Annotated in this window: 46 protein-coding genes, 3 pseudogenes and 1 riboswitch (2 of these 50 only partly in view); of the genes and pseudogenes, 16 read left to right on the forward strand and 33 right to left on the reverse strand. The window is 39.6% G+C overall.

Features of this window, described 5'->3' with window-relative positions; genetic code table 11:
• A pseudogene (locus tag I593_RS20085) lies at positions 1–260 on the forward strand (integrase core domain-containing protein); its annotated part reaches 22 nt to the left of the window's first position; the annotation flags it as partial.
• An 86-nt stretch (positions 261–346) separates the two neighbouring features.
• On the opposite strand, the gene I593_RS10505 reads toward I593_RS20085, so the two are convergent.
• Entirely contained in the window at positions 347–1,591 is a 1,245-nt protein-coding gene (locus tag I593_RS10505) for a tyrosine-type recombinase/integrase (protein WP_016167553.1), read from the reverse strand.
• Between the two features lie 599 nt (positions 1,592–2,190).
• Between I593_RS10505 and I593_RS10510 the strand changes: the two genes are divergently transcribed.
• On the forward strand, positions 2,191–2,823 hold the full coding sequence (locus tag I593_RS10510) for a HEAT repeat domain-containing protein (protein WP_016167554.1): 633 nt from the start codon (positions 2,191–2,193) through the stop codon (positions 2,821–2,823).
• A 434-nt stretch (positions 2,824–3,257) separates the two neighbouring features.
• Here the strand turns inward: I593_RS10510 and I593_RS10515 are convergent, their stop codons facing one another.
• A complete protein-coding gene (locus tag I593_RS10515) occupies positions 3,258–5,771 on the reverse strand; it encodes a TonB-dependent siderophore receptor (protein WP_016167555.1) in 2,514 nt (837 codons plus the stop codon).
• Between the two features lie 312 nt (positions 5,772–6,083).
• Complete coding sequence (locus tag I593_RS10520; protein WP_016167556.1) at positions 6,084–6,374, reverse strand: hypothetical protein; 291 nt, start codon at positions 6,372–6,374, stop codon at positions 6,084–6,086.
• Between the two features lie 296 nt (positions 6,375–6,670).
• Here I593_RS10520 and I593_RS10525 point away from each other — a divergent pair, with 296 nt between their 5' ends.
• Positions 6,671–6,868 carry a hypothetical protein gene (locus I593_RS10525; RefSeq protein ID WP_016167557.1) on the forward strand — a complete coding sequence of 66 codons (198 nt, stop codon included), beginning with the start codon at positions 6,671–6,673 and terminating at the stop codon, positions 6,866–6,868.
• 99 nt (positions 6,869–6,967) lie between these two features.
• On the opposite strand, the gene I593_RS10530 is transcribed toward I593_RS10525, so the two are convergent.
• From I593_RS10530 to mqo, 3 genes are all read right to left on the reverse strand, one after another.
• Positions 6,968–7,453, reverse strand: a complete 486-nt coding sequence (locus tag I593_RS10530) for a hypothetical protein (protein WP_016167558.1) — start codon at positions 7,451–7,453, stop codon at positions 6,968–6,970.
• A 65-nt stretch (positions 7,454–7,518) separates the two neighbouring features.
• A complete protein-coding gene (locus I593_RS10535; protein WP_016167559.1) occupies positions 7,519–8,793 on the reverse strand; it encodes an MFS transporter in 1,275 nt (424 codons plus the stop codon).
• A gap of 72 nt (positions 8,794–8,865) precedes the next feature.
• Positions 8,866–10,500 carry a malate dehydrogenase (quinone) gene (gene mqo / locus I593_RS10540; protein ID WP_016167560.1) on the reverse strand — a complete coding sequence of 545 codons (1,635 nt, stop codon included), beginning with the start codon at positions 10,498–10,500 and terminating at the stop codon, positions 8,866–8,868.
• A 12-nt stretch (positions 10,501–10,512) separates the two neighbouring features.
• Here mqo and I593_RS10545 point away from each other — a divergent pair, with 12 nt between their 5' ends.
• A complete protein-coding gene (locus tag I593_RS10545; RefSeq protein WP_026440967.1) occupies positions 10,513–10,773 on the forward strand; it encodes a hypothetical protein in 261 nt (86 codons plus the stop codon).
• Between the two features lie 264 nt (positions 10,774–11,037).
• Here I593_RS10545 and betA read toward each other — a convergent pair whose 3' ends face one another.
• The 3 genes from betA to betI all read right to left on the reverse strand — a co-directional run bounded on the left by betA (position 11,038) and on the right by betI (position 14,916).
• Complete coding sequence (gene betA, locus I593_RS10550; RefSeq protein ID WP_016167561.1) at positions 11,038–12,711, reverse strand: choline dehydrogenase; 1,674 nt, start codon at positions 12,709–12,711, stop codon at positions 11,038–11,040.
• Positions 12,712–12,824: 113 nt separating this feature from the next.
• The gene (gene betB, locus I593_RS10555) at positions 12,825–14,297 is read right to left on the reverse strand and encodes a betaine-aldehyde dehydrogenase (protein ID WP_016167562.1); all 1,473 of its coding nucleotides are present in this window, start codon (positions 14,295–14,297) and stop codon (positions 12,825–12,827) included.
• Positions 14,290–14,916, reverse strand: a complete 627-nt coding sequence (gene betI / locus I593_RS10560) for a transcriptional regulator BetI (protein WP_016167563.1) — start codon at positions 14,914–14,916, stop codon at positions 14,290–14,292. Before betI ends, betB begins: the two co-directional genes overlap by 8 nt.
• A 537-nt stretch (positions 14,917–15,453) precedes the next feature.
• Between betI and I593_RS10565 the strand changes: the two genes are divergently transcribed.
• A complete protein-coding gene (locus I593_RS10565; protein WP_016167564.1) occupies positions 15,454–17,514 on the forward strand; it encodes a choline transporter in 2,061 nt (686 codons plus the stop codon).
• Between the two features lie 12 nt (positions 17,515–17,526).
• The gene (locus I593_RS10570) at positions 17,527–18,141 is read left to right on the forward strand and encodes a MarC family protein (RefSeq protein WP_016167565.1); all 615 of its coding nucleotides are present in this window, start codon (positions 17,527–17,529) and stop codon (positions 18,139–18,141) included.
• Between the two features lie 91 nt (positions 18,142–18,232).
• On the opposite strand, the gene I593_RS10575 is transcribed toward I593_RS10570, so the two are convergent.
• From I593_RS10575 to I593_RS20090, 18 genes and pseudogenes are all read right to left on the reverse strand, one after another.
• On the reverse strand, positions 18,233–19,054 hold the full coding sequence (locus tag I593_RS10575; RefSeq protein ID WP_016167566.1) for an SDR family NAD(P)-dependent oxidoreductase: 822 nt from the start codon (positions 19,052–19,054) through the stop codon (positions 18,233–18,235).
• Positions 19,055–19,507: 453 nt separating this feature from the next.
• Complete coding sequence (locus tag I593_RS10580; protein WP_016167567.1) at positions 19,508–21,142, reverse strand: long-chain fatty acid--CoA ligase; 1,635 nt, start codon at positions 21,140–21,142, stop codon at positions 19,508–19,510.
• Positions 21,143–21,459: 317 nt separating this feature from the next.
• Positions 21,460–23,466 carry an esterase/lipase family protein gene (locus I593_RS10585; RefSeq protein WP_016167568.1) on the reverse strand — a complete coding sequence of 669 codons (2,007 nt, stop codon included), beginning with the start codon at positions 23,464–23,466 and terminating at the stop codon, positions 21,460–21,462.
• A gap of 119 nt (positions 23,467–23,585) precedes the next feature.
• Positions 23,586–24,503, reverse strand: coding sequence for an ABUW_2363 family tetratricopeptide repeat lipoprotein (locus I593_RS10590; protein ID WP_016167569.1), 918 nt, complete (start codon positions 24,501–24,503; stop codon positions 23,586–23,588).
• A 117-nt stretch (positions 24,504–24,620) separates the two neighbouring features.
• Positions 24,621–25,430 (reverse strand): serine O-acetyltransferase, encoded by an 810-nt coding sequence (cysE, locus tag I593_RS10595; protein ID WP_016167570.1) that lies wholly within the window; start codon positions 25,428–25,430, stop codon positions 24,621–24,623.
• Positions 25,423–26,277 carry an RNA methyltransferase gene (locus I593_RS10600; protein ID WP_016167571.1) on the reverse strand — a complete coding sequence of 285 codons (855 nt, stop codon included), beginning with the start codon at positions 26,275–26,277 and terminating at the stop codon, positions 25,423–25,425. Before I593_RS10600 ends, cysE begins: the two co-directional genes overlap by 8 nt.
• A 41-nt stretch (positions 26,278–26,318) precedes the next feature.
• Positions 26,319–29,888, reverse strand: a complete 3,570-nt coding sequence (gene dnaE / locus I593_RS10605) for a DNA polymerase III subunit alpha (protein WP_016167572.1) — start codon at positions 29,886–29,888, stop codon at positions 26,319–26,321.
• 190 nt (positions 29,889–30,078) lie between these two features.
• Positions 30,079–30,726, reverse strand: a complete 648-nt coding sequence (locus I593_RS10610) for a hypothetical protein (protein WP_228130579.1) — start codon at positions 30,724–30,726, stop codon at positions 30,079–30,081.
• A 74-nt stretch (positions 30,727–30,800) separates the two neighbouring features.
• A complete protein-coding gene (locus I593_RS10615) occupies positions 30,801–31,496 on the reverse strand; it encodes a methionine ABC transporter permease (RefSeq protein ID WP_016167574.1) in 696 nt (231 codons plus the stop codon).
• Positions 31,493–32,518 carry a methionine ABC transporter ATP-binding protein gene (locus I593_RS10620; protein ID WP_016167575.1) on the reverse strand — a complete coding sequence of 342 codons (1,026 nt, stop codon included), beginning with the start codon at positions 32,516–32,518 and terminating at the stop codon, positions 31,493–31,495. The genes I593_RS10615 and I593_RS10620 overlap by 4 nt, the downstream gene beginning before the upstream one ends.
• A gap of 72 nt (positions 32,519–32,590) precedes the next feature.
• Complete coding sequence (locus tag I593_RS10625) at positions 32,591–33,466, reverse strand: MetQ/NlpA family ABC transporter substrate-binding protein (protein WP_016167576.1); 876 nt, start codon at positions 33,464–33,466, stop codon at positions 32,591–32,593.
• 886 nt (positions 33,467–34,352) lie between these two features.
• The gene (purD, locus tag I593_RS10630; protein WP_016167577.1) at positions 34,353–35,636 is read right to left on the reverse strand and encodes a phosphoribosylamine--glycine ligase; all 1,284 of its coding nucleotides are present in this window, start codon (positions 35,634–35,636) and stop codon (positions 34,353–34,355) included.
• A 127-nt stretch (positions 35,637–35,763) separates the two neighbouring features.
• Entirely contained in the window at positions 35,764–37,338 is a 1,575-nt protein-coding gene (gene purH / locus I593_RS10635) for a bifunctional phosphoribosylaminoimidazolecarboxamide formyltransferase/IMP cyclohydrolase (RefSeq protein WP_016167578.1), read from the reverse strand.
• A 93-nt stretch (positions 37,339–37,431) separates the two neighbouring features.
• Positions 37,432–37,701 (reverse strand): DNA-binding transcriptional regulator Fis, encoded by a 270-nt coding sequence (gene fis, locus I593_RS10640; RefSeq protein ID WP_001086304.1) that lies wholly within the window; start codon positions 37,699–37,701, stop codon positions 37,432–37,434.
• Between the two features lie 392 nt (positions 37,702–38,093).
• Positions 38,094–38,975, reverse strand: coding sequence for a DUF3426 domain-containing protein (locus I593_RS10645; RefSeq protein ID WP_016167579.1), 882 nt, complete (start codon positions 38,973–38,975; stop codon positions 38,094–38,096).
• Between the two features lie 18 nt (positions 38,976–38,993).
• Positions 38,994–39,896, reverse strand: a complete 903-nt coding sequence (prmA, locus tag I593_RS10650; protein ID WP_016167580.1) for a 50S ribosomal protein L11 methyltransferase — start codon at positions 39,894–39,896, stop codon at positions 38,994–38,996.
• A gap of 116 nt (positions 39,897–40,012) precedes the next feature.
• On the reverse strand, positions 40,013–40,912 hold the full coding sequence (locus I593_RS10655) for a bile acid:sodium symporter family protein (protein ID WP_016167581.1): 900 nt from the start codon (positions 40,910–40,912) through the stop codon (positions 40,013–40,015).
• A 224-nt stretch (positions 40,913–41,136) separates the two neighbouring features.
• Positions 41,137–41,274: pseudogene (locus tag I593_RS20090) on the reverse strand (IS982 family transposase); the annotation flags it as partial.
• A gap of 262 nt (positions 41,275–41,536) precedes the next feature.
• Here I593_RS20090 and I593_RS10660 point away from each other — a divergent pair.
• The 8 genes and pseudogenes from I593_RS10660 to I593_RS10690 form a co-directional block, all read left to right on the forward strand.
• A pseudogene (locus I593_RS10660) lies at positions 41,537–42,056 on the forward strand (IS5 family transposase); the annotation flags it as partial.
• A 52-nt stretch (positions 42,057–42,108) separates the two neighbouring features.
• Positions 42,109–43,173: a diguanylate cyclase gene (locus tag I593_RS10665; RefSeq protein WP_016167582.1), complete on the forward strand. Its 1,065-nt coding sequence runs from the start codon at positions 42,109–42,111 to the stop codon at positions 43,171–43,173.
• Positions 43,174–43,333: 160 nt separating this feature from the next.
• A riboswitch (guanidine-I (ykkC/yxkD leader) is annotated at positions 43,334–43,430 on the forward strand.
• 29 nt (positions 43,431–43,459) lie between these two features.
• A complete protein-coding gene (locus I593_RS10670; RefSeq protein WP_016167583.1) occupies positions 43,460–44,203 on the forward strand; it encodes an urea amidolyase associated protein UAAP1 in 744 nt (247 codons plus the stop codon).
• 18 nt (positions 44,204–44,221) lie between these two features.
• A complete protein-coding gene (locus I593_RS10675) occupies positions 44,222–44,872 on the forward strand; it encodes an urea amidolyase associated protein UAAP2 (protein ID WP_016167584.1) in 651 nt (216 codons plus the stop codon).
• Between the two features lie 5 nt (positions 44,873–44,877).
• The gene (gene uca / locus I593_RS10680) at positions 44,878–48,483 is read left to right on the forward strand and encodes an urea carboxylase (protein ID WP_016167585.1); all 3,606 of its coding nucleotides are present in this window, start codon (positions 44,878–44,880) and stop codon (positions 48,481–48,483) included.
• Positions 48,484–48,757: 274 nt separating this feature from the next.
• On the forward strand, positions 48,758–48,889 hold the full coding sequence (locus I593_RS21000; protein WP_016167586.1) for a hypothetical protein: 132 nt from the start codon (positions 48,758–48,760) through the stop codon (positions 48,887–48,889).
• Positions 48,890–48,892: 3 nt separating this feature from the next.
• On the forward strand, positions 48,893–49,330 hold the full coding sequence (locus I593_RS10685; protein WP_016167587.1) for a CopG family ribbon-helix-helix protein: 438 nt from the start codon (positions 48,893–48,895) through the stop codon (positions 49,328–49,330).
• Between the two features lie 18 nt (positions 49,331–49,348).
• On the forward strand, positions 49,349–50,371 hold the full coding sequence (locus I593_RS10690) for an ABC transporter substrate-binding protein (RefSeq protein ID WP_016167588.1): 1,023 nt from the start codon (positions 49,349–49,351) through the stop codon (positions 50,369–50,371).
• A gap of 90 nt (positions 50,372–50,461) precedes the next feature.
• On the opposite strand, the gene I593_RS10695 is transcribed toward I593_RS10690, so the two are convergent.
• The 5 genes from I593_RS10695 to I593_RS10715 all read right to left on the reverse strand — a co-directional run bounded on the left by I593_RS10695 (position 50,462) and on the right by I593_RS10715 (position 54,620).
• On the reverse strand, positions 50,462–50,791 hold the full coding sequence (locus I593_RS10695; RefSeq protein WP_026440964.1) for an SMR family transporter: 330 nt from the start codon (positions 50,789–50,791) through the stop codon (positions 50,462–50,464).
• 15 nt (positions 50,792–50,806) lie between these two features.
• The gene (locus I593_RS10700; protein WP_016167590.1) at positions 50,807–51,709 is read right to left on the reverse strand and encodes a hypothetical protein; all 903 of its coding nucleotides are present in this window, start codon (positions 51,707–51,709) and stop codon (positions 50,807–50,809) included.
• The gene (locus tag I593_RS10705; protein WP_026440963.1) at positions 51,706–52,710 is read right to left on the reverse strand and encodes an isopenicillin N synthase family dioxygenase; all 1,005 of its coding nucleotides are present in this window, start codon (positions 52,708–52,710) and stop codon (positions 51,706–51,708) included. Before I593_RS10705 ends, I593_RS10700 begins: the two co-directional genes overlap by 4 nt.
• An 81-nt stretch (positions 52,711–52,791) precedes the next feature.
• On the reverse strand, positions 52,792–53,676 hold the full coding sequence (locus I593_RS10710) for an ABC transporter ATP-binding protein (RefSeq protein WP_016167592.1): 885 nt from the start codon (positions 53,674–53,676) through the stop codon (positions 52,792–52,794).
• Entirely contained in the window at positions 53,676–54,620 is a 945-nt protein-coding gene (locus I593_RS10715; RefSeq protein ID WP_016167593.1) for an ABC transporter permease, read from the reverse strand. Before I593_RS10715 ends, I593_RS10710 begins: the two co-directional genes overlap by 1 nt.
• A 477-nt stretch (positions 54,621–55,097) precedes the next feature.
• Here I593_RS10715 and I593_RS10720 point away from each other — a divergent pair, with 477 nt between their 5' ends.
• Positions 55,098–55,976, forward strand: a complete 879-nt coding sequence (locus tag I593_RS10720) for a homocysteine S-methyltransferase family protein (RefSeq protein WP_016167594.1) — start codon at positions 55,098–55,100, stop codon at positions 55,974–55,976.
• Between the two features lie 9 nt (positions 55,977–55,985).
• Positions 55,986–57,308 carry a basic amino acid/polyamine antiporter gene (locus tag I593_RS10725; protein WP_016167595.1) on the forward strand — a complete coding sequence of 441 codons (1,323 nt, stop codon included), beginning with the start codon at positions 55,986–55,988 and terminating at the stop codon, positions 57,306–57,308.
• A 131-nt stretch (positions 57,309–57,439) separates the two neighbouring features.
• Here the strand turns inward: I593_RS10725 and pcaU are convergent, their stop codons facing one another.
• Positions 57,440–57,671, reverse strand: partial view of an IclR family transcriptional regulator PcaU gene (pcaU, locus tag I593_RS10730; RefSeq protein ID WP_016167596.1) — the final stretch only. 593 nt of this gene lie beyond the right edge of the window; 232 of the gene's 825 nt are visible here — the last part of the coding sequence; the start codon falls outside the window, past its right edge; it ends in the stop codon at positions 57,440–57,442.

Genomic DNA, 57,671 nt, shown 5'->3' on the forward strand with positions numbered 1-57,671 from the left:
AATCTGAGTTCTACGCTACTGTCGATATTAATTCTGAAGATATCCAAGACAAGCTAGCCGAATGGCAGCATTACTATAACTGGATGAGACCACATTCAGCTTTGAAAGGTAAAACACCGATGGAAAGGTACTTTGAATTATGTGAAGAAACCCCTTTCTCTGATGAGGTCCAGAAGCAATACAACCCATCAAATGAACGGATTCAACACTCCAATTACAAGATGGATTTAGAGATCGCTAAATTGAAACGATCTCTATGAATCACACACATAAATCAGCACGGATCAGATCTTCCTGTACTAGTAGAGAGCATCACGATCTGACCATTGATCTTATTTGTACGATTTTAATCGATACTATTAACACAACTCAGAATCCAATCCTCATATTCTTGTAGCGTTTCTCGTAGCATATCCATAGGTCGTACGATATAGTGTCTTTCAACTAATGCACTTGGTTTATGACCTGATATCTGGGCTAAAGATCCCTCATTGATTTTAGCCCATATAGCTAATGTTTTATATGACCTTCTCAATCCATGGGGTGTAAGTTCAATATTTAGTTTTTTACATATTTTCTCTAAACTATCGTAAGGATTGACAATATGACCACATTCAGCACCCTTACTGCTAAATATGAATTTAGAATCAGAATTTTTCCTTAGTTCTAAAAATAGGCTTTCAACATATGCCGTCAGAGGAATTAGGCGACCTTCATCTTCAATTTTATCTCTAACTTTTGCTGTTTTCCATCGAAAATCGACATCTGTCCATTTTAATGAAAGCAGCTCATTCTTTCTGCAACCAGTGATTAAACTACATATAAAAAAAATCGCAATTTTTCTACTAGTTAACTTATTTACCTCTTCAAACCATGGTTTTAGGTGTTGTTTCATCAAACAATCATTTTTGGCTTTGGAGGAAGGGACTTTATCTTTAACCTTCTTGGCGTTATATGATTTTGGAGGTATTAAGTTTTCATAGTCTTCATGTTCCTCGCACCAATTCAGAAAAGCGCGTGTGAGTCGATATGCTTTAGCTGATGTTGTAGGACGATAGTCATTTTGATCAAGCCAATCACAAAACACATCTGCAGTTAATTCAGAAAGCTTGTACTCAAACAGTTGATAAATGGGTTGATTAGTATAAATACTATTTTTTTCAGGATCGTAACCACCTCTAGATAATTCGATATGATCCTGATAGCTTCTTGGTCGCCAATTAGGTTGTCTTGCTTTTAAATATTCAAACCATACATCTTTAAATTTAATAGTTTTACGCTTTTCTTGTTTTAGCAGTTCTTTATTATCAGCTAAAGCTTTCTTACGCTCGATTAATGGGTCAATCCCTTTGTGGCACATAATCGCCAATTCTTGTGCATATTTACGAGCGTCATCTAATTTCCATACCTCAACGTCACCAATTTTGATACGACGGTTTTGAAGACCAATACGGCCTTGGAAGATGTAGCTTTTATTATTTTTAGGTGTAACTTTAACACCGAATCCTGGGGTTTTCTCATCCCAAAAAAAAGTTGGTTTATTTTTGTCTGAGCAATCAATTTTATCAATAGCAGGTTTTGTTAACTTCATTATAGTAAGCGTCTGGTAAGCAAGTAGTAAGCAAAATCAATATATATTAATCAACAAAAAGAGTGAATAATAAAATTTTAAAATTATATAAATATATGATAGTATTGATTTTATATCTGTGACTTGTTGATTTTTAATTACCATGTAAACGGACTCATAATCCGTTGGTCCCCAGTTCGAGTCTGGGTGGGCCCACCATATATATCAACCACTTAGGTCTACTAATCCTAGGTGGTTTTTTATTTTTAGAATTCGTGTAAGCACTTAAAATAATTCTCATAAATACAAAAATATTCATGAATAATCCACTTAAATAAAAAAACCTCCAAATGGAGGTTTTTTATTATTTGACTGATTTGTGCATTTTAAGTACCCATCAAATTACGTATATCAGTTAACGCAATTTAGCACCATTTACTGTTATTACAGGTTTTAAATGACCTTTTCCATGACTGGAACAAATTTAAAGAGTGTTTGATTTTAAGCTTGGAATAGCAGTATTAATAACATTTAAAAGGCTTGCACTTAAATTTAATTTATAATGACCTTGATCCCCTTACCTTACTTCTAAGGGTATTCTATTTAGAAATGTGAGTAGTATGAAAAATAACAGTAAGGTAATTTATTTATCCATTACAGCAGTAGTGATAGCGTTTATAGGTTTGTTTATTTATTCCAAGAAAAGCGATGATGTAAGACTGAATCAACGAGCACAACCCTACAAGAACAGTACGAATGCTTTTATGGCGAATAGTGGTGCTACTGGCAATGCACAAAATCTTCTTTATAAGGCTGCTCCAAAATGGGCGCAGAGTATGATGGATATAAATGATAACTCTGCATATTCACAGGAAGATAAAATTCAAAAATTAGTTGAGTTGTTGAAGCAAAATGAAACGAATCCAGAGGCTTTAAGTGCAATTCTGATTACTTTGACCGCATTAAATCCTATTGAGGCGGCAGATGAAATTATTCCTTATTTAAAAAATCCTAATCCTAAGGTTCAAAGTGCGGCATTAGCTGTTCTCAATAATGCATCATTGCTTACTAAGCAGGAACATGAGCTTAAGCATTCATTACCTCATAATGAAGCAGTACGTCGACGTATAGCAAATGCAGTCAATCAGCTTAAAGCAGACCCAAATACAACTAATGAAGTGAAGCAGGCTTTAATTTCAACATACACGGTGGCTAATCCATCATTAAAAGATATTCGGGTAACCAATCCATAAATTCCGAGCCAAGATGCGATAGCTACTAATAAATCTAGTTTTATCATCTCATCACTTTTTAATAGAAAATAGATTTCATAGATATATACGAGATATAAAGTTCATAACGAATATATAAAATAAAAACCTAAGTACAAAAAAACACCTATAAGGACGGTCATCGGGTTTATAGTCATCTTGGCTTGATGCTTCAAAGCAGTAGTAATTTTAATTCAAAGCAAAACTTAAAAACTTTTTCCTATAACAACTATATTAGTGTGGACGGATCAAATAGCAATCTCAAACAAACCTTAATAAACATTTTCTAGTACAAGGATCTTTCTGTTGCTGTGCAATAAATATAAAGAAAAGATAGCTTCTCGCTCTTTACAACCTATTCACTGTGGGAAAGTAAATAGGTTGTAAAAATACTATTGATATGTTAAAAATCTAATTTACCAGCTGTACCGAACACCCATATTGAAATTGGTTGGCGCACCATAGTAACTATTGGTAGTTGATAAATGATATTTTTCATTGAATAAATTATTCAAGTTAAAGTTGAGTAATAAATTTTCGCTAACTTTATATTTCGCCATAAGATCTACTAATGCATAGCTATCTTGTATAAATCGAGCACCATTAGGTCCCCCATCTTGATAAATTTCACTTTGCCAGCGTAGTCCACCGCCGACTGTTAAGGCTTCATCCAGATAAGGCAGGGTATAAGTGGTAAATAATTTAGCCGTATTGTTTGGGATGTTGGTATTTAAGTTTTTGCCATTCTTGTCTTGAGAGAGATTACGTGAAAAACTGGCAGAAACTTGCCACGTATCTGTTAATTTACCTGTCGTTTCTAACTCAAAACCTCGGCTTTTGGTTCCTGATTCTGTACGGTATGCTTGAGAGCCATTTGGTGCAGTTTTTCCTTCTATCGCAATGCTTTTATTGTCTTCTTGTGTTTGGTAGATGGCCGCACCGAAGTTTAGTTGGTTATCAAAAAATTCACCTTTAATCCCCAGTTCTGTACTATTTCCGACTAGTGGGTTTATATAGCTACCAGTGATGGTTTGCTTATCTTGTGGTAAGAAAATATTGGTATAGCTTGCATAACCCGTCCATTGCTCTGTTAAGTCATAAGTAATGCCAACATACGGAATGACTTTACCTTTCTCTTCACGTTTTGAAGTATCCAGAGTTTGATTTGAGGCCGTATATTCATTATCTATACGTTGCCAATTTTCAACCCGCGTCCCTAAAATCACCGCCAGTGGATCTGTGAGTTTCAAACGGACGGCACCAAATACAGATTGGCTTTTCTCATCATTGCTGTACCAGCCACCGATAGGCATTTCAGGGCGAGTAGGGGTATTGCCATCCCATTCAAAAATATTATCTAAAGTATTCACACTCCAACCTGAATAGGTTGGGCGTTTATTTTTACTTCTGGCATAGGTCGTACCTAAAACCACATCATGGCTCTGGTTAAGTAAGTCAAATGAACCATTTAAGGTTAGGTTAAATAAATCCTGAGTTGGTTCGTAGTCCCAATGAGATCCATAAAGTAACGTACCAGCTCCGGTTTCTTTATTGATTCCTGAGCGTGAGTAACCATAGCCTACAATTTCATCAGATGCTGTGATTGTTCGAGATATAACTCCTTTGAGTTTCCAACGTTCGTTCAATTGGTGCTCAATATCTGCAAAATATGCAGTTGTTGTTCTGTCAGATTCGCTCCAACTTGCAGCATTTGAATCTGAACGTAACCAATTGATCAGACTGCCATCGGTATAAAATGAAGGTAAACCACCACGGGCTATACCAGAAATATCCATTTGTTGATAACTGACCCCTAAACTGGCTTTGGTTTTGTCTGTGAGGTTAGCCTCAACAACACCATAGGCAATTTTTCGTTTTTCGCTATAGCGGTCAATATAAGATTTACCCGTTTGGTAGGCTAAAACGGTACGCCCACGAAGTGTACCCGATTGATTTAATGGAGCAGAAACATCTACATCGGTTCGATAGGTATCCCATGAGCCTGCACTTGCACTAACAGAAGCTTTGAAATCTTGGAGTGGTTTTTTTCGAACCATGTTAATACTGGCACTGGCAGAACCTGCACCTGTCATTAAACCATTGGCACCACGTACAACTTCAATGCGGTCAAGTAAAGCAGTGTCTTGACTTTGGAATATACTGGTGTATGAACTCATCAGCTTTACACCATCAAGTAAATAGTTGTCTACACTTTGACCACGTGCATAAATCGGTGAGTTATCACTGCCAACATTACCATTTTGACTCATAGTTAAACCTGCGGTCTGTGAAACGACATCGGTTAGTTGGGTTAGGTTTTGGTCTTCAATTTGTTGGCGAGTAATTACACTGATCAATTGTGGTGTTTCTTTAAGAGACAGAACCAAACCAGTTGAGGCAGTTGAAGCCTTTGCGGAATATGAGCCTGAACCTTCAGTCGTTAATGGTTTGTTTTGATCAGCTTGTAGTGAGATTGTGGCAAGTTGTGCAATATTGGTTGTCGATGAAATGTCCGAATGAGTTACTGGAGAATGGTCAGCTTGGCTTTGAATTGTTTGAAGTTGTACGATACGCGGCTCTGTCTGACTTTTTTGACTTCTCTGTATACTGTAGCCACCGTTGTTTACTTTCACAGCAACTAAAGCATGTGATTGTAATAATGCAGCCAAAGCTTGATCTACAGCATAATTACCTTTAAGGGTTTTACTTTGTAAACCTGAAAGGGTTTTTGAGTCATAGCTAATAGTTATTTCCGTTTGAATAGCAAGCTGTTTGAGTGCCTGCTCTAAAGGGAGTTGGGTAATGTTCACTGGATAGGTCGTGGCAGCATAAACAGCAGTCGTTGTAAGGCTACCCCCCATAAGCGGTATGCCTAATAAGACTGCACGTATAGCAATCGCCAAGGTATGTTTAACTTGATCATCCTTCATGTAATTTCTCATATGAGCATCTATTTCTTTTTAAGTCGTAGAGCATGAAAAAAAAGATCAGAATTTTTGAGTTTTTTACAATTCAGAATTTTAAGCTTTGGGTTCATCTATCTTTTATCAGAAGATAAAACTTTTAAAGTCTAGCAAATTAAAATTTATCGATTTTTAAGTTATTGTAATAAATAATATTTTTTATTCTTAAGTTATAAGGTTTGTTTTTTCTAAAATAGGATAGGGCGTAAAAAAGGAAACTCTATTGAAGAGTTTCCTTTTTATTTTCTTATTGTGGGGTTTAGTGCTGAAAATATTGCATCACAAAAGCCAACTCTCTTTAGGACCATTATCTATGTATTCCCAAAATTGATGCACTCCATTATCGTGAAATTTTAAGGTAAAAGGTTTATCAGTTATAAGTTCAGTTACACAATTTTGATATGAAACAACAACTTTCGCAAAAATTTCATGATCATTATTTTGATAAAAGTTTATTGTTGGGCTTTGGTTTTCTAGGAAATAACAATTCTCTGGCAAAAATACCATTTGCTTTGCTGTATCAATCGCTTCATGACGATCTTTGTCAGAAAAGAATACATCGAAATTCATGAGTTTTGAACCTCTTTTTCTTATCCCTTCCTTCATTGTAGAAGCAAATCTAAAAAATGCAAAATAAATCACATTAAATTAATATAACGATACATAAATCAATTTAACCTATTTATATGTAAAATTAATCACATTCATGAGGTGTGGTTTTGTAAAATTTTTAATCAATGAATTTCATCTATTTAATGAGTTTTTACTTATAAAACAGTGATGTATTTATCATAAAATTATCATATATTGATAAAAATCAACATATATGCTAAAATTTAGGCTAATTTAGGCAGTTCGAGGTTGTTATGATCTTTTTTGACGGAGAACAAGTTTTCCCTGATCGAGCAAATAACTTTAAAACTTTCTTAAAAAAATATCTTAGTGAACAAGATGGCGAATACTTATTAGAAGAAAAATCTTTTGTTTATGATGCTGAAAATGATGAATTTCTAGAATCAGAGATTCAGGCATTTTATTCACTCTGGTCTGCTATTTTAGACTAGTAAAAAACCGCCTTAAAGGCGGTTTTTTGTATGCAATAACACGATGAATCAGAAGTAGGATAGTAAAGTTTTAACATGGCGAGTTTTTTGTGCGAGTTGTTATAATGCGCCAAATTGCTGCCAAGTCTCCCCATTATGTAAAGAGTCATAATAATTTTGCAGTTCTACTAAATCATAATATTGACAATAAGCCACGAGCAATAAGCCGATGATCAGTCCGATTTTAAGACAAGTAAGTCTGTTTGGCTTTCTATATAAATTATCTAGTCCAAAGGCAGTTAAAATTAAAGCAGGAACCAATACAATTGCTTTTAAATGGTTTAGAAAGTCCAGCCCATGTGTATACAATAGCCCAATAATAAGCAGCACAACCCCTAAACTGGCGTAAATACGGCTGTCGAGAGAAGTGCGTAAAGCAAAAATACATTGAAGAGCTAAAATAAAACTGGCAAATAAATAAAAAGTAGTTCCACCAATAATGACCGTATAAATTGCATTGAGTACGCAATACGCCAATATAAGAAAGATGATTAAAAAGTACATGAGCGTATAAAGTCGATGGGTTAATTCGGTTGTTTTTGCCATAAAAATCAATCCTTATCCAAACTCATTACGCTTAAAATAAGCATAGGCATATTCTCTGTAAGCTTCTATTTTTCTGTTGTAAGTATTGTATATTTCTCATGATTTAATGATGTTTTTAGTAAATTTCGGGTAAGAAAGTAACTGATGAAACAGAGGCTTAAACAAAGACTCGCACCAATCAATACAGCAGGTGTAATGGATAAATATCGGGTTGTAATACTGCTTTGTAGCCCTCCTAGTTGATTTCCAGAAGTCACCAATATGCCATTCAGAGCTGCGACACGTCCCAAAAGTTGTTTCGGTGGAAGCTGTTGTAATAAGTGTTGACGTATAACCATACCAATACAGTCGAAAGCACCGATGAATATTAACAAGATGAACGAAAGCCAGAGTAATTTTGAGAGTGCAAACACCAGTGTCAAAGTTGCTATGCCTGTAGTGACGAGCAACATATTCCGTAAAGCATTTTGCGCAGGAGAAAAATGCAGCAGAATGAATATCATAATACAACTGCCTAGGGCAGGTGCCGCTCTTAATAAGCTTAAACTCTCAGCACCAAGCTGTAGGACGTCTTGAGTAATAATCGGCAGTAATATTACAACGCTGCAAAATAATGCCGCAATGAGGTCAAGTAATAGGCTCCAAAACAACACGCGTTGTTGCAGCATAAAGTACAACGCTTCTTTTAAACTACGATGAAGTTTGGTTTCTAATGTGGCTGGGAAAGTACGTTTTGAAAGGTGAAAAAGGCTTACACTTCCTAAACAGCAAAAGATGAATACCACCATCAGTGTGAACTTGAGTCCAAACTGACTCAGTAAAAGTCCCGCACATAGTGGTGCTGTGATTGCTCCGAACTGCCATATCCCGCTTGTCCAAGTAGTAGCATTTGCTTGTGCATGAGTAGGAATTAAAAAAGGGCGTAATGAATTGAATGTAGGGCTGTAAATTCCACGTATGACGCCTAAGCAAAAAATTAGAAAATAGATACCTATTAATAATAAATTCTGTGTAATTTGTTGTTCTTCATAGCTTTTAAAAAGAATAATAAAGAGTAATGGAATTGCACAACTGCAACAGAAACTGCATTGTAAAATTTTCTGACGATTATAGTGATCGGCCCAATGACCGCTCATAAAAGAAAAACCAATAAATGGAATTAATTCTACAGCAGCAATTAAACCTAAACTTAAAGGGTCTTGGGTAATCTGATAGAGTGCATAACTAATGGCAATTTCTTGCATAACAAGAGCAAGAACCAGACAGAGTTGATTGATACTAAGTAAGGAAAAATCGCGCAAACGAAATGCAGCAAATGCATCGGAGCGTAAAAGAAACATAATTAAAAGCAGTAACGACGGGAAAGGTCAAAAGGATGAACCGAAGTCCATCCTTTTGTATTTTAGAAAGGCTTATTGTGCTTTAGCTACAGCAGCGGTTTCATCATTCGCAGCTTTTGCCATAGGTGTGTATTTCAAACCTAGGGTCGTGCTAGTGTACTGGCGAACTTGGTCAAGCAATACAGGGTTTGTGCTTAACTCCTGTTGGTACGATTTTACAATTTCATGTAATTTCGGATTCCATTGGCCTTGTACTTGTTGCGGGAATGCTTTTTCAAGCAGGCTCAACATAATATAAGGTGAAGTTGAAGCACCAGGTGAAGCACCTAACAATGCGGTTACAGCACCATCTTTAGAGGCGAAAATTTCTGTACCAAACTGAAGTTGGGCTGGTTTGCCATCTTCTTTCTTAATGATTTGAACACGTTGACCACCTTGATTTAAATGCCAGTCTTCTGGTTTTGCATCAGGATAGTATTTTTTCAACTCATTAAAACGATCTTCATCAGACATCATGACTTGGCTCACTAAATATTTCACCAAATCAAGGTTTTCCATGCCTACAGCAGTCATTGGCAGCACATTGTTCTTTGTGGTTGATTTTAATAAATCTAGCTGAGAACCTTGCTTTAAGAATTTATTTGAATAGGTCGCAAATGGTCCGAAGAGCACATATTTTTTACCATCAATATAACGGGTATCAATATGTGGAACAGACATTGGCGGAGCACCTAATTCGGCACGACCATAGACTTTCGCGGTATGGCCAGCAGTAACTTTGGGATTGTCTGTCATTAAGAACACGCCACCTACAGGGAAGCCAGCGTATTGTTTTGCTTCAGGAAGACCTGTCATTTGTAAGAGTTTAACTGCTGCACCACCTGCACCAATAAACACAAAACGAGTTTTGACATGGTTGGTTGCGCCTGTTTTCAAATTTTTGAAAGATACAGTCCACGTTTTGTCATCATTTTGGCTAATGCCAGTTACTTCTGTAGAGGTTTGCAGTTGGAAGTTAGATTGCTTTTTAAGGTGATCGACCAATTGTGTGGTGATTGAACCATAGTTCACATCAGAACCCACATCCATACGTGTTGCAGCTACTTTTTGTGTTGCATCACGGCCATTCATCACCAAAGGTGCCCATTGTTTAATTTCGGCAGGATTTTCAGAGAACTTCATGCCGTAGAACATTGGGTTTTTAACCATAGCTGCATAACGTTTTTCTAGGAAATTCACGTTATCACCCCATACAAATGCAATATGAGGAACTGGGTTAATAAAGCTATTTGGTTTGCCTAAAACACCTTGTTTGACTTGGTATGACCAGAATTGTTTTGCAACTTCAAACTGTTCAGCAACTTTTACAGCTTTGGTAATGTCCATTTTGCCATCTTTTTCAGAGGTATAGTTCATTTCCATAAAGCCAGAGTGACCTGTGCCAGCATTATTAAAGCCATTTGAGCTTTCTTGGGCAACTTGATCCAGTCGTTCGTACATACGAATTTGCCAGTTTGGCTCAAGCTCAGTCAAATAAGTACCTAGGGTGGCGCTCATTATTCCGCCACCGACCAAGACTGCATCAACGACAGGTTCATTATTTGAGGTTTGAATTTTTTTAGACACAGTTGGTCGGAATAAAAAAATCAATACTGCAAGCAAAAGCAGTACGACAAATACCGCGAGGTATTTTAAAAAAGTTTTCATGCGATTTTGACCTTGGGAGCAGGTTTTTGCATCGCTTTAGAGCGAATAGAGGGTAATAGCAAAAATAAAAAAGAGGTTGACGGAAATGGTGGCAAACTAAAAGTTCAGAAGAGAGGGAGTGAAATACATGAATCCTTAAGACTAAGAAAAAATGTACCTTTTAGTTTAACCACACATTTCCAATCGGTTGCCATTTTAGACGAAATAAGTATTGACTCAGTAATTTTTATTATAAATGTAGATATAATATCTATAAATTTGAGTGATGGTTAATTTATTTTTTATGAATTTCAGTGATTTAGAGTTAATTTATTTCTTCTATAAATCAATGAACTAGAGTTTTTCTCTAATATAACCCTATTTTTTACTGTCATTACAGCATAATACTTCCGCAAAGATAATGCGGAAGTACTGAGCCATTAAAAGAATGAAAATATATTCAAAATATATCTAGTTATGATACCTAATAAATATAATCGGCTCATAAGACCACAAGAATGGCTCTTAATAAAGTGGTCTTACGATATATCCAATCAACTAGACTATGTTAGTTTCAAGCGCTTGATAATAGGGTGCAGTGGATCGTGCTAAAGGCTGCCGACCACGGATTTGATCTGCAATTTTTTCGGCCATCATAATGGTGGTTGCATTTAAGTTACCCGTGATAATCAGTGGCATAATCGATGCATCGACCACACGTAAACTTTGCATACCATGCACACGGCCTTGTCCATCGACTACAGCCATATCATCTTCACCCATTTTACAGCTACAAGAAGGATGGTATGCCGTTTCTGCATGATTACGCACAAACTCATCCAACTCAGCATCGGTTTGTACATCTTTGCCTGGGCTAATTTCTTCACCACGGTAAGGGTCTAATGCAGGCTGCTGCATGATGTGACGGGTAATTCGAATGGCATCCCGAAACTCTTGCCAGTCTTGTTCGGTCGACATGTAATTAAACAAGATACTTGGATGGTCGAAAGGATTCTTAGATGTTACTTGTACACGACCACGTGAAGGCGAACGCATTGAGCCTACATGCGCTTGGAAACCATGTTCTTTGACTGCATTGCTGCCATTATAGTTAATCGCCACAGGTAAGAAATGGTATTGAATATTCGGCCAAGCAAAGTCTTTGGATGATCGAATAAAGCCGCCAGCTTCAAACTGATTGCTTGCCCCGATTCCTGTCCCATTAAATAGCCACTCTGCGCCAATGGCAGGTTGGTTGTACCATTTTAAAGCGGGGTAGAGAGAAACAGGTTGCTTGCACTTGTATTGTAAATACATCTCTAAATGGTCTTGCAGGTTTTCACCCACGCCTGGTAAGTCATGTACGACTGGAATATCCAGTGATTGAAGCAAAGTGCTTGCACCGACTCCTGAACGTTGCAAAATCTGCGGTGATGCAATTGCTCCTGCACACAGGAGGACTTCTTTATTGGCATAGACTTGGTGCAGATTGTTTAAATTTGCCCCTTGAATATATTCAACACCAATCGCTTGCTTGCCATTAAATAAAATTCGATTGGTCATGGCATGAGTGATGATGCTTAGGTTTGCTCGATCTTTTGCCATGTCTAAATAGCCACGTGCGGTGCTTGAGCGACGACCTTTCGGGGTTACGGTTCGATCCATTGGGCCGAAACCTTCTTGTTGATAACCATTTAGGTCTTCCGTTCGTGGATATCCTGCTTGTACACCCGCTTCAATCATGGCTTGGAATAAAACATTGTTGTCTACTTTAGGGGTAGCAACAGAAACAGGCCCAGCATCACCATGATAGTCATTGCCACCGATGTCACGTGTTTCCGCTTTTTTGTAGTAAGGCAGACAGTCGGCGTAGCTCCAATTTTCAAGGCCTTTCAAGCTAGCCCATTGTTCTAAGTCCATGGCATTACCACGGATATAGCACATGCCATTAATTAGGGATGAACCACCTAAGCCTTTGCCACGACCACATTCCATGCGGCGGTTATTCATATTGCGTTCAGGATCGGTTAAATACGCCCAGTTATAACGACGCCCTTGTAAGGGATAGGCCAATGCAGCAGGCATCTGGGTGCGGAAGTCGAGGCGATAATCAGGGCCACCTGCTTCGAGTAAGAGCACAGAAACATCAGGGTCTTCGGTTAAACGAGCAGCCAGTACGTTACCCGCAGAACCTGCGCCAATAATAATATAATCGTAGTATTGAGAATGCATAATGATCCTTTTCTATGGCAGTACCACGTCCTAGCAGAACGTGGTCACCTGTTGAGTTGAGGATGAAATAAAGAGAGATTTGAGACGGCATTGAGTTGTTTAAAATTTAAGCATTAAAAAATACTTTGATAGTCACCCAGTTCAACTTGAACGGATTTGATACGGGTGTAGTGTTCAAGGGTGGTAATGCCATTTTCACGCCCAACACCTGACTGTTTATAACCCCCGACAGGCATTTCAGCAGGGGATTCACCCCAAGTATTGATCCAGCAAATACCAGCTTCAAGTTGATGAATGATGCGATGTGCTTGGGAAATATCTTGTGTAACCACACCCGCAGCTAAGCCAAAATTGGTGTTGTTGGCACGTTGAATCGCTTCCTCGATAGTGTCGTAGCTTAAAATACTCATGACAGGACCAAAGATTTCATCCTGTACAATTTGCATGTCGTCGTGACAGTCGGTGAAAACGGTCGGTAATACATATGCACCTTGTGCGAACGCTGTTTCGGTGGCACGTTGTCCACCAATCAATAAGGTTGCACCTTGTTGTTTACCCGACTCAATATAAGACAAGACTTTTTCCATATGCGGAAAGCTGACTAAAGGTCCAAAGTTGGTTTCAGCCTGCATAGGGTCACCTATACGGATACGTTTGACACGCTCAATCACAGCTTGTTCAAATGCAGATTTCAAATTTTCAGGGACAAAAACACGTGTCCCATTGGTACACACTTGGCCTGAACTAAAGAAGTTTGCCATCACTGCAATATCGGCTGCGCGGTCAAGGTTGGCATCGGCACAAATAATAAGAGGGGATTTACCGCCAAGTTCCATGGTGACTTCTTTGAGGCTAGAAGCAGCAGCACTCGCCATCACTTTTTTACCTGTCGCGACACCACCTGTGAATGAAATTTTTTGAATGTCGGGGTGTTCAGTCAACCATTGACCCACCTCAGCACCAAAACCTTGTACAACGTTGAAAACCCCAGCAGGTAAACCTGCTTCAGTATAAATCTCTGCTAGTTTTAAGGCTGTAAGGGGGGTGACTTCGCTGGGTTTAAAAATCATGGCATTTCCCGCAGCGAGGGCTGGAGCCGATTTCCACAGTGCAATTTGAATAGGATAATTCCAAGCGCCAATCCCAGCCACCACACCTAAAGGTTCACGACGTGTATAGAAAAAACTATTTTCGCGTAGAGGGACTTGTTCGCCTTGAATGGCGGTCGCCAATCCTGCGTAGTATTCTAAAACGTCTGCACCAGTGACAATGTCCACAGTAGAGGTTTCACTGAATGCTTTACCTGTATCGAGTGTTTCGAGACGCGCTAACTCATCATTACGTGCGCGTAAAATATCGACTGCTCGACGTAAAATACGGGCACGCTCGACTGCCGTCTTGGCAGCCCATTCACGTTGCCCTTGTACAGCACTGTGTACGGCTGCATCGACGTCGGCTTTAGAGGCTTGTTGAATGCTGGCAATGACCTGTCCTGTAGCAGGATTGATACTGTCAAAAGTTTGACCACTGGTGGCATTAAAATATTGTCCGTGAATATAAAGCTTATGAAGCTGTACATCATTCATTTTGTTGCTCCTGCCGTATCTGTTGAATTAAGCGAAGTTGCATATCCACATAGTCGTATGCAATAGAACGTGCCAAATCACGATCAAATGCTTGATGACCACTTAAACTTCCACGTAACCACAATCCATCAATCAGTGCTGCTAACCCTTTAGCGGCTTGGCTGGCCTGTGACTTTGGCATGAGTTGCAAAAAATGAAACTTCAAATTCGAATAAAGACGTTGGTCATTGATTCGTTGCAGACGACCTAAGTCGGGTAGGTGCATACTGGCAGACCAAAAATCCAACCAAACCCGCATGGCGGTGTTGTTGACCTGACTGATGTCAAAGTTGGCATCAATAATGGCTTTGAGCAAATATTCTGGACTCGGCTGTGCAACCTGTGCTTTATAACTCGCCGTGGTTTCAGCCAAAACTTTGAGCATTTGTCGCATACAGCTGTGAATGAGACCTTGTTTATCGCCAAAATAATGACTCACAATGCCCGTAGAAAGCTGTGCTTTTTTCGCAATTTGAGCAATAGTGGTGTTGGATAAGCCCACTTCATAAATGACTGCATAGGCAGCATTAATGATTTCTTCACGGCGCTCATGCTCAGGTTTTACTCTACGTTTATTCATGATAATCCAGAACAATTTGCCTTAAATTTAAAGGCGTTAGATTCAATAATTTACATGGAAATCATCATAGCATTTTTTTATGATACTTTTAATTGATTGAACGTTCAATCAATTAAAAGTACACTGTTGTTTAAATTCACAGCAAAAGTTGCTCATCTGACCGTTGTATATTTGGATAAATTTATATTTATCAGCTAGATATTTAACTTGAGTCACTTTGTTTTTGTTTTGTTTAAAATTTAAACGGATTACGGTTTTATACTTTTTTCGAGTTGAGAAAGCTCATATAGTCATGTTGAAGGGAGATCTACAAGATTCCAATCGGAATATCGATGAACAAGGGTGGGCTCACATTTTAAGCCTGTGTAGCCAATGCACCTCATAAATGATTTAGACCGTTATTCAGGTTTAAAGAAGATAGCGTTTTTATTGTTGATAAAAATACTGTCGTTTTCGTTAGTCGATTTTTAAGCTCTCGACTACGAGAAGTTTAAAAATTGGCTTTTGTCTTTTTTTATTTACTTTCTTGAGGATTGTATGGCAACAGATAATCCAAGAGCAGTTGATGATCAAACATTAGCGCCTAAAGACCGTTTAAATGGTGTGGTCTTTTATATTTCAGCTCTCATTATTTTAATTTTTTCTATTACCACCATTTTATTTAATGACTTTGCCAATCAAACCTTAAATATGGTTTTGGCGTGGGTGAGTTCAACCTTTAGCTGGTATTACTTACTCGCAGCGACCTTGTATATGGTGTTTGTGATTTTTATTGCCTGTTCACGTTATGGCGATATTAAACTCGGCCCCAAACATTCCAAGCCTGAATTTAGCCTTTTAAGTTGGTCTGCAATGCTGTTTTCAGCTGGCATCGGCATCGATTTGATGTTCTTCTCAGTGGCAGAACCTTTATCCCACTATATGCACCCACCTGTAGGTGAAGGGCAGACCTTTGAAGCGGCCCGTCAAGGTATGGTCTGGACTTTGTTTCATTACGGCTTAACTGGCTGGTGTATGTATGCCTTAATTGGCATGGCATTGGGCTATTTTAGTTATCGTTATAATTTACCCCTCACTATTCGTTCAGCACTCTATCCAATCTTTGGCAAAAAGATTCATGGCCCAATTGGTCACAGTGTCGATACCGCTGCGGTGATCGGGACGATTTTTGGTATTGCCACGACCTGTGGGATTGGGGTGGTACAGTTGAACTATGGTTTGCATGTGCTGTTCGATTTACCCGAAAACCTCTGGATGCAAGCTGCCTTAATTGGAGTTGCGGTTGTGATGACGATTATCTCTGTCACATCAGGGGTAAATAAAGGACTACGTGTTCTCTCCGAGATCAATATTTATGTTTCTGTCGGTTTGATGCTGTTTATTTTGTTTTTAGGTAATACTGAATTTCTACTGAATGCTTTTGTACAAAATATTGGGGACTATATTAATCGCTTTCCAAGCATGACCTTGGAAAGCTTTGCCTTTCAACAACCGAAAGAATGGATGAACAGTTGGACTTTGTTCTTTTGGGCATGGTGGGTGGCGTGGTCGCCCTTTGTAGGTTTGTTTTTAGCACGTATTTCGCGTGGACGAACCATTCGTGAGTTTGTCAGTGGAACCCTGATTATTCCTTTATTTTTCACCCTCACGTGGTTATCAATATTTGGAAATAGTGCGCTACATAGTGTGATTTTTGATGGCAATTTAGCCCTTGCCCAGAGTGTGATTGCCAACCCAGCACACGGTTTTTATGACTTGCTGGCACAGTATCCGTGGTTTCCCTTTATTGTAGGGGTAGCTACCATTACTGGCTTGCTGTTTTATGTGACCTCAGCGGACTCAGGTGCACTGGTATTGGGTAATTTCACCACTCAATTTACCAATGTCGATCATGATGCACCACGCTGGTTAAGCGTGTTTTGGGCAGTGGCGATTGGTTTATTGACCCTTGCCATGTTGATGACTAATGGGATTACTGCGCTGCAAAATGCCACCATTATTATGGGGTTACCGTTTAGTTTTGTCATGTTCTTGGTGATGGCGGGTTTATACAAATCGTTAAGACTTGAAGATTATCGACAAGCCAGTAGTAGCTTAAATGCAGCACCTGTGGTAGGAAATGTTGACATTCTCAACTGGAAAAAGCGTTTGTCTCGGGTTATGCATCACCCTGGAACAACCGATACTCGGCGTATGCTTGATGACATTTGTCGACCCGCGGTGATGGCGGTTGCAGAGGAAATGCAAAAACGGGGTATCAACATCAGTGTTCAAGAGAGTGCGTTAGAAGAAGATCCAAATCTGTATCATTTAGATTTGATGATTCATTTGGAAGAAGAACAAAACTTTGTCTATCAAATTTGGCCTGTACGTTATATCGCACCGACCTTTAGTGAACGCGGCAAACTGGGTAAACGGTTTTATTACCGTCTCGAAACCTATTTGTATGAAGGTTCTCAAGGCAACGACCTTGTTGGTTATACCAAAGAGCAAGTGATTAATGATGTGCTAGATCGTTATGAACGCCATATGACCTTCTTACATATCAATCGAATTAGTCCGGGGAATCGTCCCTTATTTCCAGACCCTCAAGGATAATTAGGAGGAGCCATGTTGACCTCATATTTACATGCTTTCGCTTTGTTTTTCTCATTGCTCAATCCGTTCCTGATGAGCATTTACATGATAGGCATGATTCGTAACTCCGAAGCTAAAGTGTTTAATAAAGCCTTGATTCAGGGGTGCCTCATTGCTTTTGTGGTATTTGTCCTGTTTGCATGGGGTGGAGAAACGATTTTCAGCAAATATTTGAATGTACGTTTTGAGGCATTTAAAATTTTTGGTGGACTGATTTTCTTGGTGATTGGCTATCGCTATGTGTTTCAGGGGGCAGATACTATTGGCGAAATGCGTGGTGCACCTGAACATCTAGCAGGAACGATTGCCATGCCTTTTATGATTGGACCGGGGACTATTAGTGCGGCGGTGGTGACCGGTATATCCCTACCAATTGGCGGTGCAGCCATGATTATTTTTTTGACTTTGGCGTTGACCTGCGTGTTGATGATTTTAATGAAATTTGCGCATGATCATTTGCGCTATAAGCACGCCAAATACATTGACCGTTATGTCGACATCGTTGGACGACTGTCTGCTTTATTGATTGGTACGATTGCGGTCGATATGATTATTAATGGTATTTTGGGTGTTATATCGGAAATGTAATAGGGTTCCAAATCAAAAACCGAATGTTAATCATTCGGTTTTTTATGCCAGAAAAATGATTGTAATTTAAAAATATAATTTGATTCTTGGATTAAGAAGCCAATCTTTCAATAATTTGATCGAGTTTTCTGTCAAGTTGCTTACGATAAACATTAGGCAACAAGGATGAAATTTTTGTTAGGATACGAGTCTGTACACTAGGAATAATCATAAATTTATTTGAAAGAATACCTTGATAAATTTCTTTACATGCAGTGTGAACAGACATACTTCCCCCTAATTGTTTTAATGCAGCTGTAATAGGTGAGCCGTTCTTGTGTTCTTCAGTCACAAGCGGCGTGTCTACTTCTGGTGGACAAACCACCGCTACATCAATTTTTTGGTTGCGTAATTCCATACGAAGGACTTCAGCTAAACCAACCACACCAAATTTAGATGCACAATAACCAGCATAGCCATAGCAACCAACCAAACCAGCAGCAGAGGCAATAAACACAATCTTCGGGCGTTTACCTTGCTGAACTTTTTGTTTTAAATGCGGTAAAGCAGCATGAGCGACATTACGACTGCCAACGAGGTTAATCTGAATTTGGCGTTCAAACTCTTGCGAAGTCATATCATCGAAACTCTTTGCAATGCTGATTCCTGCTGAGTTAATTAGAAGATCAGGTGTTCCAAATGTAGCACTTGCTTGCGCAAATTGTTCGTTCAAGCTGCTTTCATTCTGCACATCGACTTCAAATCCATTAACTGTTGATGAAATCTCGCTAAGTTCTTTAACTGCTTGCTGAATGCCTACATGCGCAAAAATACAGACTTGGTATTGGTCTTTGAGTAAACGTTTAGTGAGCTCCAAACCAATACCACTACTGCCACCAGTAACCCATGCTGTTTTAGATATCTTTTTTTTCATTACACTATCCTTAGAAATATTCTATTTAATGAGGAAACCTAACTTTTTCTTTATGTTTTATACGTAACTATAGGACTTTAATTGAAATCGAATTTTTAGTCATTGAAGAATAGATGAATGTGCAAAATTGACATTATTCAGTACATGGCGCTATGTAGAGATAACTCTTGGGTTATGAAATATATTTCTGTTTGAGATTTTGCCAATAAAATGGCTGTATGCATGTTGGGAAAATTGATGCTAGTTCTTTAATTTTCCAAGGCTAATTTAGTAAGAGACGAGTAGATGTTGGTTGAATGTATAGAATGGCTTCTAGCGTAATCCAATAGAAATTAGCTGTAAGATGTAGATTTTAAGCTTAAGAATTAAAAATGAAATTCCGTTTTATGATCTTCACTTAACCTGAAAGATCTGCTGGCTACCGATTTAGCAAAATAGCCAGCAGGTTTTGTATTATGCAAGTGCACTATTGAGTAGAACATCACTAAACTTTGCGCGTAGTTCTGCTTTTACGATTTTACCTGTACCATTTATCGGAAGTGCGTCAACAAAAATTACAGCATCAGGAATTTGCCAATGAGCAATCTTGTTTTCAAAATATGCACGTACATCGTCTTCGGTTAATGCTGAGTTTTCTTGTTTTACTGCAATTAGAACTGGACGTTCATCCCATTTTGGATGACGCGCAGCAATCGCGGCAGCCATCCGAATTTCTGGATGACCAACAGCAATATTTTCGATTTCTACAGAGGATATCCATTCACCACCAGATTTAATTAAATCTTTAGCACGGTCACAAATGGTCATGTAACCATCCGCATCAAGGGTTGCAATGTCACCTGTATCGAACCAACCATCGGAGGTGAGTACACTTTTTTCTTGATTAAAGTAATTTTCAACAATCCATGGACCTCGAATTTGTAAATTACCCTGAGTATGACCATCATTTGGCAATGCTGTTATGCTGTCGCCGTTCACAATACGTAACTCAACACCAAATGGTGGACGACCCTGAGTTAAACGTAGTTTTTCAAACTCGTCTTCATTTAAAGCTAAATGTTTTGCTTTGGGTTGATTCGCTGTACCTAAAGGACTCGTTTCTGACATTCCCCAAGCATGAATGGTGTCACAAGCATAGTTGTTTTTGAAATCACGGATAATTGAAGGAGGGCATGCCGCACCTCCGACAACGTTACGAGTCATACTTGCTAAGCTCGTTCCACGTTTTTTCGCAGCAGTGAGTAGACCTTGCCAAATTGTTGGAACGCCTAAAGCTACTGTAACGTTATATTCATCAATTAAGCTTACTAGGCTATCACCATCTAAATTCGGCCCAGGAAGCACAATGGTACAACCGACCATTGCAGCAGCATAAGGGATACCCCATGCATTGACATGGAACATTGGAACCACGGGCATTACAATATCCTTGGCCGATAAATTTAACGAATCTGGCAGGCTAATTGCCATGGTATGTAATAATGTAGAACGGTGACTATACAAAACACCTTTTGGGTTACCTGTTGTACCTGAGGTGTAGCACAAAGAACTTGGAGTTTCTTCGCTAAATTGTGGCCAGTTCCATTCAGTTGATTGGTTCTGAATGAGCTCATCATAAAAAATTACGTTTGGAAGAGCAGTTAAGACCTTTTCCTCACGAGAGCCGTAGCAAATAAAGTGTTCAACCGTTGGCACTTTATCTTGAATTGCTACAATTAAAGGTAAAAATGTCGAATCAAAGAAAATAGCTTTATCTTGTGCATCATTAATAATAAAGACCAATTGCTCAGGAAATAATCGAGGGTTAATGGTATGGCAAACATAACCACTCCCTGAAATAGCATACCAAGATTCTAAGTGACGGTGGTTGTTCCACGCGATTGTTGCAAGACGATCCCCCATTTTTAGATTAAAAGTTGTTAAAGCATTTGCTAATCTTTTTGCATTTTGTTGAACTTTTGACCAATTTGTTGTAGTGATTTGACCGTTCAATTCGCGGGAAATAATAGACGTATCTGCATGATATTTTGCAGCATGTTCAATCAGGTTACTAATCAATAAAGATTGATGCATCATTTTTCCAAACATTTTTTATTCATCCTTGTTCGCTATTTTAATTAATAATAAGAACCCTTAGCAGGCGCTAAAGATTCTTATGAACTTATTTTTGAATGAAGTCAACAGCGCAGCTTAGACCCATATAATCATGTGGCTTTTGAATTGCTTATAGGAAATGTTGTTCGTATTTAAATGATCCATATAAGCGAGTATCAGGTCACATTATTGGTGGGTGTAATAAAAAAATACATTGAAAACCATTTAAAAAAATGACTATGCATCCATTTTTAATTTGTATCTAGAACCCATGAGTGATGAAAAAAGCATGGATTCTATCTTGTATGTATTTAAGGTTTATACAGTCCAAGTTGGACGAGATGCAAACGAAGAATACGTCTTAACTCTAACACGGCCTCAGGTGTTTCTTGGATTGAATGACCACCTTGAATAATTTTTTCAGAGACAGCGCCTTCTAGGTGAGCACTTTTATAAGGTACGATGCCATCGGTAATGAGGTTTGGATCATCACTTTTGGTGTCATTTCCCATAATCGAATGAAATAACAATCCCTTACGCGGCGTAATATCCGATGTGATCGCCATAAACTTAGATTTATGACTTAAGTCACTTGGACCATTTTGAATGAGCCCTTGGTCAATTTGTTTGACTAAATCTGAGAAATCTAAATCTTGGCTTTGTAGCGTGTCACCCACCGCAGTTAAAAAAGCACCCGGAAGTTTAATAATTTTACGTGCAGCACGAGTAAACCAAAGGTCAGCATAAGCCGTACCATGGTGTGGAGCCGAAATAAAGATTGCACGGCTAAAATTAGGAATATCTTGTATTTGCATACGCTGTGCAACAATAGGGACATTTTTATATTTACTTAGTTGTCGGTTGCTCATCATCGACAGTGCTTTTTTAGTGACATCAGCTTCACTGACCAAGAGGCGGGAAATAATTCCGCCCATACTATGTCCAATCAGGACAGCATCATTTTTTGCCGAAGCACTTGCATTGACTTGTGCAAAACTTTGTTTAAGAAGTGCGTAAATTTGCAAGCGACTTTCTATAATCGGCATATTGGTCGAATAGAACACTTGCCACACTTGGTAATTTTCTCTTAAGACTTTATCACCCATAATGTCGTTGGTTAGACGAACCCAAGCTTCAGGACTACTGGCTAAACCATGAACCAAAACAATTACTTTTTTATTTGGATTGTAAGGTTCTAGCATATATAAATGGGGCATGGTTAAACGGTTATCGCGGTCAATCAGAGTGAGATAAGCAGCTTTACCCAAGTTATTTTGAGCTAACCATAAACCGTATGGCGTCGAGAAGTTAGCGGCTAAAGGGTATTTATGTCCTGCAAGCTGAATAGATTCATATTTATACGGATCGTAGGCCCGAATCACAAATTCAGGTTTGGTTAAAATATCATTGACTGAGGTAGCTGCTTTAGGTTCAGCGGTAAATGTTGCTGCCAAGTAGCGCGCTTTATGAATATTTGGATTAACTCCACTTTCATAAGAAAAATGCAAAGGATCAAGAATGTATTGATTAGACTCTTTTTGCTGAGCATTGGAATCTGGTAGGACCACCACAAATTCAGAGCCAAAACCATCACGACGGTTAATCGAACGTAAACCTGAGAAATTAAGATTATAACTCGACATGAGTTGTTCAATTTTCTGATCTTTCAATAAGGGATAATTACTGAAATCAATATGATAAACACTTTGACCAATTTTAATCTGACGTTGAACTTCTTTTTCAGGGTAACGAAGGCTATAAGCGTTAGAAAGTTTTGCAATGGCTAAGTTATAGAAATCACGTATTTGTACTTGTCGGTTATCAAAAATTCGATCTTCGGGGCCACGTTGGGTTTTGAACATGTAGGCATAGCTGTAGCGAATACTTTTATCCAGCATGTCTAATTCTTGTTCTAGACATTGATTATAAATTTCTTGCTGAATTTTTTGCTTTTCTTCAGATTTACGGCTGGTTAGTAATCCAATTTTACAGTCTGAAGAACCTTCTAATGCGAGCGCCCGTGCTAGGTATAGTTCACTGGCCGCAGAATATAATTGCTCGTCTTGAATTTGTGGAATTTGCTGTAATTCCTGAACGCATTGAGTGGGATTGGTTGTGCAAATTTTAGCTTCTCGCCCTGTCATGGATAAAACATTCAGGCTTGCTTCACTTAGCTTATCACGTGTCAGAATACTTTCACGTTCATTGGCAATGGTGACTTTGACAGCCTGATTTTTGACAGTAACAACTTGGCAACCCGAAAGTAGAGTAGTGCCTAGTATGGAGAGCAGGACAATATGGCTAAAGTTCTTTGGCATAGGCAGATCTTAAATTTCATTTTGTTTATTTTTTTTAATCATACGATAATTATTAGCTTTTTCAATGCACAGAAAAAAATAGACCGTACTGGACGGTCTATTTGATGCAGTGAATGAGGCTAAGATGCTTTAGGGGTAGTGTTTAATACTTGCCAAACATTCCAACGCCCTTGTGTTTCAATTTCGTTAATTAAGCGATCTGCAACAGCAGCTTCTTGCGGATATTTGAGTTTGTAGTTTTTCAGAATTTGAATAGCGCTTTTCTTTTGTTCCATGGCAATGTAGTTATTGGCAGCAGACAAATAAGCTTCCTGAACACCAGCTTTCATGGCTTTGTCTAAGTAAGGGATGGCTTCACGTTGACCACCACCTTCAGATAAACCAAAACCAAACCAGAAGTTTGCTTCTGGGTCATCTTGATTGATCTTCAAGATGCGCTGTGCATAAGTTAAAGATTTAGTTGTATACACAGAACCTAAATCAAGATTACGTGCCATCACGCTGGCTTTAAATGCACGCACTAAAATGTCAAAAGAGGCATCATCACGCGAAGCAAGCGTATCTAACTCTTGGGTCACTTGTTTTAATTTTGCTTCGAAGCCTTTACGTTCTTTGCGCTCAGAAAAACGTGGTGGGTAGTGACGTGCTTTGCCTTCAACTAACTGTAAAAAGTCATCAATATCTGTGATATCAATTTCGTTTTCACCTGCTAAAACGGCATATTTCATCGTACGTTGGTTGTTATTCACCGTAGGAATGATCAAGCGATTTGTTTCTAAGGTAATTTTTTCATTTGGTTTAGCTGAATTCGTCACTACCATTTTCGTTACTGGCTGAGCAGCGGCTTGCTTCAATGCCAATTCAAATGGAGGCGGTGCTGCATAGTCAAATGGATTTAGGGCGTAGAATGGGGGAGTGATATCTGGTTCCGTGAAAATAATCGGTTCTTTAGAGTTTTTATCTTTGCTTGGGGTTATGCTACACGCCGTCAGAAATGATGCAGCAACTAATGCGAGTGCCAGAGGCTTTAAGGTCATAGTATTCATCCATTCTTTCTTTTAAATGTAATAAAAAAATTGCATGTCCGTCAGTCTAAGAAAACTAAGGCGAACATGCAATATAGGGCGTGTTACAGTTGGTTCTTAATTATGTTGTTATGGCTTTGATTGGCTACTTTGTGCTTCACATTCACGACGTACATCTTCAATAATTTTTAACTCTTCTTCACTGTAGGGTTGTTCATTTAATTGCTGCTTTTTAAACGTTGGATCAAGCAGAGATAAACGTTGGCAAAGCGTGTTCATACGTTTTTCATTATTTTGAATACGATCTAATAAAATACGCATACCTTCAAGCATAGGGTCTGATTGGTCTTGTGTTGCAGCATAGGCTTGGAATCCAATACTTTCGGCATAATCACGGCGACGTGCTTCATCTTGATCTTTTGGAATGTCTTTACTGATGTAGCGTGCAGGGTTGCCTACCGCCGTCGTACCAGCAGGTACAGCTTTGGTGACCACCGCGTTTGACCCAACTTTTGCACCTTTGCCTACGGTAAATGGTCCTAAAATTTTTGCACCCGCGCCAATAATTACCCCATCTTCTAGGGTAGGATGGCGTTTGCCTTTATTCCAAGTAGTACCGCCTAGCGTCACCCCATGATAGAGGGTAACATCATCACCAATCTCGGCAGTTTCGCCAATAACTACACCCATGCCATGATCGATAAAAAAACGGCGGCCAATTTTTGCACCTGGGTGAATTTCAATACCTGTCGCAAAACGGCTAAATGAAGACAGAAGTCGAGCTGAGCCTTTACAGTCTTTTTTCCACAGTTCATGTGCCATACGGTGCATGATTAAGGCATGAATGCCTGGGTAAGTGGTTAAAACTTCTAAAGTGTTTCGTGCGGCTGGATCGCGCGCGAAGACAGCTTGTATATCCTCTTTGAGCTGTTTAAGCATCAGACGGATCCTCTTTGTCTTTGGTTTTTGGTATAGATGGTTTCCAAGTGCCTTTATTCAAGGCTTGTACACGGCTGAAAATGCCACGTAATAAATGGTATTCCATTTTATCTAATTGTATACGCCCAAATAAGCGACGCAAGCGTAAAGGGAGTAATCTTGGGTTGTTTGGATCTAAAAATTCAATATCTTCAAGCATTTTCTCTAAATGAGGGTAAAATTGTTGCATCTGATCATGCGTGACTAATGGCTCGTCCCAATGCATTTGAGCGGTATCGGTAACGGGCATAGTTGCTTCAAGATCTTCAGTTTTTTCTACATGAGCCAGTGCTGCTATACGCATTTCGTAACAAATGACTTGAATGGCTTGTGCAACATTCAACACACCATAATCCGTATTGACTGGAATCGTGACATGATAGTTGGCTAAAGCCAGTTCTTCATTGGTTAAGCCACGGTCTTCACGACCAAACACTACCGCAATATTTTGCTGTTGAGAGACTACAGCTTTGAGAGACATTTCTGCTGCAGGACGTGCATCAAGCAAAGGCCAAGGAATTGTTCGGCTACGTGCACTTGTACCAAATACAATATGACAGTCCTGAATAGCTTGTTCTAAAGTTTCTACAATTTTAATATGCGGAATAAGGTCTACAGCACCTGCTGCCAATGCTTCAATGTCTGGATGCGGATAGGTTTTTGGGGCAACCAAGACCAACTGGCTAAGTCCCATCGTTTTCATGGCCCGCAATGCACTTCCAATATTGGCAGGTAGAGTGGTATTCACCATGACAATACGGACATGGGAAAGATGTGCTGCAACCGCAGTATTGTCGAATTGATTCATTACATTTCCAATTTTGTTAAATCACTGAATGTGTTTAATCGTTATGAATATTGATTAACATCAGCTTGATATAAATCCATTGCCTCATCCATGCTTAAATCGGCAGGTGGAGGAGGGACTTGCGCAGGTCTGGCTTGTTCGTAATTGACGGCTTTGGCAGCTTTCGACTTGACCTGATATTCAATATAGATGGCTTCTTTACCAAAATAATCGCGCAATTTACTTAAAAGTTCATCTAATGGCGCAACTTTCCATTGCATACCAAAATGTAATTCCGCAGAGGCGTAAGCATAATCAAGTTGCAATAACACAGGAATATGATTGCACAGATCGACATTGCAATAAGGCAATAAGATTTTCTGTAAATCTTGGCTTAAGGTTTTGCTCAGATGATCTGCTTGTAACTTAATTTGAATACTATTGGCACGTTTTTGGCGAATTTCGTTCAGACTAAAGGCTTTGGTTAAGCGTCCCATTGGACGGTCAAAACCTTCGCGCTCATAAATTTCACCTTCAATGACCACCACGCGTTCATTGACAATAATGTCTTTAAAGCGCTGGAAGCGTTCATGATTGGCAGACACTTCAATTCGTGATGTACCATCATCAAGGGTAATCATGACACGGTTCGGGAAGTTGGCAACATCAACCACTAAACCTGCAAAAACGGTGGTTACACCACGACGTGTTGGTGTCAGTTCATTAATTTTGGCAGGAATGAAGGATTTTAACTCAGGACGATACACATCAATCGGGTGTCCTGTTAAATACAAGCCGAGCGTGTCTTTTTCACCTTTAAGGCGGACTTCATCTGACCAAGGCTTCACAGGTTTGGCAGGTTTACGTTGAACTTCTTCAACTTCACCAAATAAATCCATAATACCCGTTTCACGGTTGCTACGTGCTTGTTCTGCGGCTTGGACAGCCTCTGGCAACTGTGCCATTAAGCTTGAACGTTCTATGCCTAAGCAGTCTAAAGCACCTGCACGAATCAGCGCTTCAAGGGTACGCTTGTTAATTTTCTTTAAATCAATTCGATGGCAGAAATCAAACAGGTCTTTATACGGACCGTCATGCAAGCGAGAGTCAATGACAGACTGCATGGCTTGTTCACCAACACCCTTAATTGCGCCTAAGCCATATACAATGGTTGTCTCATTGGTCGCATGGAAATGGTACAGTGACATATTAACCGAAGGTGGTAAAACTTCTAAACCATTGGTACGGCAGTCATCAATCAGGAATACCACGTTATCGGTATTCTGCATTTCCGAAGAGAGTACCGCAGACAAGAACTCAGCAGGGTAATGTGCTTTTAACCAAGCGGTTTGATAGGCAACCAAAGCATAGGCAGCAGCATGGGATTTGTTAAACCCATAGCCTGCGAACTTTTCCATATAGTCGAAAATATGGTTGGCCGTGGCTTCATCAATATCTTTTTTTGCTGCACCCTCAATAAAGATCTGGCGCTGTTTCACCATTTCTTCGGGTTTCTTTTTACCCATGGCACGACGCAATAAGTCCGCACCACCAAGTGTATAGCCAGCACAATACTGTGCAGCCTGCATCACCTGTTCTTGATAGACCATAATCCCGTAAGTCGGTTCGAGTACGCCCTCAAGTAAAGGATGTAAGTATTCAAACTCTCCACCATGCATACGATGAATAAAATCTGGAATCAGATCCATTGGACCAGGACGATACAAAGATACGAAGGCAATAATTTCCTCAAATTTGCTCGGACGCGCTTCTTTGAGCATTTTTTTCATGCCGACGGATTCAAACTGGAATACCGCTGTCGTATTGGCATTGGCAAAGACCAAGTAGGCATCTTTGTCGTCTAAAGGAATATTGGCAATATCCAGTGGTATCTCAGCAGGATAGTGCTTGTTAATATTTTGCACTGCATCTTCGATAACGGTTAAGTTACGCAAACCCAAGAAGTCGAATTTAACCAGTCCTGCCGCTTCGACATCGTCTTTATCGTATTGTGCAACACGACCTGTACCATCCGCATCACAAAGTACCGCAGAGAAGTCGGTAATTTTAGTTGGTGCAATCACTACACCGCCCGCATGCTTACCTGTATTTCGGGTAATACCTTCTAATTTAAGTGCCATTTCCCAAATTTCTGCGGCATCGTCATTGTCTGGGTTGGATGGATTGGTGACAATATCTTTCAGTTGCGGTTCGGCTTCAATCGACTCCTCTAAAGACAAACCTAGAGGTTTGGTTGGAATCATTTTAGAAATACGATCCGCTAAACCATAAGATTTACCCAAGACACGTGCCACATCACGGATGGCACCTTTTGCCGCCATGGTTCCGAAAGTTGCAATCTGAGAAACTGCATCTCGCCCATAGTTACGTGCCACATAGTCAATCACTTTATCTCGACCTGCAATACAGAAGTCGACGTCAAAGTCGGGCATAGATACACGTTCTGGGTTCAAGAAACGTTCGAAAAGCAAATCGTAACGAAGTGGGTCTAGGTCGGTAATTTTTAAGCTATATGCAACCAATGAACCTGCACCAGAACCACGACCAGGACCAACAGGTACACCGTTATTTTTTGACCATTGAATGAAGTCCATGACAATCAGGAAGTAGCCAGGGAATCCCATTGAGTTAATGATATTAATTTCGTAATTAATACGCTCATCATAAGGTTTACGGATTTCAGCCCAATCATCGCCACGCTGTTCTACTGGGTATAAGTGATTGAGGCGCTCTTCTAGACCTTCTTTGGACAAATGTTCAAAGAAAGTGTCAATGGTGTGACCTTCAGGAATTGGGTAGTCAGGCAGGAAGTATTTGCCTAATTGTAGTGTGACATTACAACGTCGGGCGATATGGAAACTGTTTTCAATGGCGGTCGGCACATCTGAAAACTGTTCAGTCATTTCAGCCGCAGTTTTAAAATATTGCTCAGGGCTATAGGGTTTAGGACGACGGTCATCCCCTAGAACATAACCATCTGCAATACAGACGCGGGCTTCATGTGCCTCAAAGTCTTCACGCGTAATAAAGTGCACATCGTTGTGTGCTACTACACCAATGTTATATTTTTTTGCCAGTTTAACGGCTTCTACAATGTAATCTTCTTCAAAGGGGCGATCAGTTCGAGTAAGCGCCAAATAAACACGGTTGCCAAATTTCTCGATCCACTGTTCAAGGAGTGGTTCGGCTTTTTGCGGATTCGATGAACACAGCATTTTGCCAACATCACTGTGCATACCCAATAATGCAATAATATCTTGATGTTGTTCTAGAACCCAGTCTTTCTGTACGCAGGGGATGTCGAGTTGTTGACCTTCAATATAACCACGGGAAACAATTTCAGTGAGTCCTCGCCAACCTTGATTGGTCATGGCCAATAAGGTCACACGATGTTCAGCATCATTGAGTCGAATGACTGAACCTAAAATTGGCTTGATGCCTTTAGATAAGCAAGAGCCATAGAATTTGACTGCTGCATGCAAGTTCGACAAATCTGTTAATGCTAAAGCGGGCATTTCATCATTTACGGCAGCTTTAATTAGATCAGGTATCCGAACGATAGATTCAGTGATAGAAAATTCGGTATGAATACCAAGATGAACAAAGTGCATAAATGAGTTCCTGCAAAAACCACTCAATAGTTTAGCATGCTCTGTGCTTATTCTGAGTTTAATTGAAATGAATTGGTTAAGTTTTAATAGCCTAAAGCTCAGAATCAGCTTGTTTTATTTTGTCGTACCTGAATTGATAATTCATTTCTTTGCTTGCTTAAAGAAATGAGCTGAAATGATTTGATAGGCTTTAACATGCAAGCGCTTGCTGAATCGAGAATTGTGCAAGTTTTCCATTTTTAAAACTGAAATTGAGATAGGCCGTATAAGGTGGGCTAAAATCTTCAGGATGTTTCATGAATTCTTTGACTTGCTCGACTTCTAAAATCAGGACTTGAGCATCTCCTTTGGGGTTCATACTTTGTGCACTGTGTTTAAAATCTTGTTTAAATTGCTGCAATGTATACTGCGGTGTAATTTGAGTGTTGTTCACAACTATTTTATCATTCATGTCTTTGCTGTTGTTCCAAGTTAACCACACGCGACCTTTGGTTTGCCCCAATTGCTTGAAATTAGATTTATCCTGATAAAATTGTTCATTTTTGATTTGAGGATTATCTTCTGCAAAAATTTCAAAGGTTAGGGCTTGATTAGAAGATGGATTCAGGCTGTATTCATAATTTCCTGTGCATTCTGAATAAGTTCTATGAGTTTTAGTACTTTCTGTTTTAACCAATTTGTTGATTTGATCTGCCGATACGGGAGCATTCAGTTCAATCTGATTCACTTTGATACTGGTGACATAATTATAAGAAATCGCATTTGCATGGCTGATAGTCGAAAGTACACAGAGACTCATTAATATCGTGTTTATTTTCATGGTTAAGTTTGAATTCATTTTGTTGTTATGCTGATTATATAAATTTTAGACCTGAAAAAAGCTCCCATTTCGGGAGCTTTAAAAGATTGGTTTTATCTTAAACGAGACAGCCAATCACCTAAGCTTTGTACCAACTGAACTAAAATCAGCAATACAATGACAGTGAGAATCACCACACTGGTGTCAAAACGTTGGTAACCATAAGAAATAGCAAGGTCACCAATACCGCCAGCACCTACAGCACCTGCCATTGCAGTGGCACCAATCAGGCTAATGGTGGCCGTGGTTAAATTTAAAATAAGCGAACTGCGTGCTTCAGGCACAATAAACTTGAAAATAATTTGCCAAGGACTCGCACCCATTGCTTGAGCAGATTCAATAATCCCTTCATTCACCTCTAAAAGTGAGGTTTCAATCAGACGACCAATATAAGGTCCTACATAAATGGTGAGGGGAACAATTGCAGCCCATGTACCAATAGAAGTCCCTACAAGCACTTTTGTGAGTGGAATTACCGCAATGAGTAAGATAATAAATGGCAATGAACGTAGGGCATTCACAACTGGATTGAGTAAGTGATACACGACACGATTTGGCAAAATACCATCTGGACGTGTTACCAATAAGGTAATGGCTTGAATAAAGCCCCAAATTGAACCAAATAGCATTGCAAAAAACACCATGTGGAAAGTTTCCTGCATGGCAGTGACAAATTGGTCAATGCTGAGTGAACTATGCCAGAAAGGTGCTGTGAGGTCTGTCAGCCATTGTACGATTAAATCTCTCATTCGCAGACTCCAGATTGTTCAACTTTTACGCCGTGTTGTTCAAAGAAGGCAATGGTGTCTTGAATGATGTTTGGATCGCCCAATAACTGAACAAACATTTGCCCAATGACAGAACCGTTAATTTCGGTCATGTTGGCAAATAAAATATTCAAACTGATATCAAATTGTTTAATTGCAGCTTGAACTACAGTTTCTTGCGCTGAAGTCCCTAAGAACTGCAAGCTATAAATACTATGCTGATTTTGATTCTCTAAATTATTAAGGATATTAATCGGCAATTGTTGCTGTAAAACAGTTTGAATGAAATTTTTGGTCGTTGGATGTTGCGGCTGACTGAAAATATCAAGGGTAGGACCTGTTTCAATCACTTTGCCTTGTTCCATTACAGCAACATAATCACAAACTGATTCAATCACATCCATTTCATGGGTGACCATAACAATGGTAATACCTTGTTCCTGATTGATCTTTTTTAGCAAGGCCAAAACGGACTTTGTGGTTTGTGGGTCAAGTGCAGAAGTTGCTTCATCGCAAAGTAAGATTTTTGGATGATTTGCCAATGCACGCGCAATACCGACGCGTTGCTTTTGACCACCAGAAAGTTCATCTGGATAAGCATCTTTTTTATGCTTCAGATCGATAAATTCGAGTAGTTCATTCAGGCGTTTTTCTCTTTCTGCTTTGGAAAAGCCTAAAAGCTTCAGTGGCATTTCAATATTGGCTGCAACCGTTTTGGTTTGCAGTAAATTGAAGTGCTGAAAAATCATACCGATATTTGCACGTTCTTGACGTAATGAACGTGCATCCAGTGCTGTAAAGTCGGTGCCACGAATAATGACCTGACCCTGCGTAGGACGTTCAAGCAAATTAATCAGACGGATTAAGGTACTTTTACCTGCACCACTATAGCCAATAATGCCAAAAATACTGCCATCTGGAATAGTCAGATTAATGTTATCCAGAGCACGTATGGTTTGACCTTTGAGCTCGTAGTGTTTTGAAATGTCTTTAAATTCAATCATAGCGTCAAAAACTGTACAAAATGAAAAAACAGGCAAAGTCACTTTGCCTGTTTTGTTTGCAGCATTATATTACTATTTGCTTTCGGTAAGATAGCTAACAGGTTTGTTTACATCAATTTTAGTTCCACCAAAGTGTTCTTGAACATATTGTTCTACAGCTTTAGTGTGGTAAAGCTCACCTACTTTCTTCAATACAGGGTCATCTTTACGTGATTCTGCTACCGCTAAAACGTTAACATTCATTTTAGTAGTTTGGTCAACTGGCTCGTAGTAAATCGCATCTTTCAATACATTTAAACCACCTTCCATAGCCAAGGTGTTGCCCAATACAATTGCATCTACTTCGTCTTTAACACGAACAGCCGTAGCCATTTGAATTGGTTTAATCACGATATTTTTGCTGTTCTCGACAACATCAGCAGGTGTACCTTTCACATCATCAAAACCAGCTTTTAATTTTACTAAGCCAGCAGATTGAAGCAATAATAATGCACGTGATTCATTTGCACCATCATTTGGAATAGCAATTGTTGCACCAGTTTTGAATTCATCAAGCTTTTTCACTTTGCTTGAATAAATACCCATAGGCTCAAGGTAAGTCGTAGAAACTGGTGCAATTTTATCTTTATTGTTGGCATTGAAGGCAACAAGGTAAGCGTAAGATTGGAATGCGTTAATGTCGATTTCTTTATTGGCTACAGCAGTGTTCATTGCCACGTAGTCAGTAAAGTTTTTCACTTCAAGCTTAATGCCTGCTTGTTTTGTTTCAGGAAGGGTTGCAATGAAACGCCAGATATCAGCGTCAGAGCCAGTAGAAGCCATGACTACAGTTTGTTCTGTAGTTGTTGCCGCATCGGTTTTGGTTTCAGTAGCAGGAGCTTCCTGTTTGCTGCAGGCACTGAGTGTTAACACAGATGCACTCAATAAAACGCTAAATAGCTTTTTCATGAATATTTCCTAGTACAGACATCATTCCATCGTTTCACATTATAAAGACATGCTAAATAAATATCTGATGCTCACAATGAATGAAGTTGTCTGATAAAAATTCGGTACTTTGCGATTTCTAGCTATATACCAAGCTAAAAGTTCGCTTCATCCCAACAAGACCAAAATAATTTCGTATTAAGCAATTCAAAATTTACACGTTATGATATTGAAATCACATCGTATTACTGTGGAAACAGCTTTTGAAGTCTTAAAAAGTTACGCTATGATAACAATAAAACTATATTCAATATAGTGAATAAGAATGCAATGTTTATCTGTTTAGTCGCAAAAGAAAATGCAGGTTTTAAATAAAATAACAATAAAAACAATATATTGTTTTAAATTAATCTGTTGAATTTGTTAATTATGCTGAAATATTATGCTTTATAAGATTTTATCCAATAGACATACGAAAAATGAATAATTGATGAAAATTGAAAGTATTTAATTGTTTTAATACTTTGAAACTATTATATTTTTTATGTATTGGAATTAAAGGTTGGAATATTTATGATGAGTCCGCGGGATTAGTTTATTTTATATATCAGACTAAAGTTGGATTCGTGGTGTTCAATTAAAGCCATGAATTGTTTGATTTAAGAAATCTAAAGCGATATTTCAGTTACATTTGTAAAAATTGGTTTTGAATGTCACCACGGGAGCTTAAAATCAAAGTTTCAAGTTCGTTATCAATTCCATGATTCTCTGAGCTAGATGTTAAAAAAGAGCTGAACATACTGAATGAAGCATGAATTTTTTGTTTGACTTACAGCCTTTCTAAATAATGATAAAATTAAAAAAACCCGCCAAATTAGCGGGTTTTCTACTACCGTATGAATGCGAGTTAAGCATTTTCACGTGCAATCGCGCGATAACCAATATCTGTACGATATTGCATACCTGTAAATGTAACTTGACCGCAAACTTCTAAAGCATTGACTTGCGCTTCAAGTACGGTATCACCAAGTGCAGTTACACATAAAACACGACCACCCGCAGTCAAGATGTGACCGTCAGCGCTCATTGCTGTGCCTGCATGGAAGATTTTAGTGTTTTCTGGAGATTGGCCAAGACCAGAGATAACGTCACCTTTACGAACTGTTTCAGGATAACCTTCTGCTGCAAGTACAATACCAATCGATTTGCGTTCGTCCCATTCCGCTTCTGCTGGGAGATTGCCTGCAATACCAGCTTCAACCAAATCGACCAACGAAGATTTTAAGCGCATCATAATCGGTTGTGTTTCAGGGTCACCAAAACGACAGTTAAATTCGATTACACGAGGTGAACCTTGTTCATCAATCATAAGGCCTGCATATAAGAAGCCTGTGTAAACATGACCATCTTTTTTCATGCCTTCCACAGTTGGACGCATAATTTCAGCCATGACACGGTCAAATACTTCAGGAGTAACCACTGGGGCAGGAGAGTATGCACCCATACCACCTGTGTTTGGACCTTGATCGCCTTCAAAGATACGCTTGTGATCTTGTGAAGTTGCCATTGGTAGGATGTTGTCACCATCGATCATACAAATGAAAGATGCTTCTTCACCGGCAAGGAATTGTTCAATGACTACACGAGAACCTGCGTCACCAAATTTGTTTCCAGCCAACATGTCATCAATTGCTGCAAATGCTTCTTCGTTGGTCATTGCAACAATTACGCCTTTACCAGCAGCAAGACCGTCAGCTTTAATTACGATAGGAGCGCCATGTTCTGTCACGTAAGCTTTCGCTGCATCGACTTCAATGAACACATCGTAAAATGCAGTTGGAATATTGTGGCGCTTTAAGAAGTGCTTGGCGAAAGCTTTTGAGCCTTCTAACTGTGCAGCAAATTGAGTTGGCCCCCAAATTTTAAGACCCGCTTCACGGCATGCATCGACCACACCATTGACCAGCGGAGCTTCTGGACCAACTACAATTAAATCAACTGCATTATTTTGAGCAAATTCAATAATTGCAGGATTATTTTGAATATCTAATGCAACGTTTTCGCATTTATCTTCAGTTGCAGTTCCTGCATTACCAGGAGCAACAAATACCTTAGCTACTTTTTCATCTTGAGCGATTTTCCATGACAAAGCATGTTCACGACCGCCACTACCCAAAACTAAAATATTCATCGGTTCATACTCCATGAATCGAAAATGACATAAAGTCTTCCGCTGAAGCGCCGAAGACTTTATGCAAGATTTAGAAATCTGTTTTAATTAATACGAATGACAAAGTCATTACAGTCGAAATCCGAAATTAATGACGGAAATGACGCATACCTGTGAAGACCATTGCGATGCCCGCTTCATCAGCAGCAGCAATCGTTTCTTCATCACGCATAGAACCACCTGGTTGAATAATGCACTTAATGCCTGCTTTTGCTGCATTATCAATACCATCACGGAATGGGAAGAATGCATCAGAAGCCATTACAGCACCTTCAACCACTAAGCCTGCATGTTCAGCTTTAATGGCTGCAATACGTGCTGAGTTTACGCGGCTCATTTGGCCTGCACCTACACCAATTGTTTGGCGGTTTTTTGCATAAACAATTGCATTAGATTTCACATATTTCGCAACTTTCCACGCAAAAATTAGGTCATCAATTTCTTGTTCAGTTGGCGCACGTTTAGTTACGACTTTAAGATCATCTTTGGTGATCATACCTAAGTCTTGGTCTTGAACCAATAAACCACCATTCACACGTTTATAGTCTAACTGTGGAGCACGTTCATCAATTGCTGGTAATTCACCACAAACTAATACGCGAACATTTTTCTTTGCGCCAGTCACTTCCAGTACGCCTTCAGCAATACTTGGTGCAATGATGACTTCTACGAATTGACGGTCAACAATTGCTTGTGCAGTTGCTACATCAAGTTCACGGTTGAATGCAATAATGCCACCGAAAGCAGATTCAGGGTCAGTTGCATACGCAAGATCATAAGCTGCTTGAATGCCATCTAATGAAACTGCAACGCCACATGGGTTAGCATGTTTGACAATTACGCACGCTGGTTTAGCGAAAGATTTTACACATTCAAGTGCAGCATCTGTATCTGCGATGTTGTTATAAGAAAGCTCTTTACCTTGAAGTTGTTTTGCAGTTGAAACAGAAGCTTCAGTTGCAGCAGGGTCAACATAGAAAGCAGCAGATTGATGCGGGTTTTCACCGTAACGTAAATTTTGAGCTTTATTTAATTGCGTATTGAAAGTACGTGCAAACTTGTCTGCCTCACCTTCTGCTTTGCCCACACGAGCACCTAGGTAAGAAGCAATCATGCCGTCGTATTGAGCAGTGTGTTCGAAAGCTTTTACTGCTAAATCAAAACGAGTTTCATAAGACAGCGCACCATTTGCTTTAAGCTCAGCAATAACAGTGTCATAGTCAGATGCATTTACCACAATACCAACAGATGCATGGTTTTTCGCAGCGGCGCGAACCATTGTCGGGCCACCGATATCAATGTTTTCGATCGCATCAGCAAGTGAACAGTTTGGTTTAGCGACTGTTGCAGCAAATGGATAAAGGTTCACAATCACTAGGTCAATCGCATCGATGTTGTGTTCAGCCATTACCGCTTCGTCTAGGCCACGACGAGCTAAAATACCGCCATGAATTTTTGGGTGTAAAGTTTTTACACGCCCATCCATCATTTCTGGGAAACCAGTATGCTCTGAAACTTCAACTACAGCGATATTGTTGTCTTTAAGCAACTTATATGTACCACCAGTTGATAAAATTTCTACCCCTAGAGCAGAAAGGTTTTGAGCGAACTCAACAATGCCAGTTTTATCGGAAACAGAGATTAATGCGCGTTTAATGGTCATGATCTTCGTCACAGTTATCAAGGATTAAAACAAAAAAAAGCTAAAAATAGCAGGTAAAAAAAATGCCCGCGGAAGCCGCAAGCATTTTATCATTTATTCACTCATTAAACCGTGAGCTTTCAACTTTTTACGTAAAGTACCACGGTTCAGTCCTAGAATCTCGGCAGCGCGTGTTTGATTACCACGTGTATACTCAAGAACTACAGATAAAAGAGGTTTCTCCATTTCTGCTAGCACCATGTCATAGACCTGAGAAGGTTGCTCGCCTTGCAATTGAGCAAAGTAATGGCGAACTGCGCGATCTACGTGAATACGTAGAGCAACATCAGATTGTGCAGTAAAAATAGGAGATTTGCTATTCATGCGAATTAATCCGAAAAATCAGATACCGCTTGGGTAAAGCGATATATTAATGTTGTCTATAAAAAATAAATGAACTCCGTTTTAGATCCTAAAACGAGGAGTTCTAAAACTCGTACATTTAGCTTGCCACAAATCAGCTATATTGATCAAAAAACATACGTAACAATAATTTAATATTTGTTACTGATCAAAATCAAAACAAAAAATAGATACCCTACGCATTATCTGGAATAAAGCGCATTGGCAAAACTAGTAGTTGTTGTGAAAATTAGCGAGGAGTTTGCAGCACAAAGCTTTCGTGGCGCGTATGATACCATTGTCTTAGAAAAAGTGAGCAAGAAAAGTGCATTTTTTTTACTTTTTTTTTACTTTTTTTGTAGTTTTTTCATTTTTTAAGGTCCAATGATTTCTAAACTATAGTCATCAAAGCTTTTTCGATCGACTGGAAGCTCAAAATGGATTTTAAAAGGCCTTTTTTGAGGGATGCGTTCAATACCGACCAAGTTGTCTGCCAAATATTCTTTGGGTTGAAGTGTAAAGTTACCAGTTTCTGTTCCTTGTTCACGTAAAATAACCTTTAGGGTTGGTAAAGGAAGACTCTTATCGTGATAATTGATTAATTCACCTATAAATAGAGTTTTGTTTTTTTCAATACGCTTGGCTTTTATTTTAGTGACGCTAATAAGGGTATAGTTTTCTTGTTGTATTTCACATTTGAACAAAGCACAAACTTGATTAAAGCTCGCGGCTAATTTAGGGCTATTTCTTAAGTATTGAGGATTAAACCAAAAGAATTGGAATAACAATAATAGGATGAGAGCAATATTAATCATACCCCACATGACATAATACATAGGGCTACGAGGTTTGCTGTCGTGATCTTTTTCTGCAAGGTTAAGGGCAGGGAAGTTACCGATTGGATCGGTACTAAAATAATTGAGATTGTTCAAATATGTTTTTAGATCAATATTTGAGTGCTCAATTTTTCTATCAAAAATCTCAAGTAATTGCTGGCGATTCGACAAAGAATGCTCAAAAGCAATATTCGACATTTGCGGACGAAAATCATTGTCTTGGCTGGATGAATTAAATTGATCATCCGAAGCTGGATAATTTGAAAGTTGTCCGAACGACTGATTAATCAAATGTGTTAAAGCATTAAACGTGGTTGAACACTTTGGGCAACAAACCATGCCCTGAGCAACAGTCAGTTGAGCCACAGAGACTCGATAAATTGTTAGACACTCAGGACAGCTGGTTTGTTTTTCGCTCATAGTTTTTAAGTTAGATAGTTAGGCTTTGTGGCGTTTGCCTGAAATACGGCACCAGTTTTCTTCACGTTTTTCAACTTCTAATATATCAAAAAATTCTGAGTAAATACTAGAAACATCAGCAACTTGCTCTTCAATTACACCTGCAAGTGCGAACTCTGCCTCATATTTCGTTAAAGTTGCAAACTCTGGTGCAAGAGCCATTAGTGGACCTGCTAAAATATTTGCCACTAATACATCAGCTTTTTGGCTGCCAAACGTTTCATTAAACTCATCAGGTAATCCCACAAAAATTTTGTCGATTACACCATTTAACTCAGCATTTTGTTGAGTCGCCAATACCGCTTGTGGATCAATATCTGTGGCGTAGACTTTTTTAGCACCCAATAATAATGCTGCGACACCCAGAATACCTGAACCACATCCGTAATCGATTACGACTTTATCTTTGAGGTCGGTTTTGCCAAGCCATTGTAAACAAAGGAACGTGCTGGCATGGTTACCCGTACCAAAAGCTAGACCTGGATCAAGTTTAATGTTCACAGCATCTGCTTCAGGTGGCTCTAACCATTCAGGCACAATCCAGAATTTTTCACTAATTTGAATTGGTTCATAGTAATCCATCCAAGATCGTTCCCAAACTTGATCTTCTAAGAACTCGCTACGCAAAGGTGCATCAGGCATTTGTGTACGAATGAAGGTTTCTAATGCAGCGACCTCAATTTCTTCATTTTCTTCTTGTGCATAAATACCAGTCACAATCACTTTATTCCAAAGTGGTGTTTCACCCGGAAGTGGCTCAAGTAAGTCCTGATTTTCAGCATCGTCCAAAGTCACGCTCACTGCGCCCAAAGAACTTAATAATGTTTCTGTAAAATCGACTTGTGCTTGATCAACAGTAATATGAATTTGTAACCACTTCACGGAATAACCCAAACTTTGCTTTTATAAAGCGCATATTGTAACTGAGAGCAGCACTTACAGCTACACTTTCATATAACTGTAAAAATGATGCCGAGACATCCTGATTAAATTTATGATTAAGATTCGAGTTTGAGTGAATCACTTTCATTGATTGGTGTTGTAGCACGATCAAATTTATTTAATAACATGCCGAATCCTGCGGCGATGATATACATAAATATTGAATATACCGCTGCTGGTATAGATATGGTGGTATTTTCCAGAACTGTAAGGGCAATCGTCATGGCTAATGTACCGTTATGAATGCCAATTTCAAAAGCACAGGCACGTGCTTGCGTTGTATGTACACCCATAACACGAGGTACGAAATAACCAATAGACAAGCTGATGATACAGAAAACAATTGTTGCCGCACCAATTTGGGCAAAGTATTCCATGATGTGAGCGCGCTCTTTAATAAAGGCAGCAACAATAATCAGAATTAAGAATACAACTGCAAAGATGCGCACAGGTTTATTCATTTTGTGTGTGAAATTCGGTGCAAAATGACGAATAAGCATTCCGATGCATACAGGCACAATAATAATGCCAAATACTTGAATAATTTTACTAAACTGTAGGCTAACTTGCTGTCCGTCATTCATAAAATAATTGATCGAGAAATTTACAATTATGGGTAGCGTTACTGCTGCGAGCACGGAGTTAATTGCTGTTAGGGTAATATTTAAAGCCACATCACCTTTAAATAAATAGCTAAACAAATTGGCGGTACTTCCGCCAGGTGAAGCTGCTAGCAACATTAAACCTACGGCAAGCAGAGGTGGTAATGCAAAAAGCTTACAGAGCAGGAAAGCTATCCCTACAAGTAAGAAAAGTTGACTAAAAAGTGAAATGAGTACGGCTTTGGGTTGTTGTGTGACACGCGCAAAATCTTTTGGAGTGAGTTCAAGACCTAAACCCATCATGACAATTGCTAACGCCAGTGGTAAAACAACGGTAATTAATCCTGCATCCATTCTTTATTCCTATTATTAAATTGATTTATTTTTAAAAAAATCAGTAAAAACTCGATCCTGAGTTTTTACTTGAAATTATGGTTATTTTTGTGTGGAGCTTTTGCTTAAGCAATACACAATTAATTTGATCATAGTATATGCATAAACGTAGCAAATGACATTCATGCACAAAATTTGTTGGTTTAAGCAGGGTATATAGGCTTTATAACTAACCCGAATCCTATTTAAGCCAAGGATTCCATAATTTGAATTTTTGGCTTATTTCGTTGAGTTAATTGATATGCGCATAACGATGCATAAATCCCACTTAGAAATCTATGAACACTACGTGCTTTACTCGTCACTAAATTGTATTGACTTTTACATGATTTTTTTAAGATATTTATATTGTCGATAGTAAATTCAGTTTGCATCTAGATGTATAAAACAATCACATCTGATATATAAAGTAAATTGGCTTTTAATAAACCTAACATTTTGAGCTGACAAAAATTCACTATACTTGGTATCTGTATCATGAAAAAAATTACACGTTCAAGTAAAGACGAGGGCCTGTTGACATTTACTGTGCAAAAAATAGCGAGAAAGTAAAATTCAATTGCCAAACCAAATCGACTTCTCGCTATGCATCAACCAATGCTGACTGCTCAACACTGCTTAAAGCTGAAATCTATTGTCCATAATTTTGGTATTTATATCATGTCCTTGGAGGGATACACCTGAATCCTTTGGTAAATCCAATATGATCTTTAAACGGTTCACCCGATGGTCTAAAGATAATAAGGTATTAAAAATATTTAAGTTATTTTCAAAAGATGCTGATCTAGAATGGGTATTTCTTGATGCTAGCCGTATTCGAGCACATCAACATGTTACAGGACTCAAGGATCAAGCTATTTCAAGGAGCATCGGTGGAAACAGTACTAAAATCCATTTAGCTGTAGATTAAAATGGGAACCCAATTCAATTTCTTATTCATGATGGCACAACTCATGATGTGAAAGTTGCTCTTGCATTGGTTGATAAAATAGATTTAACAGATACCGATGTTCTTAGCGCTGATAAGGGATGTGACTCGAAAGCTTTGAGAGAGGAAATAGAAAGAACATCCACAACAGCGAAGATTCCAAAGAAATACAACACACGTATATTTATTTGGTTAACATTATGAAATGTCAACAGACTCAAGGTTAAATATGTCTTATATCGTTCCTGATGAAGAATTATTACAAACGCGAACGAAAAAATTCCTGAAAAGAATTTTCGTTATGCGACAGCTTGGAACGATTTTGTGTTTTTTTCCTATTTTTTCTGTATTACGGGATATGCATTATGAAAGTAGCTATTTCATTTTATTGACAGTAAATGCTTTTGTTTGGCCAAGTTTCGCCTATTTAATTAGTCAACGATCTGACGATCCTGTGAAAACTGAACAAACCAGCTTGATTGTAGATACCATGTTTGGTGGGGCTTGGATTGGTGTGATGGGTTTAAGCCCCATGCCATCTTTTATTATTTTGGCTGTATTTATTGCAGATCGTTATGCTGCGGGGGGATGGAAACTTTTAGCTCCTTCAATTTTAGGATTTACCGTCTCTTTGATTGGCGTTTGGTTGTTGGTTGGTATGCCTCTAACCTTCACTTTTAGTCCGCATACGGTATGGCTCACCATTCCATTGGCGACTTTGTACTTAATTGCCTTGAGTATTTTATCTCGGAAGCTTTCTACCAATCTGAGCCAAAAAAATCGGCAGTTTGAACGGATTGCCTTAATGGATCCGCGTTTGCATATTCCCAACCGCCGTTTGTTTGAACAGCGTTTAGCCAGCACTTTTGTACAGATACAACGTGGAAATAGTACGGCTCATTTAATGTTAATCGATGTAGATCATTTTAAGGACATTAATGATACCTATGGACATGAAATGGGAGATTATGTCCTGATTGAACTGTCGAATATTTTAAGAGAATCGATTCAAAGCAAAGATATACCTGCCAGATTTGGTGGTGATGAGTTAGCAGTGATTGTGATGGACAGCAGTTCACAGGAAATTATGCAATTGTCTCAAACCATTTTGGATAAAGTCCGACATTTTCGTTTACCGAGTAATTCGAACTTTCGCATGAGTATCAGTATTGGAATTTCCTCGGCAGCCGCAGCAGGTTCTACAACGGACTGGCTGAAGATGGCAGATCAGGCTTTATATGAAGTAAAACGCCAAGGACGTGATGGCGTGCAATATATTTGTGAAATGAGTTAATAGAAATCATTTTAATACAGCCTTTAGGGTGAATTGTTTTAATTCTGGTGCAAAAAAGCACCTTTTTTTATTTTTGCATCATCTTCGCTCAAAAATAGTATTATGAATGATAAAAAACGTAATACTAAGTTGGCACAGCCTTTGCTTAATCATGACTATGAAAAATGTGATCTAGGGTTCCGATACGCACGCGTATGTCTGAGACCGAGAGTTCACGGTTCGAAAGAACTACACGGAGGGATAAAAGCCCGGGAGGTCATGCGAATCCACCGAAGAGGTAACAGCAATGGGCTTACAGCAATATCACAATAACCAAACACTATGGACTGAGGTTTTGCCGGGCGGGCATCACTGGTCGGGACGTATTCAAAAAGGTGCAATTCTCCGTTTTAAAGCACTTTCTAAACATGCCAATGTTTCACTGTTCTGTGTTAATGCTGCCGATAAATTAGAGCGCTTTAATATGCCAGACAGTTTAAAGGGGCAACATACCGCGTATTTAAGCGCAGGACATGTGCTGTATTCAGACCTTGGACGTGTCATGGCTTCGATAGTTACAGATGAACATGGTTGGAATGATGTGCTATGTGGTGCAAGTCGTGCCGAGCAGATTGCAGCGCAATATGGTAAACAGAACTTTCAAGCTGCACGCAATGCCATGTATCAAAGTGGTGTAGATGGCTTATTGGTGGAAATGGCAAAATTTTCATTAGCACAGACTGATTTAAGTGCCACCCTGAATTTATTTTCCAAAGTTGCTCCGAATGATGCGGGCGAACTCTCTTATGTGACTGCTGACAATACTGATCAGGTGATTGAACTGCGCTTTGAAATGGATTGTTTGGTGTTCTTATCTGCTGCACCACATGCTTTAGACCAAAATCCTACTTATCAACCTGCGGACATTCAACTTTCTCTGTTTAAAGCCAATCCTTTAAATGAACATGATATCTGTCGTGATTCATGCGCCCAAAATCAGCGTGCATTTCAAAACAATGCACGTTATTTCGCATTATCTGATGCTTGCTAAGAACTCGGGAGAACAGTCATGACAGTATTACAAAACTTTGAAAAAACAGTGTTAAGTGAAGTGTGCCCTGTGGGTGAAGCATGGATGTGCGAAGTGAAAAAAGGACAGTACTTCCGCATTGTCGATTTAGAAGGCAATCAGGCGGTGGATACTTTGTTTATCAGTGCTGAAAACCCAGAAGAACGCTATAGCGCAACTGATACCTTGGCGATGAATCGTCAGATTTATTTAGAAAAAGGCACCACGTTATACAGTAACTTGGCGCGCCCGATGGCGATCATCCACGATGATAACTGTGGTCGGCATGACACACTCGGTGGTGCCTGTTCTTGTGAAAGCAACACAGTTCGTTATGCGCATGACACTTACCCGATGCATAGTTGCCGCAATAATTTTATGTATGCCTTAGCGAAACACCCTGTGGCGTTAAAGCATGGTTTAAATGTGCGTCATATTGGTCCGAACATTAATTTCTTTATGAATGTGCCCGTTACCCCTGAAGGACATTTGAAATTTGAGGATGGTATTTCCGCTGCAGGAAAATATGTGGAAATTCAAGCAGAGATGGATTTAATTGTGCTGATTTCAAATTGCCCACAGCTAAATAATCCGTGTAATGCCTATAACCCAACGCCTATCCAACTGATTGTGCGTGAAGCTGCGGAGTAAGCACCATGTTTAATAAAGTTTTGATTGCGAATCGTGGTGCGATTGCTTGCCGAGTGATTCGAACCCTCAAAAAATTAGGGATTCAATCGGTTGCTGTGTATTCAGAAGCCGACCGTGATTCTTTACATGTGACCATGGCGGATGAAGCGGTATGTATTGGTGCGGCACCTGCCAGTCAAAGTTATTTAAATATTGAAAAAATCCTGCAAGTTGCACAGCAAACAGGGGCGGAAGCGATTCACCCCGGCTATGGTTTTTTATCGGAAAATGCCGAGTTTTGTGACTTATGTGAAGCCGCAGGAATAGCCTTTATTGGTCCGACTTCTGCCCAAATGCGCAGTTTTGGTTTAAAGCATACTGCGCGTGAACTGGCGATTCAGAGTCAAGTGCCACTTTTGCCGGGGAGTGGCTTGTTGGCTGATGAAGCGGAAGCTTTGGCAGAAGCAGAAAAGATTGGTTATCCCGTGATGCTTAAAAGCACCGCAGGCGGTGGCGGGATTGGTATGCGGTTGGTTTGGAATGCCGAAGAGCTAAAAGACGCTTATCAAACAGTATCTTATTTGGCACAAGCTAACTTTAAAGATGCAGGCTTGTATCTAGAAAAATTTGTGCAAAATGCCCGTCATATTGAAGTGCAAATCTTTGGCGATGGCCAAGGTCAGGTCTTGGCATTGGGTGAGCGTGATTGTTCGGTGCAACGCCGTAACCAGAAGGTGATAGAGGAAACACCTGCACCGCATTTGTCGGATGAACAACGTGATTATCTGCAACAAGTCGCTATACAACTGATGCAATTGGTGCAATACCGTTCTGCGGGTACAGTTGAATTTGTGATGGATACCGATACCCAAGAGTTTTACTTTTTGGAAGTGAATACCCGTTTACAAGTGGAACATGGCGTGACTGAACAGGTTTATGCTGTGGACTTGGTGGAATGGATGGTGACTTTAGCCAGTGGTGATTGGGTTGCACCGACTTCGGCTTTAGACTCTAAAGGGCATTCTATTCAAGTGCGTTTATATGCCGAAGACCCGATCAAAAACTTTCAGCCGAGTGCAGGACTTTTAACTGAAGTTGAATTTGATCCACATTGTCGTGTTGAAACTTGGGTAGAAACAGGCTCGAATGTCTCTTCCTATTATGACCCGATGATTGCCAAAATTATTGTGACTGCTACAGATCGTGATGCTGCAATTCAAGCAATGAGTGCAGGACTGGCAAACACCCAAGTGGCAGGAATAGAAACCAACCTCGAATATTTGCAGAACATTGTGGCAGGAGAAGTGTTCCAAGCAGGCACACAAACCACGCGTTTTTTAAATAGCTTTACTTGGAAAACCCAAAAGATTGAAGTGTTACAGGCTGGTATTCAAACTTCGATTCAAGATGTTACAGGACGCTTGGGATATTGGGATGTGGGAGTCCCACCATCAGGGGCGATTGATCCATTTTCTTTGAATGTTGCCAATCAACTGTTGGGTAATGAGAAAAATACTGCGGGTTTGGAATGTACCCTGCAAGGTCCAAGTCTGAAATTCCATTGCGACAGTCAAATTGTGCTTACGGGCGGCGAGATGCTAAGCACATTAGATGGCGTGAGCATTCCAATGTGGCAAACCGTGAATGTGAAGAAAGGGCAAGTTCTGAAATGCGGCAAAATTAGCACGGGCTGCCGCAGTTATATTGGGGTCAAAGGCGGCTTTAAAGTCCCTGAATATTTAGGCTCGCAAGCCACATTTACCTTAGGGCAATTTGGTGGTCATGCAGGGCGTAACTTATTGGTCGGTGATATGTTGCCAATCACATCTTTTAGCGATCAGCCTTTACACGCTTTAAATCAGGAGCAAATTACAGCATTCAATTCGCATTGGGAAATTGCGGTGATGTATGGTCCGCACGGTGCGCCTGACTTTTTTACCAATCAGGATATTGAAACTTTCTTTGAACATGAGTTTGAAGTCCATTTTAACTCAAGTCGAACAGGCATTCGTCTGATTGGACCAAAACCTGAATGGGCACGGGAAGATGGTGGTGAGGCGGGCTTACACCCATCAAATATTCACGATAACGCCTATGCTATTGGTGCGATCGACTTTACGGGGGATATGCCGATTATCTTGGGTCCAGATGGTCCGAGTTTGGGCGGCTTTGTCTGTCCAGCGGTGGTGATTCATTCTGAATTGTGGAAATTGGGTCAACTGAAAGCCGGGGATAAAGTTAAATTTGTACCAGTCAGCTATCACCAAGCCAAGCAGCTCAATCAAAACTATCAAGCCATGCTGGATGCGGCATCTCCTGAAAGTATTCATTACGAGCAAGTCATTCAAGCAGAGGAAATTACTTTAAACCATGTAATTTTAGATACCTTTAAAGGCGATGGTACACGTCCAGATGTGGTCTATCGTCCTGCGGGGAACCATTACCTGCTGGTGGAATATGGTGAGCTGGTGCTGGATTTGAATCTGCGCTTCCGTATTCATGCCTTAATGCAATGGATGAAAGAGCAGAACATTAAGGGCATTATTGATTTAACTCCGGGTATTCGCTCATTACAAATCCATTATGATTGTTTGGTACTGGATCAAACCGATTTACTGCGTTTGCTGGAAGTGGCTGAAGAACAACTGCCCAATATAGCCGAAATGCAGGTGCCATCACGCACAGTGTATTTGCCTTTGGCATGGGAAGATTCACAAACCCAATTGGCAACCGAACGCTATAGCCAAATTGTGCGTGCCGATGCACCGTGGTGCCCAGATAATATCGAGTTTATTCGCCGTATTAATGGTTTGGACTCCAAACAGGCGGTAAAAGATGTGGTCTATAACGCCAGTTATTTGGTGATGGGACTGGGCGATGTCTATTTGGGTGCACCAGTGGCAACACCTTTAGACCCGCGGCAACGATTAGTGACCACCAAATATAACCCTGCACGAACTTGGACACCTGAAAATGCAGTTGGTATTGGTGGTGCCTATATGTGCGTGTACGGCATGGAAGGACCGGGCGGTTATCAATTTGTGGGACGTACCACGCAGATGTGGAGTCGCTACCGTAAAAATGCGAATTTTGAAGAGGGTAAGCCGTGGTTACTACGCTTCTTTGACCAGATTAAATTCTATGAAGTGTCTGAAGCTGAATTGATGCAGATGCGTGAAGATTTTAAAGCAGGACGTTTAAATCTACGCGTAGAAGAAGGTGTATTAAACCTGAAAGAATACAACCAATTCTTGCAGGATCATGCTGAAACTATCCAAGCATTTAAGCACACGCAACAAAGTAACTTTGAAGCCGAGCGCCGTCGCTGGCATGAAGCAGGTTTGGCAGAATATGTATCTGAAAGTTTAGATACGGTGGATGATGGTGAAACAGTTTTAATTCCTGATGGTGGCTGTGCAGTGGAGTCGCACATGCCCGGTTCGATTTGGAAAATTGAATGTCAGATGGGTGATGTGGTTGAAGAAGGGGCGACTTTGGCAGTAATTGAAGCCATGAAAATTGAGATTCCAATTTTGGCACCTGAACGAATGAAAGTCGAAGCCATTACCATTGAAAAAGGGCAAACCGTGAAAACAGGGCAAGTACTGTTTACATTGGCACCTGTGGCTTAGATCTTATCTCAAAATTATCAAATCTAAACAGCCAGTGCGTGATCGCGCTGGCTTTTGCATTTAAAGATTCAGCCGAATTTCTCTCATGATTTTTCCCTGAAAAACTGTTCTTTAATTTAAAGCTCCATAACAGCGCGATTTGATTTATTTTGCCCAAATTTCAAGCAATTTTTCTTGTTTTCGTTTCTATTTTGATGGAGTGGATTGGCACGCTTTCTGCATTTATTCGAGTAATACAAAATTCGAATTTGGTAATACCAAAGAGGAGCCACAGATGCAAAAGCCACAGAATAAAGATAAGTCGACATCACAGCTCTTTAAACAGTTTTTACTGGAGCTAATTAGCGTTCGCGCGGGTTTTTATGTCAAGCAAGACCCTCATCATCCTGAAACATTGCGGAAGTAAATTGTGGCTAAACCTAAACTTGCCCGAATCAGTGTCACTGTACCTGAGAGTACTTTAAGTGCACTGGATCAGAAAATTGTTGATCAATGCTATGAAAGCCGCTCGCAAGCCATTGTAGACATGATTCACAAGCACTTAATTGCAGAAGAAGAACGGCAAAATTCGGTCATGGTCGGCACATTGACCTTGCTGTATGACGCCAGTTCTATGTCATTGCGAGTTCAGTTAATGGATTTGCAACAACAATATTTAGAACAAGTCATTAGCTCGCTGCATATCCAACTGGATGAGCAAAAAATTATGGAAGTGATGCTGATGCAGGGCAAAAGCGCCGAATTAAAGTTAATGAGCCAGCAATTTATTGCCTTGAAAGGGGTCATTAACGGACACCTTGAACTGATGGATGCGGTGATGCCACCAATTCCACAAAATGTTGAATAATCTAAGGGGAACCTGAAAATGATGAAAAAAGCAGTGTTATCAATGTCAGTAGTTGCGGGTATTTTACTCTCAGGTTGTGACAATACCGCCAAAGTGCCTGAAGCAGAAAAAAAATCAGAGACTACGGCAACGAGTCAACCGATGACCATTGGTTATAGTGACTGGCCGGGTTTTGTGGCTTGGCAAGTTGCCATTGAAAAAGGCTGGTTAAAAGAAGCGGGCTTAAATGTCGAATTTAAATGGTTTGATTATTCAGCATCGCTTTCGGCATTTGCAGCGAACCAGTTAGATGCGGTTTTGGTGACCAATGGCGATAATTTGGTTACAGCATCGGGCGGAACCAAAGGCATCATGATTATGGCAACCGATTATTCTGCGGGGAATGACGTGATTATTGCCAAAGAGGGCATAAACAGCATTGCAGATTTAAAAGGGAAATCGATTGCGACTGAAAAAGGGCTAGTGGATCATCTATTATTATCAACTGCTTTGGATGATGCCAAAATTTCATTATCAGATGTAAAACTGGTCAATTCAATGACCAACGAATTGCCGCAAGTTTTTGCAAGTAATAGTGTAGATGCGATTGCAGTATGGCAACCTGTTGCCAATCAGGCATTAAAATCAGTTGCTGGGTCTAAAATTATTTATACCTCAAAAGATAAACCGGGTCTAATTTACGATACTTTAACCGTGAATATGAGCCATTTGGCCGCCAACAAAGAACAGTGGTCTAAATTAATTCAGGTTTGGGATAAAACCGTTAAATATATTAATGACCCTGCAACTCATGCAGATGCGGTCAAGATTATGTCGAACCGTGTTGGGGTGGATCCGCAGCAATATGAACAATTTATTGGTGGGACACATTTACTGGATTTAGCTGCAAACAAGAAGGTGTTTACCAAAGGTTCAGGCTTCGATTCCATTTATGGTTCGACGTATCATGTGAATAAATTTAATGTCAGTAATGGTATCTACAAAACTGAAATGGATGTCAATGGTTTAATTTATCCCGCATTGATTGAAGGGTTGAAATAAGTCATCTATACGAGTAAAAGCCCAGAAATGTTCTGGGCTTTTACATTTTGAGATACAGCATGGCGATGTTTCGGTCATGCAATTTTTACATTAAAGATGGGTGCTTTGTGAAAAGATATTAATCACTAAAATCCCAGAAATCATTAAAGCCAAACCAATCAGTGCAGGCACATCTAATTGCTGCTTAAAGCCAAACCATCCCACCAACGAAATTAAAATAATGCCCGCCCCCGACCAAATCGCATAGGCAATGCCCATAGGAATGGTTTTTAAGGTTAAAGACAAAAAATATAAGGCAATCGCATAGCCTACGACTGTAATTGAAGAAGGGATGAGAATACTAAAACCTTGGGATGCTTTTAATGCTGAAGTGGCAATCACTTCAGCAATAATCGCAATGCTTAAGTAAATGAATGCAATCAAGAAATCACCTGCTTAATAGGTCGCTTGAGCATGATGTAACAGATGCTCAGCTTCTTGTGTAAGCCAAGTGTGACTGGCTGCTGTAGTAGAGGTTTGCGTTTGGAATTGATAATGGGGTTGATAGATGTCGATCTTGAAATATAAGGCATAGGTTTTACCTTCAATTTCTTTGACTTGCTTAAGCTGATTTTCCCCAATATATTCGAAGCCTTCGAGTGAAAAGAGCTGCTGCAAGCGATGGTTTTGGGTGCTGAATTGTACACCTGAAGATAACGAACCTACGGAAACTTCCAATTGATTGATTTGCTCTAAATCAATACCTGCTTGATGTGCTTCAATCAAATTGCTGAAAGGTAGAATGGCTTGCTGATTTTGCGGAAGTCGAGACTGTGCATAAGCCACCAAGTCACCACAAATAATCAAGCCTGCATCCAGTTGAACTGAAGCATTCGATTTAAGATGAACAGCTTTTTCTAAACGTAAACCAAGGTATAAACCTTGATTGGCTTGTTGACGCCAATCCTCCACATAGGCATTGCTAGGAGAGAATTCCAAAATACAGTTGCCGATGCAATGTAAGGTTGCGGGTTCTGGCCATTGAATGTGATTTTGGTAATTGGAATTTGAATCGACTTGCCAAGATAAGACTTGTTGTTCTCTATCCCAGAGAGTTTGTCCAAGCCAGCCCTGACGTTGCAACACAGGCGTAAGCTCAATATCTTTCAGTCTTAAATCAATGGTAAAAGATTTGGATTGAAACCAATAGACGATGGTTTTTTCATCCGTTTGACCATTAAAAAAACTAATACTTTTGCGTCTAAACGCACCGAGCAATGCTAAAGGCAGCTCTACAGTGCTTATATCTGTCGGCAAAAGTTTAGCTGATAAATCTGCACATAAATTGATTAAATTCATAGCTTTTCCTTGTGTTCATTTAGACCAAAGGAATACAACGGACGGGCATTGTTCAGCACAATTTCGCCAGAAGCGACTTTTTCTTTTAAATAATGAAAGGTTTGCGCCGTTTGGTTAAACAGGTGTTCTCCGCCACTTAAAGGGGCATATTTGGGTTGATCTGTTTCAATCACAGGCTGAATCACATAGTCATAATCGCAAGAGAAAAACAGCGGGAACGAGTAGCGCTCTTGTTGAACTTTTTTGACGCGATGTTTGGTCGCCAAATAACGCCCATTGGACAGAATTTCCATCATGTCACCAATGTTCATGACCAGTGTGTTTTCGAGTAAGGGAATATCGATCCATTCCCCTTGTTTATTCAGAACTTGTAGACCGGGAGCTGTCGGAAGGAGTAAGGTAAAACATTCATAATCGGTATGTGCTCCCATACCTTCTTGGTCTTGTGCCTGCGGATTGAACGGATAGTGAATCAGTCGCAGTTGACTTGGTGCATGGGCAATATGCGCATCAAAATAGTTTTCCTTTAAGTCTAAGGCTAAGGCAAAACATTGGAACAATTGCTGACCAATATCTTTTAGATGTTGATAATACTGCGATACATGTAGTTTAAATTCTGCATTTTTAGGCCACTGGGTTGGTCCCACTAAAGGACGTCGTTGTTCTGTGCCCAAATAGTCATAATTCACATCATAAGACTCTTTAAGGTCATAGACATTTTTGACAAATTGTTCCTCTCCAATCGGAACATAGCCGCTATGATTTTCAGAAAAACCAATGTAGTGCTGCATTTTACTTTGCTGATCACGAGCAAAATATTGTGCGCTGATGCGACATAAATTTTCAAAAAGTTCGGGTTGGAATTGCTCGCCTTTTAAATATAAAAATCCGACCTCTTTACAGGCTTGATCGAGTGCCTGCGCAACAGATAAACGATCTTCCAAATGTGGGCTGTTGAGTTTTGAAATTTCTACCAGTGGTAACACATAATCCGATTGCATGATCATCACCAAAAGTTGGTCGTCCAACATATTGTTCAACACTTTGGGTCGTCCCAAAGGTTATGATTATTTATAAGCTTTTTATTTGTGTGTACTGACTTGAGTCATACGTGGAATTTTTGGCAGCTCCTCTAAAGCAGGATCTAGTTCTTCTTCTTGCGCATGAACCAAGGCATCGACATGTTCGCGTAAGCGTTTAAATTCGGGTGTAAGCATCAATTCCGCACTGCGTGGTCGTGGTAAATCCACCTCAATAATTTCTTTAATTTCGCCTGGATTGGCCTTCAGAGCCACAATTCGATCTGCCAGTAAAATGGCTTCATCCATGTCATGTGTGACAAAAATAATGGTGATGTCGATGTTCTGCCATAAATCCATGAGATGTTTTTGCATTTTCTGGCGTGTATGCGGATCGAGTGCCCCAAAAGGTTCATCCATCAGTAAAATTTTCGGTTGATTGACTAAGGCACGAGCAATCGCAACGCGTTGTTTCATGCCACCCGAAAGTTGATGCGGGTATTGGTTTTCATATTTTTCTAAGCCAATAATGTTGATCCATTCGCGGGCATGTGCTTCTGCGGAGGCATGGCTTGCACCTTTCATGAGCGGACCGAACATGACATTTTCTTTGACAGTTTTCCACGGAAATAGGGTGTAACCTTGAAACACCATGCCACGTTCTGGGCTAGGGCCTATAATTGGTTGACCATCGACCAGTAGTTCTCCACTGTGATACGGATCGAGTCCCGCGACGACACGGCTAAAAGTAGATTTGCCACAACCCGAGGGACCAATCACACAAATAAATTCACGCTTATGAATTTTTAAATCCAGTTGATTCAAGACAGTGCGTTGGGTCTTACCATGTTGAAACACTTGCGTGAGTTTTTTTGCTTCAAGAATTACAGGGCGTTGATAGATTTGTTCAAAATACTGTTTTGCACCATTATTTGTAGTTGTATTCATTATTTTGCTCCTGCTTTCCATGTGAACAGTCGTTCGCCTAATTTCATTAAAATGACATCACAGACCAGTCCAATGACCCCAATAATCAAAATAGCAGCATAGACATTGTCAAAGTTTTGATAGCGTGCTTGTTGGGTAATAAACCATGTGATGCCCGAGGTCGTACCAATCAATTCAGACACAATTAAATAGGTCCATGCCCAGCCCAATAGTACGCGTAAATCACGATAAATATCTGGCAGGGCAGCGGGAATCACCACATGAAACAGACTTTTCATTTTTTTGGTGCCAAGGGTATAACCTGCTTCTATTAGTCCGCGGTCGACCATCCGTGTGGTGTTGGCAATAATTAAAATTTGTTGAAACAGCGTTCCTATCACAATAATCGCGACTTTCGGTGCATCATTAATTCCTAAGATGGCAACTGCAAGTGCACCGAATGCTGGGGCAGGTAAATAACGGAAGAACTCAACAAAAGGTTCAGTCAGTTTTGAAATTTTGAGGGAGAAGCCACATAAAATCCCTAAGGGAATACCAATTAGGGAAGATAAGAAAAACGCGGTAAACACCAGTTTAATACTATGCCATAGGCTTTGATGAAACCATGGAGCATCGGGTTGTACAGGAGGTGTCGTAAATGCAGTAATCAGTGCAGTTGCAACTTCATCGGGGGCGGGTAAATAAATCGGGTTGACCAATTTGCCTTGAGGTGGCGCATCGCCGTGATTGACTGCATTTTGTGCTTCATTATAGAACAATGCTTTATCAATCCGACTGTCGACTTGCAAATAAGGCACGCTGCCAGAGTCGGTAATTTGGACTTGAGGATGCCAAATAAATGGCAGATAACTGACTGCACACCAAATCAAAATTGGAATGAGAAATGAGCAAAAGCCCAGAATCAGCTTATTTTTTTGGTTAAGTTCAGTTGCAACATATCCCATATCGCTAGTCCGCCTAGTATTACGAATTTTTAAAACCGTATTACTGATAAGCAAAATAAATGCCAATTAGAGATTAAGTGCAGGAGACATGATTCAATCAAAAAACAAGATAGCTCTGCGTTGAGCTGTATTTTCAGCATATTGAATCAATAAAATTTTTAATGGGATAGTGCGTTATCTATTTGTTGAATATGCTGATGACAATTTGTATAGGGTTAATCAAAGATCATACCTTATGCAGTCCTCTATTATTTGATATCCCTCTGGCTGAGAGAAGAGTGCGTAATAACGGAGCATATGGAAAAAACGCTTTTCCGAAATTCAACACTATTGTTCAAACTACGCTATATCAGCATGAGTTATTAGAAAAATGAATTTTCATTAGCTGAAATAAAGATATTGTTTGGAGGATTCAAGCATTAAATCTTTTAAGAGTTTCTCTATAATCAGCTTTTTTATTTAATATAACTTAACTTTATGAAAATCTTAGATGGCGGTTTTGGTCGTGAACTTGCGCGTAGAGGTGCACCTTTTAGACAACCTGAATGGTCTGCATTGGCTTTAACAGAAGCCCCAGACATTGTAAAACAAGTGCATTTAGATTTTATTGAAGCGGGTGCAGAAGTTATTACCACCAATAATTATGCAGTGGTTCCATTTCATATTGGCGAGCAGCGCTTTGAAAATGAAGTAACAAGTTTGGTGAATGTTGCTGTAACTCAGGCGAAAAAAGCAGTTGAAGAGAGTGGAAAAGACGTTCGCATTGCGGGTTGTTTGCCTCCGTTATTTGGTTCTTACCGTGCGGATTTATTTAAAGAAGCAGAAGCTAAAACCCTTGCAACACCAATTATTGAAACTTTGTCACCGCATGTCGATTTTTGGTTGGCAGAGACACAATCTTGCCTCAAAGAAGTCGAAACCGTACATGCATTATTACCTAAAGATGGGCGAGATTTTTGGGTGTCATTTACCTTACAAGATGAAATTCAGTTAGAACAACCCTTATTGCGTTCTGGGGAAAGCCTTGAACAAGTGGCTGAGTTGATACAACGTCTTGGTGCCAACGCAATATTGTTTAACTGCTGCCAACCAGAAGTGGTATTGCAAGCCATTATCCAAATTAAAAAATTACTACCAGAAACAGTACAAATTGGGGCTTATGCCAACGCATTTCCGCCACAGAAAAGTGAAGCAACCGCTAACGATGGTTTAGATGAAATCCGTGCCGATTTAAATCCTGAATTATATTTAAGCTTTGCACAGCAATGGCAAGCTGCGGGAGCAACTTTAATTGGGGGCTGTTGTGGTATTGGTCCCGAGCATATTGCAGAACTTTCTCAATTTTTTAAACAGTAAGATTTTCTTATGTCTACAGCTAAAATTGGCTTACTTTCCTTAACTGCCTTAGTGTTTAGTTCTATGGTGGGTTCAGGGGTATTTAGTTTGCCACAAAACATGGCTGCAGTCGCAAATGGCCAAGCCTTACTCATGGCTTGGCTTATAACAGGCGTAGGAATTCTGTTTCTTGCTTTTGCACTGCTTTTTTTAACACGGCAAAGACCTGACTTAGATGGTGGTATTTATAATTATGCTCGAGAAGGTTTTGGTGAATTAATTGGCTTTTGTTCTGCATGGGGCTATTGGCTTTGTACCACCATCGGCATTGTTGGATATGTGGTAATTGCCTTTTCTGGTGTGGGTTTATTTACTGATAGCCCAGAGCATGTGTATTTTGGTGAAGGCAATACCCTGTATGCATTGATTGGTTCATCTATCTTTGTCTGGATTGTACATTGGCTGGTCAGTCAGGGCATTAAAGAAGCAGCATTGGTGAATCTTATTGCGACGATTGCCAAGATTGTCCCTTTGGTTATTTTTATTGCCTGTAGTTTTATTGCGTTCAAACTGGATCTGTTCAAACTTAATTTGATTGATTTTACGTTGCAAGTGCCGGTTTGGGAGCAAGTCCGTAATCTAATGCTCATTACCTTATGGGTATTTACGGGTATTGAGGGGGCTGTAGTTTTATCGTCCCGCGCCAAGAATAGACAAGATATTGGCCGTGCAACTGTTTTGGGTGTGCTGCTGGCATTAAGTTTCTATGTCATGGTGACTGTACTGGCTTACGGTGTAACTGGGCGAGCTGAAATTGCCAATATGCATAACCCTTCTATGGCAACCATATTGGAGCAACTGATTGGGCTGCCTGGCACGATTATTATTACGCTAGGTTTGATTATTTCGGTTAGTTCTTCTTATTTGAGTTGGACTTTATTTGCAACGGAAATTCCATTTTTAGCTGCAAAAAATAAAGCTTTTCCTTCTATATTTTTAAAAACCAATCAGAATGGTGTGCCGATTGCTTCACTTTGGCTGACGTCTATTGTGGTGCAAATTTCTCTGATTGCAGTCTGCTTCTTTGATAAAAACTATACGCAGTTATTGCTGATTTCATCAGTAATGATTTTACTGCCATACTTTTTGGTTTCTGCATTCTATTTAAAAGAATCTGTGAAACATAAACGTAGTAAGCATATTTGGATTGCCGCAGTCGCAGTCATCTATGCAGCATGGTTACTTTATGCGGCAGGCGTATCATTATTATTGTTGTCGGGTTGCCTATATTTATTGGGGTTGCTTGTATTTTTCTATAGTCGATTCACCCATAAAAAAGTGGTATTTGACTAAAGCTGATCAAATAAAAAACCGCGATAACAGAGCGGTTTTTTATTTTGCTAAGTCCTAAAAAAAATTAACACATACTCTGTGATTAAAGCACTAGATTAAGTATGTAGATTTAGATTGTTTATCTAGGCTTTTTATAAAATATTGCGCAACTCACGTGCCGTCTCTTGCAGTAATGGCAAAATGTGCTGAATTAGATATTCCTTCGTGGTACGAGTAGTTGGGGACACAATATTCAAAGCAGCAATCACTTTGGATCTTTGTTGATAAATCGGTACGGCAAGCGCATGGACGCCTAACTCATGTTCTTCACAAGAATAGCACCAGTCTTGTTCTTTGATTTCATGTAGCAAGTTTAAAAATGTT

Origin of the sequence: Acinetobacter tandoii DSM 14970 = CIP 107469, from assembly GCF_000400735.1 — a bacterium.
GTDB lineage: Bacteria > Pseudomonadota > Gammaproteobacteria > Pseudomonadales > Moraxellaceae > Acinetobacter > Acinetobacter tandoii.

What these genes read in the sequence shown, in the direction of transcription:
- I593_RS10505 (WP_016167553.1), bottom strand. Translation starts at nt 1,591, where the DNA reads ATGAAGTTAACAAAACCTGCTATTGATAAAATTGATTGCTCAGACAAA.
- I593_RS10510 (WP_016167554.1), top strand. Translation starts at nt 2,191, where the DNA reads ATGAAAAATAACAGTAAGGTAATTTATTTATCCATTACAGCAGTAGTG.
- I593_RS10515 (WP_016167555.1), bottom strand. Translation starts at nt 5,771, where the DNA reads ATGAAGGATGATCAAGTTAAACATACCTTGGCGATTGCTATACGTGCA.
- I593_RS10520 (WP_016167556.1), bottom strand. Translation starts at nt 6,374, where the DNA reads ATGAATTTCGATGTATTCTTTTCTGACAAAGATCGTCATGAAGCGATT.
- I593_RS10525 (WP_016167557.1), top strand. Translation starts at nt 6,671, where the DNA reads ATGATCTTTTTTGACGGAGAACAAGTTTTCCCTGATCGAGCAAATAAC.
- I593_RS10530 (WP_016167558.1), bottom strand. Translation starts at nt 7,453, where the DNA reads ATGGCAAAAACAACCGAATTAACCCATCGACTTTATACGCTCATGTAC.
- I593_RS10535 (WP_016167559.1), bottom strand. Translation starts at nt 8,793, where the DNA reads ATGTTTCTTTTACGCTCCGATGCATTTGCTGCATTTCGTTTGCGCGAT.
- mqo (WP_016167560.1), bottom strand. Translation starts at nt 10,500, where the DNA reads ATGAAAACTTTTTTAAAATACCTCGCGGTATTTGTCGTACTGCTTTTG.
- betA (WP_016167561.1), bottom strand. Translation starts at nt 12,711, where the DNA reads ATGCATTCTCAATACTACGATTATATTATTATTGGCGCAGGTTCTGCG.
- betB (WP_016167562.1), bottom strand. Translation starts at nt 14,297, where the DNA reads ATGAATGATGTACAGCTTCATAAGCTTTATATTCACGGACAATATTTT.
- betI (WP_016167563.1), bottom strand. Translation starts at nt 14,916, where the DNA reads ATGAATAAACGTAGAGTAAAACCTGAGCATGAGCGCCGTGAAGAAATC.
- I593_RS10565 (WP_016167564.1), top strand. Translation starts at nt 15,454, where the DNA reads ATGGCAACAGATAATCCAAGAGCAGTTGATGATCAAACATTAGCGCCT.
- I593_RS10570 (WP_016167565.1), top strand. Translation starts at nt 17,527, where the DNA reads ATGTTGACCTCATATTTACATGCTTTCGCTTTGTTTTTCTCATTGCTC.
- I593_RS10575 (WP_016167566.1), bottom strand. Translation starts at nt 19,054, where the DNA reads ATGAAAAAAAAGATATCTAAAACAGCATGGGTTACTGGTGGCAGTAGT.
- I593_RS10580 (WP_016167567.1), bottom strand. Translation starts at nt 21,142, where the DNA reads ATGTTTGGAAAAATGATGCATCAATCTTTATTGATTAGTAACCTGATT.
- I593_RS10585 (WP_016167568.1), bottom strand. Translation starts at nt 23,466, where the DNA reads ATGCCAAAGAACTTTAGCCATATTGTCCTGCTCTCCATACTAGGCACT.
- I593_RS10590 (WP_016167569.1), bottom strand. Translation starts at nt 24,503, where the DNA reads ATGACCTTAAAGCCTCTGGCACTCGCATTAGTTGCTGCATCATTTCTG.
- cysE (WP_016167570.1), bottom strand. Translation starts at nt 25,430, where the DNA reads ATGCTTAAACAGCTCAAAGAGGATATACAAGCTGTCTTCGCGCGCGAT.
- I593_RS10600 (WP_016167571.1), bottom strand. Translation starts at nt 26,277, where the DNA reads ATGAATCAATTCGACAATACTGCGGTTGCAGCACATCTTTCCCATGTC.
- dnaE (WP_016167572.1), bottom strand. Translation starts at nt 29,888, where the DNA reads ATGCACTTTGTTCATCTTGGTATTCATACCGAATTTTCTATCACTGAA.
- I593_RS10610 (WP_228130579.1), bottom strand. Translation starts at nt 30,726, where the DNA reads ATGAATTCAAACTTAACCATGAAAATAAACACGATATTAATGAGTCTC.
- I593_RS10615 (WP_016167574.1), bottom strand. Translation starts at nt 31,496, where the DNA reads ATGAGAGATTTAATCGTACAATGGCTGACAGACCTCACAGCACCTTTC.
- I593_RS10620 (WP_016167575.1), bottom strand. Translation starts at nt 32,518, where the DNA reads ATGATTGAATTTAAAGACATTTCAAAACACTACGAGCTCAAAGGTCAA.
- I593_RS10625 (WP_016167576.1), bottom strand. Translation starts at nt 33,466, where the DNA reads ATGAAAAAGCTATTTAGCGTTTTATTGAGTGCATCTGTGTTAACACTC.
- purD (WP_016167577.1), bottom strand. Translation starts at nt 35,636, where the DNA reads ATGAATATTTTAGTTTTGGGTAGTGGCGGTCGTGAACATGCTTTGTCA.
- purH (WP_016167578.1), bottom strand. Translation starts at nt 37,338, where the DNA reads ATGACCATTAAACGCGCATTAATCTCTGTTTCCGATAAAACTGGCATT.
- fis (WP_001086304.1), bottom strand. Translation starts at nt 37,701, where the DNA reads ATGAATAGCAAATCTCCTATTTTTACTGCACAATCTGATGTTGCTCTA.
- I593_RS10645 (WP_016167579.1), bottom strand. Translation starts at nt 38,975, where the DNA reads ATGAGCGAAAAACAAACCAGCTGTCCTGAGTGTCTAACAATTTATCGA.
- I593_RS10655 (WP_016167581.1), bottom strand. Translation starts at nt 40,912, where the DNA reads ATGGATGCAGGATTAATTACCGTTGTTTTACCACTGGCGTTAGCAATT.
- I593_RS10665 (WP_016167582.1), top strand. Translation starts at nt 42,109, where the DNA reads ATGTCTTATATCGTTCCTGATGAAGAATTATTACAAACGCGAACGAAA.
- I593_RS10670 (WP_016167583.1), top strand. Translation starts at nt 43,460, where the DNA reads ATGGGCTTACAGCAATATCACAATAACCAAACACTATGGACTGAGGTT.
- I593_RS10675 (WP_016167584.1), top strand. Translation starts at nt 44,222, where the DNA reads ATGACAGTATTACAAAACTTTGAAAAAACAGTGTTAAGTGAAGTGTGC.
- uca (WP_016167585.1), top strand. Translation starts at nt 44,878, where the DNA reads ATGTTTAATAAAGTTTTGATTGCGAATCGTGGTGCGATTGCTTGCCGA.
- I593_RS21000 (WP_016167586.1), top strand. Translation starts at nt 48,758, where the DNA reads ATGCAAAAGCCACAGAATAAAGATAAGTCGACATCACAGCTCTTTAAA.
- I593_RS10690 (WP_016167588.1), top strand. Translation starts at nt 49,349, where the DNA reads ATGATGAAAAAAGCAGTGTTATCAATGTCAGTAGTTGCGGGTATTTTA.
- I593_RS10700 (WP_016167590.1), bottom strand. Translation starts at nt 51,709, where the DNA reads ATGAATTTAATCAATTTATGTGCAGATTTATCAGCTAAACTTTTGCCG.
- I593_RS10705 (WP_026440963.1), bottom strand. Translation starts at nt 52,710, where the DNA reads ATGCAATCGGATTATGTGTTACCACTGGTAGAAATTTCAAAACTCAAC.
- I593_RS10710 (WP_016167592.1), bottom strand. Translation starts at nt 53,676, where the DNA reads ATGAATACAACTACAAATAATGGTGCAAAACAGTATTTTGAACAAATC.
- I593_RS10715 (WP_016167593.1), bottom strand. Translation starts at nt 54,620, where the DNA reads ATGGGATATGTTGCAACTGAACTTAACCAAAAAAATAAGCTGATTCTG.
- I593_RS10720 (WP_016167594.1), top strand. Translation starts at nt 55,098, where the DNA reads ATGAAAATCTTAGATGGCGGTTTTGGTCGTGAACTTGCGCGTAGAGGT.
- I593_RS10725 (WP_016167595.1), top strand. Translation starts at nt 55,986, where the DNA reads ATGTCTACAGCTAAAATTGGCTTACTTTCCTTAACTGCCTTAGTGTTT.